Origin of the sequence: Sphingomonas sp. Leaf62, assembly GCF_001421915.1 — a bacterium.
GTDB lineage: Bacteria > Pseudomonadota > Alphaproteobacteria > Sphingomonadales > Sphingomonadaceae > Sphingomonas.
In genome coordinates this window covers 1-57,671 of record NZ_LMLN01000026.1, presented here as the reverse complement: position 1 = coordinate 57,671, position 57,671 = coordinate 1, and the positions used below count along the sequence as shown (strand labels likewise).

Genomic DNA, 57,671 nt, shown 5'->3' with positions numbered 1-57,671 from the left:
AGATCCGTCGTGCCGTCCGGACTCGCGGCCATTTCCCCGGTGACGATGCTGCGATGAAGCTGTTATACCTCGTGCTCAATCACGCGGCGGATGAATGGAAACGCCCACCGCGCGAATGGGGTGAGGCCAAAAGCCAGTTCGCCGTGATCTTTGGCGAGCGCTTCGTCATCTGATGACGGTAACCGGCCTCCCGCACAAAATTCCTGACAGTCCCTTGCGCGCGGCAAAGCCACCTTCGCCACGCTGGCGCACGTCGTGGTGTCCAAGTTCGACCACCATCTGCCGCTGTACCGCCAGGCCGGGATGATGGCCGCGCAAGGGCTCGACATAGACCGCTCGACGCTGGCGAGCTGGACCGGACAGGCTGCAGCACTTCTCGACCCCATCGTCAGCCGCATCCGCGACGAAGTCCTCAAGGCCGACAAGATCCATGCCGACGACACACCGGTGCCGGTGCTCGACCCCGGTCGCGGCAAAACCGCTACCGGGCGGCTGTGGGTTTACGCCGTCGACGACCGGGCATCCGGCGGCACGGCGCCGCGCGCGACCTGGTATCGCTTCACGCCGGATCGCACCGCCGCGCACCCGCTGGCCCATCTCGCCGGCTTTCGCGGTTTCCTTCAGGCCGACGCCTATGCCGGCTATGACGGGCTCTACCGGGGCGGTGTTACTGAGGTCGCATGCTGGGCGCACTTCCGGCGCAAGGTCTTCGACCTGCACGAGCGTGTCCCGACGCCGCTGACCACCGACATACTCGAGCGCATCGGCGCGCTTTATGCGGTCGAGGCCGAGGTGCGGGGTCGGCCACCCGATGAACGCCATCGCGCCCGACAGGAACGAAGCCGGTCAATGGTCGAGGCCTTGCGCGGAGTGCTCGACACTGCGCTGCGCCACCTGTCGCCCAGGTCGGATATGGCCAAAGCCATCGCCTACGGCACGAAGCGCTGGCCCGCGCTGTCGCGCTTCCTGGGTGACGGGCGTCTGGAGATCGACAACAACATCGCAGAGCGCGCACTGCGCGGCATCGTCATCGGGCGCCGCAACTGGCTGTTCGCCGGCTCACGCGCCGGTGGCGAGCGCGCCGCGGCCATCTACACCGTCATCCAGACCTGCAAGGCAAACGGCATCGACCCGCAGGCCTACATCACCGACGTCATCGGCAAGGTCGCCGACGACTGGCCCGCCAGTCGCTGGGGTGAGTTGATGCCGTGGAACTGGATGCCCCCGGCAGATCAGCCGACCGCGCAAGCCGCATAATCTGCGGCCTCCACGCCGCGCTTACAATACCCGCTATTCCAGGTTCCTTGATTTAGCCGGCAGCAATGCGCTCTGATATCGGTCGTTCGGAACGTTGCCGACTTATCTCAAAAGCGGCCTTTAGTTGCTGCTCTCAAGCGAGCGTTGCGTCGCCGTAGGTCGACCGATCCTCGCAGAGGATGACTACGCCAATCGCACGCGTCATTATCATCCGCCGCTGCGCGATCGGGAACCCCGGGACGCACGGCTGATGCGGACGGCAGCGGTCGTAGGCGCTCAGCGCGCGGATACCCTGCAGCCGAACCGTGGAGTTCGACTGGCAATGGATCGGTCTGTCGCTGTCAGATCGTGCAAAAATGTACCATGCCCTCGGGTGCGATGTCGGGCGCTCTCCAAACAACAAAGCCTTCGCCGGCGAAAGCGGCGACCGCGATCAAATCCGCTTGGCGGAACAGCTCCTTCCGATCTCGGAGGCCGGGCGCACTGCGCACCATCAGGAAGCTCCATGTCACGAAATATCGGTGGATGTGGGCTTCGATCGCTTCGGGTGGTTCTGCCCGGCAATCGACCTCGGCGTAGAGATCCGATGATATGGTGACGAGCGCCTTTGCGAGATCCACATCGTCGTTCAATGTCAGATAGGGCTCGTGCAAATACAGCCCGGACCGACCTATGGTTTTTGTCGCCGATAGTTCGGCCAGGCTCTGGAATGGCGTGTGTAGCCTGGTCGCGCTGAGCGCGCCTAGCGATACCCTTGAACCCTCATCGGGGGGCAACGCATCCTCGAAGCCGGGCAGCGTTTCGGTATCCGCAAGATTGGCTAATATGTCGATCGACCCGTCACCCGGCGCCCATGACGGGTCGGGCGCAATTTCCAATTCCCTGACATAGGTGGTCAGGTAGGCTCGCGCACGCTCCTCTTCTTCACTTCGGAGCGGCCTTCCTATTCTCGTCGACACGCCATTTTCCTTCTTTGGAATTTCGGTCGTTGAAGTCCCAGTGCGGACCATGCGGGGGGCCGTGGCCGAGATCAGGGTGAATGCTCTGACCGGGGTTGCTCGGATTCTTATAGCCACCGAATTTGTCACCGGGAACTGAACCTTTCCCGCCCTCCCAAGTCCAGGTCTTGCCGTCGGCGCCAACCGGCGCCTTGCTCGGATCCCAGAAGTCGAAGTCTGGAAGAACGGGCCCCTCGCTGTAGACGATGTCGTAGAGATATCCGGCAGCCGCTGCCCCCGCGGCAGCGCCGAAAGCGATCTCCTGTGGGGTGGCGAGAATGTTGGCACCTCCGGTGGCTGCATCAAGAGGCACCGACGCGGTCGCCATGACGGCGCCGCCCATAGCGGCACCCACCGTCATCCAGCGGACCTTATGGGCGAGGTCGTTGAACGTGTAGGAATAGAGACCGAGAATGGCGCCATTGGAGAATTTCTCGCCATTGATCTCGGCCATCGTACCGCCAACGATCGCCGCTCGCGCCATATTGGCCGAGGCGCTTCGTAGTTCGATCGCGCTGGTGGCCTTCGTCGCCGCGGTGGCGACAAAGCCCTTCCAGAAGTCACCACCCTGCATCGCATTGAGGCCGCCGCCCACGACGCCGTGTGCGGCGATCGCTCCGACCGAATGTTCCGCGCCGACGAAGGCGTTTCCGACCGCGTTGAACGCTCCGGCGGATATCCCTCCGATCACCGCGCCTTTGACGGTGGTAAAAAGCACCTCATCGAAACTGCCGCCATAAAGTATGGCCGATGTGGCGCCCGACACCGCGCCAACAATCATGCCGGCCAGGATCGGGCTTGCCATCCCGCCGGTCGCGACCGTCGCCGCGATCGCGACCGTGGCGATCGCCACTTCCCGCCAATTCTGTTCGATCCAGCGCCTGGTATCGTCGTTGCCGCCGAGGAAGGCGCCGACGATCGCACCGCCCGGCCCCCCGGCGATGAAGCCGCCTATGGCGCCTTTAATGGCGCCGCCGAGGCTCCAATAGCCCGACGGGTCGATGAACCGCAGCGGATTATTATTCGCGTAGAGATATCGGCCGATCGTCTGCGTGCCGCCACCGTCGGCACCCAGCGGGTCCGCCGACAGGAACATGCCGGTAGCGGGATCATAGACCCGCCCGTTCATATGGATCAGGCCGAAGGCAAGGAGATGCTCGTGGCCTCCGAAACCCATCGTCCAAGGCGCGCCGAGCTGGCTGCCGAGCGCGGTCAGGTCGGCCCGCACCCTTTTGCCCCAAGCATCGTACCAAAATCTAGCGGCGACCACGCCCTTGGCGTCGGTGACCGCGATCACGCTGCCAAGCTGGTCCTTCAGCACGAGCCAGAGCCGCGACGGCTCCTTGATCGACACCGAACCGCCGCTCTGCGCGGTGCGCACCTGGAGGACCCCGAACACGCCGTCGGGCCCACCGAGGAAGTAGCGGTAGGTCATTTCGCGCTTGCTGGGATCGGCCGCGGCGTATTGGGTGATCCGCTCGAAGGCGCCGACATAGATCGTCTCAGTGACGCGACCCGCGACCGTCTGGATTTGGCGGTAGCGCGTCCCATCCGGCGCATATTCGAACGCCGTGCTTTCGCCATTGGCGAGCTTGACGAACTTAAGCCGGTTGTCGTCGGTATAGCCATAGGTCGTCCCGGCGGCACCGCTGTCGCGGTTGCCGTTCGTGTCATAATGATAGGTCGTTGTCTTCCCGCCAGTCGCCGTCGCGGTGACGGCATGTTCCGGCTGCCAACCGCCCTGGGCCTTGTCTCGCCAATAGGCAAAGCCCGCGGACGCGCCCAGCTGGCGGAGCCGACCCGCATTATCGTAGCGAAAGGCGAGATTTGAGCCGGCATCCTTGGCGGAGGTCAGCCTGTTCAGCTCGTCATAGCCGAAGATCTCGTCGATCTTCTGCGCGCTGTCCTGCCGCCGCTTTATATTGCCGAACTCGTCATAGGTGAGCGCAAGGTTGCTGATAGCCGCGCCATCCACGCCCATCGCCTTGAGCGTCAGCAACCGGTCGGTCGCATTGTCATAAACCTCCTGCCGCCGCACGCCGTCGCCCAGGCTGGCGTCGAGGATCCGGCTGCTGGCGTCGATCTGGAGAGCCTGCCAATAGGTGGCTGCACCCACATCGTCGCTGATCCGGTGCAGATAGCCTTTGTCGTCATAGCGACTGCGCGCGGCCAGCACCTGCCCGGTCGGATTGACCGGATAGACGGTCCGCGTCACGCGGCGATATTGATCGCGCTCGAATGTGGTGACGAAGGTCTCCGTATCGATCTTGACCGATTCGGTCTGCACGTCGCCATTCGCGTCGTAGGTGTAGCTTTTTTCGAACTTGTTGGTGTCCCACATTCGGTTCAATCGACCGACGCCATATTGGGTCTCGTCAAACTCCCAATTGACCGTGATGCCGCCTCCGACCTTCTTGACGACACGTCCCAATTCGTCCCGGGTCAGCGTGAACTTGGTGTTCTTCGCGTCGGTGAGGCCGACAAGTTCGCCCAGGCCATTATATTCATAGCTGATATGGCCGAGATCGGGGTCGAACAGGTCGGTTCGTTGCCCAAATTGATATCCAAATCGCGTGGTGGCGCCGTTCGGGCCGGTGACGCTCTCGACGCGGTCGGCCGCATCATAGCTGTACACCGTTCCAGCGCCGCGCGCGTCGCTCACGCGGACGGGGAGGTTGCGGGTGTTAACCTCGGTGGTGCTCGTCCGGGGAGTGGGGCCTTGCTCGGTCACTTTGAGGACACGACCGCCTCCAGTGCGTCCGGCATAGCCCATCAGGATGATCTGGCCGTCGCGCCTGGTTTGTTTCGTGACGCGGTTGAGCACATCATATTCGGCGCGATCCCATCGCGGCGCCGCGCCCTTGTCATCGGCGATGGCCGTCGCTTCGATGCGTCCCAAAGGATCGTAGCGGATGTCGGCGAACAGGGGGCGTGCCGTGGCCGTGTTCTGGGTGAAGCCCTCGGTCACGGTCCGCACGACCCTGCCGCGCCCGTCGAGAAGCTTGACGACCTCGGGGAGGGCGCCGACTTTCATCGTGACGGCATTCACCGCCGAAGTGCCGGTGGCAACCGACGGATCGGGCAAGGATGCGACGCGAAGATAGCGCGTCAGGGTCTGCAGACCATTATTGTCGGTGGCGAGGATCGGCCGGCCAAAGCCGTCATATTGAAAGCGGCGGGTGATCTGATTGTCTTCGTCAATGATAGACAGCGGAGCCCCGTCCTGCAGGCGCGGTACCGTCGTGATGCGATAGGGCGGCCGCTTGGTCACCAGGATGCGGGCTTCGGTCACGAACCGGCCTAGGCCGTCAAAGTCATTCTGGTTGCGGCGAACGATACCCGCCGTCGCAATCCGCGTTTCGACGATATTGCCGAAACCATCCCGCAGGAAGGTCTTAGTGACCGCCTTGGGCGCGCCGGCATCAAGCGTCTCGGTCGCGATCAACCCGGTTTGGGGGTCGTAGGTGAACGCCGAAATCCGCGTCTCCGACTTTCGGGCTCCCCCCGACTTGGCGTCCCCGACATGGGTCACGGTCGATTTGGTCAGCCGGGCCAGATACCAGCGGCTCGGATCGTCCTGGGCATATTCATTGACCGTGGTCAGCGAGGTACCGTCACTGCGCGTGGTGACCGTCTTCGTGACCTCGAGCCACCGATCGAAGAGGTTGGCGGGCTCACCGTAGGTGATAGCCGTCGCTTCGCGCGAAACCAGCTTGCCGTCGAGCTCCCACATGCTCTGGACGGTCCCTTGAATCGCGACCTGCCAGACCTTGAACGTCGGGCCGGGCACGGGTGTGACCGAAGCCTCGCTTACCTTATAATCGCTTGTCGTCTCCGACAGGCGCTGGATGCCGGGCGTCGCGGCAGTGGGACACAGATTACTGCCACCCAGAGCGTTTTTCGAGATCTTGTCCAGCGTCAGCGCACAACTCGCCTCGAGCAGCGGACGGCCGGACAACAGGACCGTCCGCCCATATTCGGTGCGGGTGAGAATGCGGGCCGTTTCGTCGTAGGACTCCCGCCAACCGAAGCCCAGCGATCGGGACGACAGGGTATCGAGCGCATAATCACCGTAGCGATAAGAGACCGCGTTCGCCCGTCCGGGCCCTTCGGTCGTGATGACTCGCCGGACGACATAGCTGGTCGGCACCGGACTGATCAGCGGCAAGGCCGGCGCCTGCACAGGGGTCTGGTAGACCTTGCTCCAATATTTGGCGGTTTTCTCGCCGGTCGCGCGCTCGGGCGTGGCCTCGAGCAGCGTCTGATAGAAGACATCGACCGACACGCCATTGCCTTGGTCGATGCGGCGCAGCACATCGGCACGACGTCCAGTGTTGAGCAGCACTATCTGCTGCACGACCGCTCCGCTCTGCGGGGCATAGGCGCGGACCGCATCGAGCAGCCCATCGCCATTGACATCGACAAGGCGGAGCCCCTGATCCGCACCGTCGTTATCGATAAATGCCGGCAAGGCCGCGATCGCTGCGGCCGGGGCTGCGGTCCACCCGGTCCCCGAATTGAACCAGGCACCGCGCTTGACCGAACCATCGCCGAGCTTGCGAGTCGAAAGGATGTCGGGAAGGCCATCACCATTCAGATCGACGAGGCGGAACGACGGATCGCCGGTTTTCTCGGCCTGCGCCTCAAGCGGTGCCTGCCAATTGGTCGCCTGTACGAATCCGCGGCCGGTCGAGAGCCATGACATCGATTTGTTCGTCGACCCGGCGCGTTCGGTGTAGACTAGGTCGGCAAGGCCGTCACCATTCAGGTCGGTCCATTGCGACATCGCGAAGCGATTGCGGGTGGTCTCATCGAGCAACACGGGGACGCCAGCGCTGGCGGGCGCACGCGCCCAGCCCTTGGCGCTGTTGTACCAAACTTCCGACACTTCCTTTTTTGCGTCGAGCGGATGCTTGAAGCGGGCTACGAGGTCCGGCAGGCCGTCGCCATTGACGTCGACCAGTTCGACCCCGAGCGCCTCCGAGCGCTCGCGCGTCGACGCTGGAAGCGCCACCAGCGGCAATGGGGGTGTGTAGGCGGCGGTTTGCTGCCATCCGCCAGCCATGTTGAGATAAGCCGTCCCCGGGAAGAGCGACCGATCAAATTCGCACTGTGTGGCGGGAGGAGGCCCCGCGACCGGCGTGCATGTCTCGACCGCTACGACTTGCCCCGTCGGCAACTTGGTGACCACGCTCTGCAGCATGTCGATGCGACCATCACCATTCAGGTCAATCAGACGCACGCCCAGATCGCCGACCTGCTCGCCGGCGAACGCCATGGGGGGCGCCAGCTTGGACCCAGTCTGCTCGGCCCATTTCCGACCGCCGCTGCCGTCTGCCACATTCCTGTAGTAGAGCATGGTGGTCGAGCCGTTCGCCCGGCGATAGGCGTAGAGAAGGTCGGTGAAGCCGTCATTGTCGACGTCGGCGAATTGGGCCGGATCGCCCGCGATCGTGTCCCCGGCCAAAGGCTGCGGCGGCACGAGCCCAGGAGCTGGCACCCATCCGGCGGCGGTGTTAATAAACGCACCTGACGACGGTGGTCCGCCTGCGATGGCCTCGCCCTCGCGGCTGAACAGGACATCGGTCAGCCCATCGCCGTTCAGGTCGACAAACCGGATGCCGCGGTCTTGTTGATCGCGCCGTGCAAAGGAGATGCGCGGGCTGAGCGCCGGAGCTTCGACGAGCGCGGTGGAGCTACCCCGATAGACCTGCCCGAAACCGCTGCGATTGCCTTCCGGCACCGCGATGTCGGCTATGCCGTCGCCGTCCAGGTCGCCCACATGAGCGCGGTCATTGGAAAGGTCGGCGGGCAGGGTGAAGGCTGCGCCAAGGTCATTCCAACCGGTGGTATCGAACCCATAGGCGAAGCGGAAGGCCGTGCCGCCCTCGACCGGTTTTGACGCGACCAGCTCGGCTTTGCCATCACCGTTGAAATCGGCAACCACCGCGTCGGAGGCCACGCCGTTCGCATCATCCAGGTCGAAAGTGGGCGCGAGACTTGTTTCGGGTATCCATTTGGTCGCGGAGGCGAGATAGGCGGCGCGCAGGTTGAGCTTTTTCGAGGCGACGACCAGGTCGAGACATTTGTCGCCATTGAGGTCCAGGGCCCTGATCGCCGCAGCACCAGCCCTGGCATCGACCGGAATCGCCAGGAGCGGATCGGTGACCAATATCCAAGCCGCCGCCTGATAGCGGTAGATCAACCATTTTGCGGGTGATTGTGGATCCGGCGTGACCAGTTCAGCACGTCCGTCGCAGTCGACGTCGACCAGCATCGAATTGCGGGTTAGGGCGACCGGCGGCGCATGCGATGCATCTGGCACCCAGGCTGCGCCATCGCTCGTGAGGAAGCCGCTGCCGTTCGAAGCGCTGCTGTAGAGGAGGTCTGGTCCCTTCCCGCCCGACCATCGGCCTATGAGCACGAAGGCATTGCGCTCGCCATTTTCGGTGAGGTTGAAGGGCAGCTTGAACGCCGGGCTGTCTTCCCACTTCGTGGTCCCGGCGCGCCAGGCCGATCGTTCGACGGTGCCGTCGCTCTTTTTGTTGGATTGCAGGAGATCGGCCTTCCCATCGCCATCGACGTCGAGAAGGAGTGCGCCGGCATCTTTGCCGTCGCCGGTGATGAACGCGAAGGGGGGACGGAAATCCTCGACCTCCGCCCATCCCGCGACATCATTGCGAAAGGCGAACGCCTCGAGATGTCCATCAATCTGGGCGGAAAAGAGCAGGTCGGGCCGACCAGGCGTGGTGGTGAGGACGCTGCCGAAGCGATAGCCCTTTGATAGGTCTTCCTTCGCCGCCAGCGCCGAAATCGGCAATGTGTGGGTGTCCTGGACCCAATTGGTGGCAAGAGGCGAATATACGAACTTGGTTGGCTGTGTCTGGACAGCGCCGGTTTCGTCGAACTGACGGACCATGGTGAGGACGAAGCCGTTGAGTGAGTCCCGATCTTCATAGTCGAAGATGTAGCGGGCAATCTGGGTGCCGGTGACGGTTGCAATATCGCGGTTCGCCGACACGCGCGACACCACCTGCTTGAGGCGCGATTTGCGGCTCATCAGCTGGCCGGCGATATAGGCGGAGATCGGTCGCGTGATCGCTTCATATTGGAAGTCGATCGCGGCATAGGGGGCTAGGTTTGCGCCGCTACCGCGGTGACCCGCATAGTGCACGCTCTCGATATGATAATCGCCGTTGCCGCCTTGGGCGTAGATGAATTGTATGAAATTGCCGGTGGTGTCCTGCACTTCGCTCGCGGCGAGCAAAAGGGTCTGCCCGCCAGCGAGTTTCACCCGGCTGTTGTTGGCGCCGTCGAAAACGACGCGGACGCCACCCTTGGTCTCGACGAGGAACGTCGCATCGGCGAGACTTTCGCCGGATTGGGTGATCCGGGTGAGGTCGTCGACCTCCTTGCGGTAGATGATCCGGGTAGCCGAGCCCGCGCCGCTCCGCTCGACGGGGATAAGCCGCTGCCCATCGAGGAAGAGCGCGTCGTCGCGGTCAAGATTGACGCCGGCAATCTGACCATCGGTGTATTGGGTGCGCGGGCCACGGCTGATCACCGAGAAGCCGCTGATCGACCAACCCGCGCCAAGTTCGCCCTGCGACCCCTGGCTGTTATAGCTCAAGCTGAATTGCGGTGCGGTCCCCGCCGTTCCGACGGCTGTCTTGAGGTCGATCGAATAGACAGCGCTGCCCGAGGATGTGACCGCGAAGGTTCCCGATATCGCTTGCCCGTCGATGGTCTGGCTGTGCGCTGGCGACAGGGTGGCGCCCAGCCAGGCAAGCGCGAGAAACCTCATCATGCGACGAACCGGCGCCATCTGTTTTCCCCCAAGCGAGATCGGCAGGACTATTCGACGATCGTGATAACAACCCTTCGATTCAGCGCTTCCGGCTGATCTTCGGACGGCATTGCGGGCTGATATTCGCCCTGCCAATCGGCGCTCAGCATCCGCGCCGGTGCGCCGGCAGCGATCAAAGCGGCCACGACCCGCCGTGCCCGACGCTGCGACAGCAGCACATTATACGTAGGATCACCAGCTTGATCGGCATGACCAACCACCTGAACCTTATCGGCTGCCGATGAAATTGCTGCCCTTGCGGCTCGAGCAATCGCTTCTTTGGAGGGATTGCTCAACCGGCTGCTATTATAGGCGAAATATATCGTCGTGCTTTGGCCGGACTCGACAGGTCCAGGCATATGGCTATCGGCCTGCGCATAGGCCTTGATCCCCGTCGCAACAACTATCAAGGCAGCTGTCGAAACTGCAAAATTCAGCCATCTGCGCGCAAATCCGACCATGAGCCCCCGCCCTGCGATTCTTTGCATTAAGTAACATAATATTTTTGCAGCATCCACAGCTGGCGGCCGCTTTTGAGATACGAAAAACCCAAGTCGAGGATGAGGCCGGTCAGGGAAATACCTTAGCTCGGCTGCGATCTCGTCGATGTTTTTGACGATGGTAGATGGATGCCACGTGTATCTATCTGTCAGGCGATGAGGGCGCATGGATAGAGAGGCGCTTGTCCGCTTTCGGGCTGCGAGCTGGAGACCAGCTTCGGCGCGTTTTTGAACGACCGCGCAGCATGCCGCGTAAAGGAGGTGTCGCTCGGCTGGGGCAGCCAGTGACTATCGGCCGGAATTTGGTGAGCAGACGGCGGCTATCACGTCGACATCACCAAACCTGGGCTGATTGCGGCGACAGCTTCAACGTCCCGCTTTGCCATAAGCGGACATCAAATGATCGCGAAGCAATGGCGGGTATGTCCCAATTATTGCCGTTGCGCCGGCGGTCGCCGGGGGTATCGAACGGCGAACATGGTGTCGTCGAAAGCACGAAGCTGGTGACGCGGACCGAGGCAGGCTGTGGCTATCGGATGTGCTCAAGCTTCAAGTTCTTGACCTTCACCTTCTTCCATTCGTGATCGGCGGTGAGGGCAGGGACGCCAAGCTGCACAGCGAGCGCCAGACATGAACGGTCACCTAGCCCGCGGCCATATTGGCGTGTCTGGGCATGCAGCGCAGCGGCGGCATAGGCTGCTTCGGTATCGTGGGCGCGAACGTCGAGACGAAGCTCTTCAAGCAGTTCACGGGTAGTCGCCTCGTCAAGGCCACTGAGTAGCAGTTCCTTGATGACCTCTTGGAGGTTGACTGCTGAAATTGCAGCACGCCCGATGTGGGGAGCGACCTTGTCGGCACCGGATTCATCTCGGACCAGTGCTAGCACTGCGGATGCGTCGAGAACGACGGACGTCACTATGCGTCTCGATCCAATGCGCCTGACCCGACTTCTCCGAGATCGGTGGCAGCTTCCGCTTTCCGATCATCAAGGAAATCGTCAGTAGTGCGCGCGTGTTTGGCATTTGCGCGATAGAGCGCCTGCGCACGCGATACACCATGACCGATTGGGGACAGCCGCACCTGATCGTCCTCAACTGTCAGAATGATCTTGGCATCACCTTGTAGCCCCATCGCTTTACGCACTGACGCTGGCAGCACCATACGTCCATTACTGGCAACATTGATATCTATGGACTGCGAGGCCACTGCCACATCCCTTTATGCGCTAACATCTGTATATTGTGCCACAAGAAATGGTATGACACAACGGGGCTAGGGCTATCGAGCCTGAAATGCCAGTACGCGACCGTCAATGTGGGTATACCCGTATCGGACAACCAGTATGAAACGCCGGTAGCGTCTAATCAGGGTGGGTTGCAGGGATATTGAACAGTTGATCCGTTGGGTTTAGAAGCTGTTCGAACAGAATGAGGGTTCGATGGCGCTTTTTGGATATGCCCGTGTTTCTACGACGGATCAGGATCTCGGCATCCAGGAAGCCGCTTTACGCGCAGCTGGATGTCAGACGATCCGGTCGGAGAAAAAGTCCGGGTCCGGGCGCGAAGCTCGAACCGAATTACAAGTCCTGCTCGATTTTCTGCGCGAGGGCGACACGCTGGTTGTGACGCGGATCGACCGGCTCGCACGGTCGATGAAGGACCTTCAGGACATCGTCCACGAGTTGAAGGGCAGGGGGGTAGCCTTAAAGGCGACAGAGCAGCCGATCGATACCCGCACTGCCGCCGGTAAAGCGTTCCTCGATATGCTCGGCGTCTTTGCCGAGTTCGAGACGAACCTGCGTAAGGAACGACAGGCGGAGGGGATCGCGGCTGCCAAGGCGCGCGGCGTCTATAAGGGCGGCAAACCGCGTATCGATCCGGAGGCGGTGCGCACGCGCGCGGCGCAGGGGATGCGCCCGGCGCACATCGCCCGCGAACTGGGGATCTCGCGAGGGACGGTTTATCGCTTCCTACCTGCAGCGTCTCTCGGGCCAAACGGTGCCTTGCCATCGGAATCCGCTCTACTGCATAGCGCTGCTACCGATGCCGATCCGTCCTGAGCATGTTTTTCTGTACCCGATCGATTGGCGGCATATTTCCGACTTCGTTCGGTTTGTCCGTGCCAAAGGGTGCTGCGAGCATTGTGGTCGGGGACATCTGAAGCGCGTCTTCCACATGGGTGACGGACGGTGGTGGGATGCGGAACGCGGCTATTGGCGGAACGGGCAGGGCAGGCGGGTTCGTCGCCCGACCAACGATATTCTGCACGTTGGTAAGTGGACATCGGTGGTTCTAGCGTGCGCCCATCTCCATCACGATCCAAGCGACAGTCGCTTCGAAAAGCTGGCTGCGCTTTGCCAGCGATGCCACATGATCCACGATGCCCCCGAGCATCGGCGACGTCGGTGGATGAATGCCCATTTCCGTCGGGCGATGGGCGACCTGTTCTACGGCCCCTATCCCGAACATGGTGCCGATTGGATTACTCCGACGCCAGCCAGCATGCTCGATGATCCACGGCTACTTTACTTTCAGGTCTGAGCTAAGCGGCGCGTTGCGTTGGAGTTCAGGTGGTATGCCGGCAGGTTCGTGCTATTGAGTAAGTAAGCGCTGGGGTCCTGATCATGCCGCTGCGGACTGTTGCCCATTAGCTGGCATGGCAGCAATTTGCAGCTGCCTAGTCGCCTGAACCACGAGATCTGCGTTCGGCAGGTCCCGGTGATCGATCCACCACTTCGCATCGCTTATGCGCAGACAAAGGCTGCAGTCGGCATCAGTGGTTTTGTGTGGGGTCGCCATCAGCGCGGCCAAACGATTGATGCGAATAGTTTCGGCCCAACTCACCTGCCGCTCACTCCCGGTCAGTGGCGGCAGGACGAGATGCGCTATCGTCGCACTGTCACGTGCCGCAGCCTCGGTTTGTTCGGTTTTCTTGTCAGCGACGAAACAGGCTCGGCATTTGGTTGTCCGCAGCCAGCGTGCCTTGCGCGCGACCTGAGAGTCGAAGCCGTAAATGACATGAACCTGCTTGTGGCCGCAGGCATGAATAATCTGCTGTTCCATGCTTCCGAGGCTGCCGCATCGCCCACCGACTGCCAAATCCTATGAGTCGATACGAATCGTTCCCGCGACGAACGGTTGCGGCCAAGCAAAGTAGGCTCAGGCGCAGGAAGCAGACGTGCGTTCATGGTGGAAACCGGCCTGTCCGTTTTTGGCCGGCGAGACGGCTAAGCCGACGTTCGTTCAGGCCGAGTTACGTCAGCCTGACCGTCGTTGCTAGAAATGGAGTGGACGCCGTACGACTGCATCGAAGTGCATTATGAGGCGGCAGTATCACCAAGGAAGGCGTCATAGGCAGGCTCGGCCGGCCGGAAGCGAGGGCCGCGCAACTATCGATGCGACAGAGCCGGAATGACTGGGGCGTTTCACCGTACAAGAGCATCCTGCTGATCACCTAATTCGGCCCACCAGCATCCTACGTCAACAGCCTAACTGCCCATGTCGACGTCTTGGCTTGCACCGGCGACGGAAGCTCGTCACCTTGCTTAGCCTATTAGCTATGCTAATCGTGTAGATACAACGAGTTGGTCATCCTTGAACAGGGTTGTAAATCTGGGGGAATCGATCTGTCGACGATCACTGCGACCGATCTCGAAGCCGCGTTGACGGGAGATCCGGAGGCGCTCGACGTCCATCTCACTTTGATCGAGCGGGATGTGATCGTGACCGGACAGTCGGTGAAGGTGCACTGCCATTGTCTGGCGATTGACGGAAACGGACGGGTCCAGCTAAGACGGCTGGCCGAATTTATGCGGAATGCGGCGGCCATCTACGCCCTGCCGCGCTCCAAGATTGCAGAGGCAAAAGCACGCGATGCGCGGTTCAACAGCACCGAGGCGGTCGCCGAGCTGGTGGAGCGGGCGAAGCGGTCGTTCACGGACCTCGCCACGACCGGTGAGGGCGGCGAGATGCTCCTGTATCTCCTCGCAGAGCGCTTCCTCAAGCTCCCGCAAATCCTCTGCAAGATGGACCTCAAGACCGATAGCCGCGTGCACTACCACGGTGCCGACGGCGTGTACGCCGGAATCACGTCGGAAGGCGTGCTCAAGCTCTACTGGGGGGAGTCGAAGGTCTACGCGACCCCGGCCGCGGCGATCTCTTCGTGCCTCGACTCCCTGGCACCGTACCTCATCGAACCCGACCACGAAGGGTCGGAACGCGAACGCGACCTCCTGCTCCTCAGCGACAAGGCCGATCTCACCGACGAGCGCCTGACCAGTGCACTCAGGAAGTACTTCGACCGCTCCTCGCCGATGTCCAACCGAGTGCGGTACTGCGGCGTCGCGCTAGTCGGATTCGGCGTGCCGTTCTATCCGGCGGAGGGGGCGTCCGCGCTTGCCGACGAGATTGCCAAGGCGGCGAAGACGGCGCTCGTCGAATGGGTCGGCAAGGTCGGTGAAGGGGTGGTCAAGAACAAGCTCGAGACCTTGGAGATCGAGTTCTTCTGCGTGCCGCTGCCATCGTCCCAAGGCTTTCGGGACATCTTCCTCGAAGTGATGGGCCTCGCGAAGTGAGCCTGGCCGACCTGCAGGCCTGGCTGCTCAAGGAAGGGGTCGGAGACGAGATCGCGGCACTGACCCGGATGACGGTGCGATCCGAATTCAGCGGCCTCGCCGTAGACGACGGTCCCGGTCCCGAAGACTTCGACTGGCAGAGGTTGATACTCGCCGGCAGCATCCTCGCAAGGTCGGAACGGCGGGGCGATCAGGAAGCTGCCCTCCGGATCGCCGTGTCCGCCGTCTCCATGGTCGAGGACGCGCAGGTCCGGGACGGAGGCGCCGTGCTTCTCGGCAAACTCTCGAACTTCCGATCGGTTGACCTGGCGGTCGATCGCGGGCTCATCGCCGGGAGGTTGGACGAACGTCTCGGCCTGTCGTTGCGCATCGAGGCGCAGCGCCGGGAAATGGACCGGTCGGTGCTGGTAGAGACCACCGGACGATGGATCGAGGTAAACGAGTTCCAGCAGCGTTTCTGGACCGGAGCATCGACTTCGGCATGGCTCTCCGCCTCCGCCCCCACGGCGTCGGGCAAGACCTTCCTCGTCTTGCAGTGGCTCGTCGATCAGATGGGGACAGGCGGTTCAACGATCGCCGTCTACCTCGCGCCGACCCGAGCGCTCGTCTCGGAGATCGAGTCGAACCTCGAAACCATTCTCAAGGGCCGCCCCGGCATCGTGGTGTCGTCACTGCCGCTCAGGACGAAGTTCGACGCCGCCCGCTCTGGAGGCTCGCGCCTCATCCTGGTGCTCACGCAGGAGCGCATGCACCTGCTCGCGAACGTCCTCGGCGGCGACTTCTCGGTCGATCTGATGATTGTCGACGAAGCCCACAAGATCGGCGACGACGGGCGGGGCGTCATCCTCCAGGACGCCGTGGAGCGCGCCACGCGGCTCAATCCGCGCCTGAAGCTGATCTTCATAAGTCCAGCGACGCAGAACCCCGGCGAACTGCTCGCCGACGCGCCGCCCGACGTCCAGACCGTCGCCGTCGACAGCGACGCGCCGACGGTTCTGCAGAACCTGATCCTCGCCAGGCAGGAGAAGGGGAAGCCGCGGCGCTACGCACTCGCCGTCAGGCGTGGCGACGCGGAGGTCGAGGTCGGCGTTCTCCAGCTTCCGAGCACGCCCGCGACCTTCTCGAAACGATTGGCGTTTGTCGCCGCCGCGGCAACGGGTGCGCGGGGCGGAACCCTCGTCTACGCCAACGGCGCCGCCGAGGCCGAGGACATCGCCGACTTCATCAGCCAGCTGCAGCCCGAGGCGGATCTCGGGGACGTCCATCCGGAGCTCGCCGCGCTGGCTGACCTCGCGCGGAAGGGGGTCCACCCGCAGTTCCGTCTGGCTCCGCTGGTCGAGCAGGGCGTGGCCTTCCATTTCGGCAACATGCCCTCGCTGCTGCGGCTTGAGATCGAACGCCTCTTCAGGTCCGGCAGGATCCGCTTCCTAGTGTGCACATCCACACTCGTCGAAGGCGTGAACCTATCGTGCAGGACGATCGTGGTACGCGGACCCCGGAAGGGCAAGGGCAACCCAATGGAGCCCCACGACTTCTGGAACCTGGCCGGTAGGGCTGGGCGGTGGGGCGACGAGTTCCAGGGCAACATCGTCTGTCTCGATCCGGAGAACGTAACGGCATGGCCGAGCGGTGTGCCGCTGCGCGCCCGCTACCCGATCCGCCGCGAGAGCGATGCCGTCCTCGACACAGGACATGGCCTCATCAACTATCTTACCGCGCGCCTGGAAGGCAGTCCCGGCGAGCTCGACGGCGTGGAGGAGTTCGAGCAAGTGGGAGCGTATCTGCTGACGACGTTCATGCGGCTGGGATCGATCGCGAAGGCTGACTTCGCCAAGCGTCACGATCCCGCGTTCATAGCGAAGCTGGACGGGGTGCTCGAGACAATCGCCACCGCCATCGAGATCGAACCAGCGCTCGCGTCGAGGCACTCGGGCGTGAGCCCGATAGGCATGCAGCGCCTGCTGGAGACCTTTAGACGCTATCCGGGCGAACCAGAGAACCTCGCGCCGGTGGACGTTGCCAGCGACGACTGCATGGACCGCTTCATCACGATCATGCGCAGGATCAACGCGAGCCTGTTTCCGGCTTTCACCCCGGACAAGAGGGTCGCGCTCTATGCAATCATCGTGCTGCAATGGCTGGAGGGCAAGTCTCTCGCGAGGATTATCCGCCGCAACATCGCGTGGCATGAGGATGTCGGTAAGGTCTACCAGCTACCGGCCCTAATCCGGGACACGATGGCGCTGGTCGAGCAGATCGCCCGTTTCCGCGCGCCGAAGTACCTGTCGGCATACGTAGACGTGCTCCATCTCCACTACCTCGAGATCGGTCGCGAGGACCTAATCGACCACAACATGGACATTGGCACCCAGCTCGAGTTCGGCGTGTCGTCACGTACGCTGATCTCGCTGATGGAGTTGGGCCTGTCGCGCATGACCGCGGTCGCGCTCTACGAGAAGATCGCCAGAGACGACCTCGACCAGACGCAGGCGCTTAAGTGGATGGCCGATCGCTCGGACCGGCTCGACGGCATGGACCTGCCTGTGGTGATCGTGCGGGAGCTTCGGGAAAGGCTAACCCTCGATGACGGCGTGGAACCCTCCAATCAGACAACAACATGAAAGGTATGACCACATGGGTGTGAAGAAGTCCGTAAGCTACGGCGATCTGCACTTCGAGACGCAGACCGCCGCGCGAGCCCACCTCAAAGCTATGCTCAACCGCTACGACCCGGGCGACCGGGTCAGTGCCGCCGACGGCGTCGTCCTGACCGCCGCGCTCGCGCTGCATCCGGAGGCCGACGATAAGATCGGGGCAGGCATCAAGAATTTCAGCGTGCGTACCGCCGACTTCGCCACCAAATGCTTTTGGGTCAACCGACTGGACGGCTCTACCGTCCGATTCTCGTATACAGCCTGTGTCTGATCATATTCTTAGTAGCGTCGGCTGCTTTGTTAGACATGAGCGAGGCTCGACTCGTCGGTTAGCCGACAGGAACGAATGGCCGGATGGGGCAGCTCGAGAGAAGCCGCGAATGACCACTCCTGGGTCGATCACGATAGGCGAGCGAATGTTTTTCCCTTCAATGGATCGACGCTCGGAGGACCCAGCTTAAACCATCGACATGTCGAGGATGTCCTCGGCTGTAAACCGGGTATGCCGAGTGCACTGGCAAGTCTATTAAGTGTTTCGGCGACGGAATGCCTGGGGGATGAGAATGCGGATAGTGAGGGCCAGGATCGAGAACTTCCGACTTCTCCGTAATGTAGAATTTGGGTTCGAGGCACGCACGACGCTGATCGTCGGGCGGAACAATAGCGGGAAGACGTCAATCGCAGAGCTGTTCCGGCGGATCTTGTCCGGCGGCAGTCTGGCATTACGGCTTGAGGACTTCTCGCTGGGGTGCCACGAGAGCTTTTGGCAGGCGCTGCAGGCCTACCGCGCCGACCCGCAGTCCGCCGACGCTTGGGAGCAGCTGCCTTCGATCCGGCTGGTCCTCGACATCGAGTACGACACGGACGCTCTGGATCTCGGGCCGCTGGGCAACTGCATCATCGACCTCAACGACGACTGCCACGAGGCTCGCCTGGAGTTTCGGTTCGGCCCAAAGGCTACGGCACCCGAGACGTTTTTTGCTGACCATTTGGTCCCGCTGGAGGATGCGGCGAACGACCGCTCCCGTTTCTTCCGGGATCTCGGCCAACGGCTCCCCACCGCCTATGTGGGAACGCTGGAGGCCGTTGATCCGAACGATGCCACCAACCGCAAGTCGCTCGAGACCAAGTTGCTTACTACGCTGGTCGGGGTGGGCTTTATCAACGCCCAACGCGGTCTCGACGACGACACCATTCGTGAGCGTGATGTTTTGGGTAAGGTCGTCGAGGTGCTGTTCCAGTCGGCCCTGACTGATGACATCAATCCCGAAAGACGGACGACCGCAGAGCAGCTCAAGGAAGTGGTGGAGGCGATCCAAGGCGACGTACACAATAGCTTCAACTCGGGTCTGACCTCGCTGCTGCCGACGTTCGACCTGTTCGGATATCCCGGGTTGTCGGATCCCGGACTCGTGACTGAGACGAGCTTCGACGTAAACAAGCTTCTCAAAGACCACACGAAAGTCAGGTATCGGGGCGTCAACGGTATGACGCTCCCTGAGACCTACAGCGGTCTTGGGACCAGGAACCTCGTCTACATGCTCCTGCAGCTGTTGAGCTTCTTTCGAGAATATCAGGCAATGCCGACCTCATCCGGCGTCCACCTCATCTTCATCGAGGAGCCGGAGGCGCACCTCCACCCTCAGATGCAGGAGGTTTTCATCCGTCAGCTTGAGCGGGTCACGGCCGCGTTCGTGGCGCAGCTGAACGCCGACCAACCGTGGCCGGTGCAGTTCGTCGTGACGACGCACTCCCCACACATGGCGAACGAAGCAAGGTTCGAGAGTCTCCGCTACTTTCTCTCCGTCGCCGATGGCGAGGGAGTGCGCCGTTCGCTCGTCAAGGATTTGCGTCAGGGCATGGCGGGTGCCGAGCCGGCGGTGCGCGAATTTCTCCACCAGTATCTTACGCTCTCGCGTTGTGACCTGTTCTTCGCCGATAAGGCGATCCTGATTGAGGGCACGTCGGAGCGGCTCCTGCTTCCGTCCATGATCCGAAAGACTGACGAGACGGCGGCCGGGCAGCCGCAGCTCAGCAGTCAATACCTGACAGTCATGGAGGTCGGCGGCGCGTACGCGCACCGGTTCTACGATCTTCTCAATTTCCTCGAGCTGCGCACGCTCGTCATCACCGACATCGACTCCGTGGCTCCCAATGCCAACAATAAGCGTGTCGCGGTCTTGGTGGCGCAGGGGGCCTTCACTAGTAATGCGTGTATCAAGGACTGGTTCGCGCCCGATGTCTCGCCTGCGCAGCTTCTGGCGAAGACAGCTGACGAGAAGACAAGCGGCGGCAGGCGGCTGGCCTATCAGATCCCGGAACAGGATGGCGGCCCCTCCGCCCGGAGCTTCGAGGACGCGTTCATCCTCGCGAACCCGGATCTGTTCGAACTCGGCGGGGGGGATCGAGCGGCGCTCGCCTACGAGCATGCGGCCGAGCAGAAAAAGTCTAGCTTCGCCCTCGAGCACGCTATCGAAAGCACAGCTTGGAGAACGCCCAGATATATCGCCGAGGGTTTGCGGTGGCTCGCCGCGGGGAATCCCGCTCCGGTTCTTCCGCCCGACGTGGTGGCGGCGGAGCTGGTCGCTGAGGTGATCGGCATAGAAGTTGCCGACTACGGACAGCCGGCCCATGGCTGATGGGGAGAGCCCGGCTGACGCTGCCGGCCGCGCCGCGTTGGAGCAAGTTTTTGCATGCTTTGACGAAGGGCGTAGCTTTCGTCTCGAGGCCGGTGCCGGTGCGGGCAAGACCTACTCGCTGGAGAAGGCCCTCCGCCGGCTGCTGGCACTGCGCGGTTCCGAGCTCATGCGCAACCGGCAGCAGATCGGCTGCATTACCTTCACGAACGTCGCGAAGGACGAGATCGCGTCCCGCGTCCAAGCGCATCCCGCTGTGCGGCCGGAGACGATCCACGGCTTCTGCTGGTCGCTGTTGCAGGACTTTCAGCCAGAGATTCGCGCATTAGTACCGACGCTCGAAGGCTGGGCCGACCGGCTCGCCGAGGCGGATGTCGCCGAAATTGGTGTCCGGACCATCCAATACGAATTCGGCTATCCTAGGGTGACCGAAGCGGAATTGACACTGCGGCACGAGGACGTGCTCACGCTCATGACCGCACTACTCGCCCGGCCCAAGTTCCGGGCCGTGATGACCGCGCGCTTTCCGGTTCTCCTTATAGATGAGTATCAGGATACGGACGCTGGCTTCGTGAACGCTCTGAAGCAGCACTTCCTCGACACCGGAACCGGCCCGGTCGTCGGACTCTTCGGTGACCACTGGCAGAAGATCTATGGCGACGGATGCGGAGCGGTTGAGCACGCCGCGCTCCAAGTCATAGACAAGAACGCGAACTTCCGGTCGGTAGAACCCATCGTTTCGGTGCTAAACCGCATGAGGCCTGCGCTTCCGCAGATCCCGAGCGACGCCGACGCGCCGGGCGAGGCGCGGCTTTTCCATACCAACGCTTGGCCGGGGCAGCGGCGCACGGGTCAGGGGGGCGGGCACTGGACTGGAGATACGAGCGCCGAGGCGGCCCGCGCCTACTTCGACCATCTCAAGGGCAGGCTCATCGGCGAAGGCTGGGATTTTGCGGTCGAGCGGACGAAGATCTTGATGCTCAGCCATAGCGTCCTCGCACGGGAGCAGGGCTATCCGACGATCCAGCAGATCTACGGTCAATTCAACGACCCGTGGCTGAAGAAGGAAGATCCGCACATCAAGTTCCTCGCGGATCAGGTGGAGCCCGCATGCGCCGCCTTCCAAGCGCAGCGCTACGGCGAGATGTTCGGATGCCTCGACGCTGGTCACCCAAGCATCCGCCGTCATAAAGACAAGGCGGCGTGGTCCCAATCTTTCCAAGAACTCATCGAGCTCAGGCATAGCGGGACCATTGGACAGGTGATCGACTTCATGCGGGCGCAGGAGCACATGCGCGTTCCCGAAGCGGTTATCGATCGCGAAAATCGGCTTGCTGCAGTGGGAGATGTTCCTACGGAAAACGAGCCGCGTAGGGTGACCCAGCTACGGAGGCTCCGCGACGTTTCCTATGCGGAGCTGATGGCGGTGGATGCCTTCATTGACGGCCACACGCCGTTCGCGACAAAGCACGGGGTTAAGGGAGCTGAGTTCGAGAACGTCCTCGTTATCGTCGGTCGCGGTTGGAACAAGTATAACTTCGGTCAAATGTTGGAATGGCTAGATCAGGGACCTCCTGGAGACAAGACGGCCTCCTTTGAGAGCAATCGTAACCTTTTCTACGTGGCCTGCTCGCGTCCGAAGCGGAGGCTGGCGCTCCTGTTTACGCAGGTGCTAAGCCAGGCTGCCTTGGCAAAGGTTCTTGACTTGTTCGGTACGGAAAATGTTATCGCTCTGCCCGCTGACCCATCCGTCGCGTGATCGACTGGTTCCCACCCCTTCCGCGCTATTCGCTCTGATAATCTAGGCCGTCGCCCGCTGCAAACTTCGACATGAACGGCTGTCCGAAGTCGGGAAGCGGCCAGGCGCCTTTGAACGTCTGGTTGTGGGTCTCCTCGGCGGAAGGGCAAGGCGTCTGCCCTCGCCCACTTGCAGACATTGGCTAACCGGCTAGCCTAGTCGCATGCCTGCCGCATCGCCGCCAATCCCCGCTAGATTACCCGCTTCGCTTCAAGCCGAAGAAAGGAGCTTCATTAAGCAGGCGGTTGAGCGGTTCTATGGCTCAGATGCTATCGTGCGCAACTATGGGCCTGACCCGGACCGATTAGACCTCCACGTCGAGACCGATGTCGACCCTAGCATGGAAAGATATGACTGCCTTGGGGTGCTGTTAACCCGCATTGATCGCGATCGGGTTAGCCTCGAAGTGACAAAGCGCGGCACCAAGGTGCGGGGAAACGCGAAGCTGGCCTACCGCCAGGGCATCATCATTTGACGAACGCTTTCGCCCGATTGTGTTGAAAAAGGGCGTCTTGCAGTGGTGTCGCTGGTCTGATTCAATTGCCGCGAGGCAAGCGGAGACGGGCCGATGATGGGCGAGCGGACGGTGGCGCAGGAAGCGCTGTTCTACAGCTTCAGCCTGGAGCGGCACGTGCCGGCGGACCATTTGCTGCGCTCGATAGACCGGTTCGTGGATCTGTCGGGCATTCGCGAGGAGCTGAAACCCTTCTACAGTGAAACGGGTCGCCCCTCGATCGATCCGGAACTGATGATCCGGATGCTCATCATCGGCTATTGCATGGGTATCCGGTCCGAGCGGCGGCTGTGCGACGAAGTGCATCTGAACCTGGCCTATCGGTGGTTCTGCCGGTTGGGGCTGGAGGGCGACGTGCCCGATCACTCGACCTTCTCGAAGAACCGGCACGGGCGCTTCCGCGACAGCGACCTGTTGCGCCGGTTGTTCGAGACGACGGTCGCGCGCTGCATGGCGGAGGGGCTCGTCGGCGGCGAAGGGTTCGCGGTCGATGCCAGTCTGATCCGCGCCGATGCCAATCGCCAGACCGGCGGTCCGGGCAGCGACGGCGTGCCGCCGGACGCCGACAGTCGTGCGGTACGCGAGTATCTGGCCGTTCTCGACGATGCTGCGTTCGGCGCAGCGACACCGGTAGTGCCGAAGTATCTGGCACCGGCCGATCCGGCATCGCGCTGGACCAGCGCGCATCGCGGGCCGGCCTTCTACGCCTACTCGACCAACTACCTCATCGACATCGACCACGCCGTCATCATGGACGTGGAAGCGAGCACCGCCGTGCGCCAGGCCGAGGTGACCGCGTGCAAGCGCATGATCGCGCGGGTGCAGGACCGCTTCGGCGTCTGGCCCGAGCGACTGGCGGCGGACACCGCTTACGGCTCGGCGGAGATGCTCGCCTGGCTGGTCCACGAACGTGACATCCAGCCCCACATCCCGGTGTTCGACAAATCGGCCCGCCGCGACGGCACGTTCGAACGCGATGCCTTCACCTACGACCATGATGACGACAGCTACGTCTGCCCTGGCGGCAAGCGCCTGAGGCCCAGGAACCGCAACTTCGCGACCGCGCGGGGCGACGTCGGCCAGGACGGCTTCATCCGCTATCGCGCACGACAGCGGGACTGCGGCGGCTGCGCCCTGCGGGAACGCTGCACGCCCAACATGCCGGCGCGAAAGGTAACCCGCTCGATCCACGAAGGGGCTCGCGATCTGGCCCGCGATATCGCCACCACCGACGCCTACGTCACCTCCCGCCGCCAGCGAAAGAAGGTCGAGATGCTGTTCGCGCACCTCAAACGCATTCTGAAGCTCGACCGATTGCGCCTGCGTGGTCCAAACGGTGCAAGGGACGAGTTCCACATGGCGGCCACCGCCCAGAACCTCCGCAAGATGGCCAAGCTCATCCCGATGCCCGCGCAGCCACTACCCGTCTGAGCCAATCAGCGGCTTCCACCGCAGCTCAGCGGCAACTCGTCGACCGGCGCAACGCCGACTTCTTCAACACAATCGCCCAATACCAGACGTTCGGCACCAACCTAGCGTCGCCATATTGCAGACGCTTATTCAGCCAGTAAGTTGACCTCGGCCCTGACGCTGTCGGAGCGGGCGCACCGGGTAATCGAAGCGTTTGGCGGGTTCGAGTCCCGCTCATGGGTCCCTTTAATAAATCAAGGATGACGAGTGAGGCTGCCGATACGAAACAAGAGCGATCGGCCACTAACGATCTTTATTGAGCCGATTTGCGACCAATTCGAGGTTCCGGTTGGTGGAGAAGCGATCGTGACGCTCGAAGACGGGCATCCTCACTCGTTCGATTGGTTCGACGACGCTTGGTTGTCGATTTGGAACGAAGGGCGTCAACCCGCAGCCGTCGAGATCAGACCGACGCACGCTTCAATCAATGGCGGTTGAGCGGCGGCTTTCGTTGAAACGCATCCAGAAGCTGCCAGTCCGCTTCCCTCCCAATGCCGGACAACCGGTCGGCCAGCTCGGCTGAGTATGCTCCAAATTGCGAAATGAACGAATGGCAGAAGCTGGGGCGCGGGTAGGGCATCCGGAATGACCGGATGTGGGTCTCGTAAGTCGACGGTTCCGGCAATTGCATCGTGAGCCGGACGCTTAGGTTTGGCGATCCGTTCGCTCGAAAGCCGCCATTCGGCAGGCCATCAGCCGGATCAGTGCCCCGGCAGCGGGTGCTCGGCTTGCAGCAGGCGAACCGTGCGGCGTATGCCACCGCTCCTGGTGGGGGTGAATGGATGGCGAACGGCAGAAGAAGCCGCGGAAACTCGGTTGTCGGAGAGCGCTGGCCGCTCTTCTGGACAGGCTGTGCGGCAATCAGCGTTGGGGTTGCCCTTCACTTACCGATGCTCGCGATGGCCCATACGATGGGCAATCACCTGTCGGGTATGCCTATGGACGGATGGATGTACATGGGCATGGCGCTGATCGGCATCGGCGTGCCGGCTGCTATATTTGGCGCTTTACCCAAGAAACGGCCTGATCACAGGCCAGGCGCTGGCGCCGCATTTGAAGCGCCCGATGATACCCCTCTGACGCGCTCGCATGCGGCCGTTCTGCTGGTGCTTACCCTCGGCCTGATTATCGACACGATGAAGCCAGCAACGCTCGGCTTTGTGCTTCCCGGTATGCGTGGGGAGTACGGTCTTGCAAAGTCTACCGTTGCTCTGCTGCCGTTCGTTGCCCTAACCGGAACCACGGTCGGCTCGTTCCTGTGGGGGTGGCTTGCAGACATTTACGGTCGGCGCGTGTCGATCCTGTTGTCCACGATCCTGTTCGTCTCGACCTCCATCTGCGGAGCTATGCCTTCCTACAGCTGGAACCTAGTTATGTGCTTTCTGATGGGGTGCTCGGCTGGCGGCATGCTGCCTGTCGTCTACACGCTGTTGGCTGAGATCATGCCTCCGCGGCACAGAAGTTGGGTCCTTGTGCTGGTTGGCGGTACGGGACTGGTCGGCGGCTACCTGGCAGCTAGCGGTGCCGCGCATCTGTTCGAGCCTCTGTTCGGCTGGCGTAGCTTGTGGCTGCAGGGCTTTCCCACCGGTTTGTTGCTGCTTGCGATGGCAAGGTGGATTCCGGAATCGCCGCGCTTTCTGATGGAACGTGGCATGAACGCGGAGCTGGCTGACATGGCTCTCAAGTTCGGCATCGTCAGGCGTGCTCCACAAGCAGCGCCAGCGGACGCTGGCAGCGCAGCGGCTCACCACCGCGAGTTGACCATCGCCCTGGTGATCACGGCCCTGTCTTGGAGCTTCGTCAACTTCGGCTTGCTGCTATGGCTGCCTTCCGATCTCCAGGATCGAGGCTTTAGTGCTGAGATTGCGAGCGGCATCATCGCCAGCTCAGCACTCGTTGCCCTGCCCACGATCATGATCGCGGCCTTCCTTTACAGCCGGTGGAGCAGCAAGCGCACCCTGATCGGCACTGTGCTTCTCACACTTGCCGGGCTTGCTGGAGCCCTACTGCCGGCGCCTACGCTGGCTTGGCCACCACTGCTGATCGCTGTGATCGCGCTGCTGGTGGTTGGCACAAACGGATTGATCGCCGTGCTACTTCCCTATGCAGCCGAAAACTACGCGTTACGCGTCCGTGGACGTGCCACCGGGCTGATCGCGGGCAGTAGCAAATTTGGTGGCGTTGCTGTCCAGCTAGGAGCCTTCGCTGGGCTGATCCCGACGATGGGGGGCGCGGCAGTTGCGCTGATCATACCAATGACGCTGTCAGCGGTACTGATCGGACGCTCAGGTAGAGAGACGCGCGGCCGCAGCTTACGTGAGCTAGAAGCGGAGGCTTAGCTGCCGGCAGAACATAGGCCGTGCGGAGCGTCGCCTATCGGCGCTTCCCTCTTTGAAAGCGCACTGTCTGCTATCCTGACCCGCTGCGCCGGTGCCTGATTTGGGCCTACTTAGCTGCCGTTCAACCCGATTAACGAATGGCTGCAATTGGGAGGCAGGAAAGGGAGCTCGAACGTCCGTTTGTGGGTCTGCGTCCCAGCATCAGCTGATCACAGCATTTTGAAGCACCGGTCGCGACCCGAGCCATTGTCACAGCGCCATGGCGGCTGCTGGCGCAGCGTGGAGTCGTTCGATGTCGGCACGTGGAGGCGCGCCGAACAGTCGCCTGTATTCGCGGCTGAATTGCGATGGGCTCTCATAGCCGACGGCAAAGCCTGCGGTGCTCGCCGTGGCGCCCTCCGTCAGCATCAGGCGTCTAGCCTCCTGCAACCGCAGCTGTTTTTGATACTCCAGCGGCGTCATGCGGGTAATCGCCTTGAAGTGTACGTGGAGCGAGGAGGAGCTCATGCCGGCCTCGGCTGCGACATCGTCGATGCGGATCGGCGCGTCGAAACGCCGGCGGATGGCGGCGATGGCGCGGCTGACCTGATTGAGATGGCTGCCAGCGGTTGCGACGTGACGAAGCATCGGACCATGCGGTCCGGTGAGCAGACGATAGAGGATCTCGCGCTCGATCAGCGGCGCCAGCGCGCGGATCGTGTCGGGTCGGTCGAGCAGGCCGACCAGCCGGCATGCCGCGTCGATCAGGTCGGGATCGCCGGGGTAGACGCCAAGCACCGGCAAGTCTGTTCGGACCAGCCCGCCGCCTTCGATCGCCATGAGATCGGCCAAGATCGAGGCATCGAGATCGATCTTGCAGCAGAGATAGGGTCGCTCGGGGCTCGCATCGAGCACATGACCGACCAGCGGCAAGTCGACCGAGACCAAGAGGTAATGGGCCGCATCATAGACCACGCTGTGGTCGCCGATCGACACCCGCTTAGACCCCTGGGCTATTATGCAAAGGGAGGCCTCGTAGACGGCAGGCGTGGGGGTGCTCGGTGCGTCGGCCCGGATCAGCGAAACATGCGGCATCGCCGTGCTGCAAATGCCTGTACCCACGACGTGTCGATGGATGAGGGCAGAGAGTTCGGCGATCCGGTCCATGCCGACGATCCTTCTCCAATTGCGAGCTGTGGGCAAACATCTGGCGTTAATTCTAGAGGATCGTGCAAGCCATTAGGGCAATCACTCTACCGTGCGACATGGACGATGGCCCATCTGCGTCCCGTCACCACAACGGAAGGACTGCATCATGGCAGGAAATATTGACAAGGTCGTCCTCATCACAGGCGCGTCGAGTGGGATCGGCGAGGCAACTGCGCGAGAAATGGCTGCGACCGGCACCCGGCTGTTCATCGGCGCGCGTCGCGGAGAGCGCCTGAAGGCACTGACGGAGGAACTGGGCGAGACCGTCGCCTGGCGCGAACTCGACGTCACCTACGGCGCCGATTTCGATGCGTTCGTGGAGGCCGCTGAAGCGCGCTTCGGACGTGTCGACGTGCTGGTCAACAATGCGGGTGTGATGCCCCTCTCACCGCTCGCTGCGCTCAAGCGCGACGAGTGGAAGCGGATGGTCGACGTCAACATCCACGGCGTCCTCAACGGCATCGCCGCGGTCCTGCCGCGGTTCGTGGCTCAGCGACGGGGGCATGTCGTCAATGTCGCCTCGGTCGCCGCACACATGGTGATGCCGACCGCCGCGGTTTATTGCGCCACCAAACATGCCGTACGCGCCATCACTGAAGGGCTGCGGCAGGAGCATGACGAGGTCCGTTCGACGTTGATCTCGCCGGGCGTGGTCGCCACCGAGCTGGGCCATGACATCACCGATCCTGAGGTTGCTGCGGCCCTGACCGGATGGCGAAAGAAGTCGCTGACGCCGGACGCGATCGCGCGAGCCGTTCGCTATGCCATCGAGCAGCCGGAGGGTGTCGACATCAATGAGGTGATCGTTCGCCCGACCGCAGCGGACATGTAAATGCTTGGGCGTGCCGGTGCCGAAGCGGGGACGCCCAAACGACGAGTTCATACACATTGACGAGCGCTGAGATCAGTTAGCCAGGAGGGGATCGAAACGACTGGGGTTCGGTCATGATCGCATAGGAGGCCATTGCGGCCGTCAACGCGCCACCAGCATCTCTTCCAGATCGGTTCAACCGACCATGAATGTGGCCGAACGCCGGACCATAACGGCAGCTTGTCCGTTCAGCGTTCCTGATCTTGCACTGCTTGATGGATATCGCCGACCATGCCCGACCATTCCGCATCGCCCATATTGCAGCCCGTCCAGATCGGCGACCTGTCGCTGCGCAACCGCATCGTCATGGCGCCGTTGACGCGCAGCCGTTCGAACGACGACGGGATCCCGCCCGCTTTCGCCGCAGACTATTACTCACAGCGCGCTGACGCCGGGATCATCATAAGCGAAGCGACCAACGTATCTCCCCAGGCGGTCGGCTATGCGTTAACACCGGGTATCTGGAACGAACAGCAAATCGAGGCGTGGCGCCCGATCGTGCAGGCTGTCCATGATCGTGGCGGCGTCATATTTCTTCAGTTGTGGCATACTGGGCGTATCTCGCATCCGGACCTACAGGGCGGAAAACCGCCGGTTGCGCCGTCGGCCATCAAGCCGGTTGGACAGGCATTCACCAAGGATGGTATGAAGGACCACGTAACGCCGCGAGCCCTGGAAACGGACGAGATCCCTGGCATCGTCGAGGATTATCGTCGCGCCGCCACCAACGCCAAGGCGGCAGGGTTCGATGGGGTCGAAGTCCATTCGGCGAACAACTATCTGCTTGAACAGTTCGTACGCGACAGCACCAACCGGCGAACCGACCCCTATGGCGGGTCAATCGAAAACCGTCTGCGCTTCCCCCTCGAGGTCGTCGACGCGGTCGTCGGCGTTTGGGGCGCAGGGCGTGTCGGCATCCGGTTGTCGCCAGCAACGACAATGCCCGGCGAGACGCCGCTCGACAGCACCGTGATGGAAACCTTCGGCATTTATGTTGATGCGCTGTCTCAGCGCGGCCTGCTCTATGTCCACGACATCGAGGGCGTGACGCAGCAGACACGTGACGCAGATGGCGTCGACTTTGCTGCGCTGCGCAAGCGCTTCAAAGGGGCTTATATCGCGAACAACCAGTACACGCTCAAGCTGGCCGAAGAGGTTCTTGAGCGTGGCGATGCCGACCTGTTCAGCATGGGGCGGCCGTTCATTGCCAACCCCGATCTCGTTGATCGCCTGCGCACAGGTGCGCCGCTTGCAGAGGCGCCAAAAGAGTATTGGTATGGCGGCGGGTCGGTCGGCTATTCCGACTGGCCGACGATGCGCGGGAATCCGGATCGCAGCTGACCCAGCCCCTCACATCAGAGCCAGCCGTAGGATCGAGCTCATACCGCAGATTAATCGCGATGAGGCCTCCGGGTGTCGGTGAGCGAGGTTGGGGTTGTGGCCACCGTCGGCGCAGGGGCGATCGCAAGTCCAGCCGCCGCGCCGACAGTGCTGCCATTGGCGCTGCTTCTCTAAATTTTTCCTCGGGAAGCTGCCGTGCGGTTCGGCGGGGAAAGCGCCTATGACGCAGTCCCCGCTTCCGACATTAATGGGGGTCCGAAGTTGAAGCTTTGGAAGATGACAACTGAATGTCCGGGATTGGGTCGAAGCCGCTCAACACGAGGATGAGAACAATTCTACCCTTCAAGAGGGTCAGAGCCTACGAGCGTAACGATCCGAAGACCAATCCATGAGCGGTCCTAGGCTAGTATGCCGCGATCCGATGGATCGTATTCGAATAGATATAATGACCGAGCTGCGGATATGATGCGGGCCGAAGACGTTCCCGTCTTGATCCCCAGGCGCATCGTGCGCCGGTCATTCTACCTCGGGGCATTATCACATTGTTTTGCGAGGCTGATATGGCGAAGACCATAGTGGTGACGGGCGGCAGTGCAGGCATCGGACTTGCCATTGCCGAGAAGTTTGCGATTGCCGGTTGGCAGCTAGGCATCTTGGGGCGCCACCGGGCTCGGCTCGAGCAAGCGCAGGCGATGCTTTTGTTGGCAGGCGCCTCAAAAGTCCTGGCGATCAGTGTCGACGTCGTGGACGCAGACGCGGTCGACGCCGCCGCAGCGCGAATAGAGGATGAGCTTGGGCCGATCGATGCCTGGGTCAACAACGCTATGTCCACCGTCGTCGCGCGTGCGGATCACATTACCGCCGCCGAATACGCCCGTGTTACGGCCACGACCTATCTGAGCCAGGTGCATGGGACTCTCGCCGCTCTCCGTTATATGAAGACGCGCGACAAGGGCGCCATCATCCAGGTATCCTCAGGCCTCGCGCTTCGACCCGCACCACTCCAGGCGGCGTATTGCGCCGCCAAGGCCGCCGTAACCGGGTTCACGGACTCGCTGCGCGCCGAGCTGATCGCCGATAAAAGTAGGATCACCTTATCCGTCGTCTACCTGCCGGCGGTGAACACACCGCAGCCGACCTGGACCCGCAATCATAGCGGTCGCGAACAAGTGCTGCCTGATCCGCTGTTTGATCCGCGGCTATGCGCCAAGGCGGTGCAAGAGGCGGTGGAGCGGCCACAGCGCGAATTCTGGGTCGGACGCTCGACCGCCATGATGGCGCTTGGGCAGTCACTTGCGCCTGAGTTCGCCGATCAGCAGGCGGCCAAGCAGATCGACGCCATGACCGGTGACCCCGCACCGGACCGCGTCGGCAACCTCGACGAACCGGGCGAAGGGCCAGCTGCCATCGATGGGCCGTCGCCCGACCGTGTAAAATCGAGCCGCCGTGAGATCTTCTCTAGCCGACAACGGGACCTGCTTAAGGTCGCGGCAGCGGGTGCCCTGCTCAGCACAGGTGCAGCAGCAGGCTTTAGCCTAAGCCGGCTCCTGCCGCGACTTCGCCCATGAACGGTCTGCTCGACGTCGTCCGCGGCAAGATCGCCGCGCCTGTGGCAGGCGGCACCAGGGTCGATGGCTATCTTGCACTGGAGGATTACGGCGCGCTGGGTGACGGTCGCTCGGTAGCGCTGTCGGGGGCCGACGGTTCGATCGACTGGTGGTGCGTTCCCAACCTCGACTCTCCGCCACTGTTCGACCGATTACTTGATCCGGAGGAGGGTGGCCGCTTCGTCATCGCGCCGGTCGAGAGCTTCGAGGTGGAGCGGCGCTACCTGCCCGACAGCAACGTGCTTGAGACGATCTTCACGACAGCGTCAGGTCGCGCCAAGCTGACGGAATCGATGAACAGCGGCACGGCAGGGCGACTGCCTTGGGCCGAACTTGGTCGTCGCATCGAAGGGCTCGACGGCTCTGTCAGGTTCCAGCTGAATATGCGTCCGGGGCGTCGCGCAAACGGCGCCAGTCCCTATCAGTCGACGATCGGCAAGCACGCCGTCTTCCATGTCGGCACGGTGCTTGGGCTGCTGCTCCATAGTGAAGGCATCACGGTCGAACGCTCCGACGAGGCAGTGACGGCTGAGTTCACGGTCGTGCAGGGGCAGCGGGAGATCGTAGCGATCGTCGCCGGCGAGGACGAACCGCTGATCGTGCCTAAAATCGATAAGATCGACGAGCGCATCGATACATCCGATGCGGAGTGGCGAGTGTGGTCCGAGCAGATCGAATATGACGGCGACCGGCGACCGGAATTCATCCGCAGCGTGCTCGCACTCAAGCTGCTGCTGTTCTCGCCGTCGGGCGCAATCGCCGCGGCCGCCACGACATCGCTGCCGGAGGGTATCGGCGGCAAAAAGAACTACGACTATCGCTACGCGTGGATCCGCGACGCTGGCTACACCATCAAGGCCTTCCTGGCAGCAGGTGCGCAGGCGGAGGCCAAGGCGGCGTTCAGCTGGCTGCTGAAGCGATTGGAAGAGCATGGCGCGCGGGTCTGCTACTCGCTCGATGGCGCGATCGTACCAAGCTTGAGCGAGATCGAAGTGCCAGGCTATCGGCGGTCCACACCCGTCCAGATCGGCAACGCGGCGACCGACCAGCACCAGCATGGCATCTATGGGGACATCTTCGAGACGGCCTCGCGCTTCGTCGAGTGCGGCAACATACTTGATGCATCCAGCGCCGAACTTCTTTCACACCTTGCCGATGAGTGCGCTGACGTGTGGCGCAAGAAGGATGCCGGCATCTGGGAGCTGGAGGAGTCCCAGCATTATACTATGTCGAAGGTCAGTTGCTGGCAGGCGCTGGCGCGTGCCGTCGAACTCGCCGACGAGGGTCAGCTGCCCACTACGTGTCGCGAACGTTGGTCGCGTGAGCGCGACCGGATTGCCGGATGGATCGAGGAGAACTGCTGGTCAGAAACCAAGCAGGCGTTCGTTTTCTATCCCGGCAGTGAGAAGCTCGACGCCTCCCTTGCGCTGATGGTGCGCTTCGGCTTCGACGGCCGTGAGCGGCTTGTAAAAACCCTCGATGCGATCGACGCCGAGCTCGGCGCTGGGCCCTATCATTATCGCTACACTGACGTCTCCGCCGAGGAAGGCTGCTTCCTCGCATGCACCTTCTGGATGGTGGAGGCACGCGCGCTGCTCGGTCAGCGTGAGCGCGCCGAGCAGGTGTTCGACGCCATCACCACCGCTCTCGACCGCGGGGTCGGCATAATGACCGAGATGGCCGATCCGCGCACCGGCACGTTCCTTGGCAACCTTCCGCAGGGCCTGTCGCATCTAGCGCACGTCATGGCGCTCGATGTGCTCGCGGCCGAGGATGATTGCTGACGGCCTTCGACACTTTCCCACCACGTCACCCCAAGCTGGAGCAATTACATGACCGATCGTCTGACCATCCAGGACCCGCGTACGCAATATCCCCAGCCCCCTTTCCCTCGGCAGCCGCAGCCCGTCCCCGGCCTTGCATCCGACATGGATCCGAAGCCCGATCACGGCGAAACGAGCTATGTCGGTGCCGGCAAACTCAAGGGCCGCAAGGCGCTTATTACGGGCGGTGATAGTGGGGTCGGTCGCGCCGCGGCAATTGCCTATGCGCGCGAAGGAACCGACGTCGCGATCTCCTACCTTGAGACCGAGCAGTCGGATGCCGATGAGGTCATCAAGCTGATCGAGGCGGAGGGTCGCACAGCCGTCGCGCTGCCCGGCGATATCACCGACGAGGCATGGTGCCGCGAGCTCGTCAGCAAGGCCAATGAGGCGCTGGGGGGCATCGACATTCTCGTCATCAATGCGGGGCGCCAGCAGAACCGCGAGGACATCTCTAAGGTTAGCTCGGACGATTTCGACAGGACAATGAAGACCAACCTGTACGCCATGCATTGGATCACTCAGGCTGCGGTGCCGCACCTGCCGACCGGCGCGAGCGTCATCACCACCGCCTCGATCCAAGCTTACGAGCCGTCGGCGATCCTGCTCGACTATGCGACCACCAAGGCGGGGATCGTCGCTTACACAAAGGCGCTGGCCAAACAGCTGCTCGAGAAGGGCATACGCGCCAACGTGGTCGCACCGGGCCCTTTCTGGACCGCGTTGCAGGCGTCGGGCGGCCAGCCCCCGGAGGCGGTCGAGAAGTTCGGTTCGGAGAGCCAGTACGGCCGTCCCGGTCAGCCTGTCGAGTTGTCCGCAGTGTATGTGCTCCTCGCCAGTCAGGAGGCAAGCTTCATCAGCGGTGAGGTTTACGGCGTCACCGGCGGGGCAGGCGTGGCGTAGGATTGGTGCGGCAGCACCGGTGCACTGGTGCTGCCGCTCGTGAAAGCCGGAGGGCGTATGAACCGGGTATATTTCCTTCATGCACTGGGCGCGAGCGCACGCGAGTGGGATCAGGTAATCGCCGACCTCGGCGATGTCGGCGCTTGCGTCCCGCTCTGCCTACCCGGTTTCGGCGGCAGCCCGGATGCCGACCTTGATGTCGCGGGGCTAGTCGACTGGTTCTCCGAACAGGTGGCTGCGCATCAGCCACAGAGCTGGGCAGTGGTCGGGCACAGCATGGGTGGCAAGATTGCCACGTTGGCCGCCGCGCGCGCTCGCGATGGCGACCCTGCCTTCGCAGGCCTTGCCGCAGTAGTGCTGCTGGCCGCGTCTCCTCCCGCCTCCGAGCCGATGGCCGAGGAGCGTCGCGCCGAGATGATCGACTGGTTCGCCAACGGTCGGATTGGTCCGGACGAAGCGGCGACGTTCGTCGATGCCAACACCGCACAGCGCTTACCCGAACCGCTACGCACGCAGGCAATCGCCGACGTGGAGCGTTCCCGACGCCTTGCCTGGACCGGCTGGCTGAAGCGCGACAGCCGCGAGGATTGGAGGGAGGCTGCGGGGACGCTTGCGGTGCCGGCGCTGATCGTCGCCGGTGGTGAGGACGGGGATCTGGGCGAGGACGCGCAGCGGCGGCTTAACCTGCCGCACTATCGCAACGCGCGCGTCGAAGTGGTGGCCGGCGCCGCGCATTTGTTGCCCTATGAACAGCCCGCTGCGGTCGCGACCTTGATCCGGGATCACATCACTCAGGCCTTCGCACGAGCATTGCCCGCGCCGTTCGTTGCGCTCCTTGCCTCCGATCGGGTCAGCCGCAGAACACGCGCGGTAATGACCGAGCGGCACGCCGCACCGCCGCGAGGCAAGGTGCTGTCGCCGCAGCAGCGGGCGGTGCTCGCCGCCTTGATCGAGACGGTGCTGCCAGGTGCCGCCGATCCAGTCGATCTCGCCGCCCGGATCGATGCGATGCTGACAAGCGGGATCGGCGACGGCTGGCGCAGCGCCGAACTGCCCGCCGACGCTGAGGGTTGGACGTCGGGCCTGGACACGCTAGATCACCTCTCCAGCAGCTTTGCCGACGCTTCGCCAGCGGATCGCGAGCAATGCCTGCAGTCGATCGCCGACGAGACCGCTGACACGGAGGGCGGTGCCTTCGATCCGCGCCAGATGCGATTATGGTTCGCCGAGGCGCGCTCCGAGATCGCGCGTCAATGGATGGCGCTGCCGGCGACCATGGCGCGGATCGGCTATGACGGTTTCGCCGTCGGCGGCGACGGACCGCACAAGCAGGGATATCGGCTGACCGCGGCCGACATGATCGAAGACTGGCAGCAGTTGGAGGTGCAGGCATGAGCGCGGCAGCGGACGTGACTGACGTCGTCATCGTCGGCAGCGGCGCGGGCGGCGCGCCGCTCGCCGCGCGGCTCTCACAAGCGGGCGTCTCGGTCATCGTGCTGGAGGCGGGGCGCGCCTTTCGGCCCGACGATCATGTCGCCGACGAACTCGCCGCCGACATCTATTGGATGGAAGAGCGGCTGAGCGGCGGCGCCGACGCCACCGCCTTCGGCGCCAACAATTCAGGCATGGGTGTCGGTGGTTCGACGTTGCACTGGGGTGCCTTCTGCCCGCGGCCCGACGCGCGCGACCTGCGGTTGCGCAGCCAGAGCGGGCGGGGCGAGGACTGGCCGATCGCCCACGATGAATTGATCGGTTATATCGACGCGGTCGAGCGCTTCATCGGCGTGTCCGGCCCCGCGCGCTATCCCTGGGACGTGGGGCGGCGCTACGAATTGCCTCCGGTCGCGCGCAATGCGCCCGCCAATGCGATGGCACGCGGTTGCACCGCACTCAACATCACTGCGACCGACGCTCCCGCTGCTCTGGTCTCGCGCGACCGCGAGCAGCCGCATTGGGGCGAGCGCAAGGCGTGCATCAACTGCGGCACCTGCCACCAGGGCTGTCGCACTGCCGCCAAGGCGACGACCGACACGAGCTGGTTGCCTCTCGCCGTCGCACATGGTGCCGAGGTGCGGGCGGAGTGCCGCGTCGTCGACATCGAACGCGACGGCAACGGCCGGGTGACCGGGGTAGTCTATGTTTGTCGCGGCGAGCGTCGACGCCTATCCTGTCGCGCGCTGTTTCTGTGCGCCGGCGGGGTCGAGACGCCGCGATTACTACTCAACCTCGATCTCGCCAATTCAAGCGGTCAGGTCGGGCGCAACTTCATGGCGCATGTCGCGACGCAGGTGTGGGGTCGGTTCGATGCCGACATGCGGATGAACCGCGGCTACCCCTCGTCGCTGATCACAGAGGACATGATGCGGGCCGGCGACGCCGACCATGCCGGCGGCTATTTGATCCAAAGCCTAGGCGTGATGCCAGTGACGCTCGCCACCAATTTAGCGCGCGGTGCCGGGTTGTGGGGGCGGGCGTTGGTCGACCTTCTCGACGATTACAACCGGTTGGGTGGAATCGGCATCAATGGCGAATGCCTGCCGTCCGACGACAACCGGCTGACGCTGGCGGACGAGACCGACGCCTATGGATTGCGCAAGGCGCGGATCGACTTCAGCTACGGGCCGAACGAACGCGCGATCGACGCTCATGCGCGAAAGACGATGACCGCGATCTGGGAAGCGGCGGGCGCGCGCGACATCTTCGCGGTCGACCGCTCGGCGCACACGATCGGCACGTGCCGGATGGGCCAAGACGGCGACCGTGCCGTGGTCGACGCCGACGGACGCAGCTTCGATATCGACAACCTGTTCATCTGCGACAATTCGGTCTTCCCGAGCGCGCTTGCTGCTAATCCGGCGTTGACGATCATGGCACTGTCGCTGCGCACCGCCGACCGTTTCCTCGCGACGCGAGGTTGAAGGAGAGAGACATGGATCTGGGTATCAAAGGCCGCATCGCGTTGATCAGTGGAGCAGACTCTGGCATGGGAAAGGAAACTGCTCGGCTATTGCTTGAGGCAGGAGTCCGCGTCGCGATCACTGACAAGCCGGACGGCACGCTGGATGAGGCGGTCGACGAACTGTCGCCGCTTGGCGAGATCGTCGCGGTGACCGGGGACGTCACCAAGCTCGACGAGGTCGAAGCGATCTGGCAGCAGGTCCGCGAGAAGCTGGGAGAACCCGATATCTACGTCAACGCTGCCGGCGTCACCGGCGCGACCGGCGACTTCCTCGATGTCAACGATGCCGGTTGGCTCGAGACGCTGAACATCAATCTGATGGGGGCGGTGCGGATGTGCCGCGAGGCGATACCGGCGATGCGGACGAAGGGCTGGGGACGGATCGTGCTGTTCGCGTCCGAGGATGCAGTGCAGCCGTACGTTGACGAACTCGCCTATTGTGCGTCGAAGGCAGGTATCCTCAGCCTCGCAAAGGGACTTTCCAAAGCCTACGGCTGCGATAACGTGCTGGTCAACACCGTGTCGCCGGCGTTCATCGCAACACCGATGACCGATGCGATGATGCGCAAGCGCGCCGAGGAGAAGGGTACCACCTTCGACGAGGCGATCTCCAGCTTCCTCAACGAAGAACGGCCAAGCATGGTGCTGAAGCGGCGGGGCAAGCCGGAAGAGGTGGCAGCGGCGGTCGCGTTCCTCGTCTCCGAACGCGCCAGTTTTATAAATGGCGCTGGTATCCGTGTCGACTCCGGCTCAGTGTTCACCATCGCGGGGTGACCAGTTGGAACACAGGCTGCGGCATGCATAGCTGCCAGACAAGCCAAACCTAGGTGTTTGATCCCACGGTTTGATGGTGCGATCCTTTCGTCGGAATGGAAGGAGGCCGTATGGGACAGGTTCGTCATGGGAGCGCCACGACCACGCACGCCGTCCGAGCAGCAATACAGCGATCGCAAGCTTCGCTCTCGACGCTGAGCCGTGAGTTGGGGATCAACCCCAAGACGGTGGCGAAGTGGCGTAAAAGGGCGACAGTCGAGGATCTGAAGACCGGGCCGAAGGCCCCTCATTCAACGACCCTGACTGAAGCCGAGGAGGCAATGGTTGTGGCGTTCCGGCGGCACACGCTGCTGCCGCTGGATGACTGCCTCTACGCCCTGCAGCCGTCGATCCCGCACCTGACCCGGTCAGCGCTGCACCGCTGCCTCCAGCGACATGGCATATCCCGCCTGCCGGACATCGAAGGTGACAAGCCAAAGCGTCAGCTCTTCAAGCGTTATCCCATCGGCTTCTTTCACATTGATATCGCCGAGGTGCAGACCAACGAAGGCAAACTGTACCTCTTCGTCGGTATCGACCGCACCAGCAAGTTCGCCGTCACCCAGCTGGTCGACAAGGCTGACAGGCGGACAGCCTGGGAGTTCCTCGAACACCTGCTGAAAGCCGTACCCTACCGGATCCACACAATCCTCACCGATAATGGCATCCAGTTCGCCGAGCAGCCGCGCAACCGGAACACCGCTTGGTCGCGCCAGATGCGCTTCGACATGATCTGCGACGCAAACGGCATCGAGCACCGGCTCACCAAACCGAACCACCCATGGACCAACGGACAGGTCGAGCGGATGAACCGGACCATTAAGGAGGCGACCGTCAAACGCTTCCACTACGAGAGCCACGACCAACTGCGAACGCACCTCGCCGACTTCATGGCTGCCTACAATTTCGCCCGCCGGCTCAAGACACTCAGCGGGCTCACACCCTACGAATACATCGCCAAGATATGGACGTCAGAGCCAGATCGGTTCATCGTCGACCCGATCCACCAGATGCCGGGACTAAACACCTAGACTCCCACCACCGTTTAAACAATTAACATCAGTGGAAGAACTGATCGACGACCTATCCCGTCTTTTCGTCAGTCGTTGGCCCAGCGCCTCTCTGACAACGAAGGTTGAGCCGGACCTTGAAGCCCCGCTCGATCGGGATCAGCTTAATCAGGCGCTGTGGGCGTTGCTACAGAACGCTGTCGAAGCCGCTGGGCCGGACACGGCTGCAATCGTTCATGTGGACGCCTTTTGCGCTGAGCAAAATCTGGTAATTGAGATCCGCGATGAAGGGCCGAGCGTCGCTGCAAGTGATGCTAACATCTTCCGCCCGTTTCATTCTACCAAACCCAACGGCACTGGCATCAGTCTAAGTTTGGCTCGTCAGATACTACAGACACATGGCGGAAATATAACATTAACACAAGCATTGCCAACGACATTTCGTTGCCGATTGCCAATATCGCGTGCACATATTATGGGTAAGCATAGTTTTTAATACCGTGATTATTAGTTCCATGGGCACATCAGAATATTGTAGTTTTTATAAAAATTCTTCCAATACAGTGCCATGAAATTGTGGATGCGTTAATTTTGGTCGTGATGAGTTCACTGACAATATGAAAGAATGCCCAAAATTTGGCAGGCCCATGCAAACATGAATGGCCGGTTATAGGTCGAAGCATTTCTATTTATGAAATGGCTGATCCGGAATGATAACGACCGCATCACCAACGTTCGCGCCTTCCAACTCAACCGCACTGAGCAGCTGCGGGCCAATCCAACAATCGAAGCGTAGACAGCGGGTCAGCCTTGAAAATTATTAGAAGCGGCAATGCCTACTTGCTGAAATATCACCGTCGTCCGGCAATCTGCCATACCGCCACCATATCAAAACCCTAGGATATAGCCTGAGCGGGTCGGCGATGCCGGTCTTGTATCACTACCCAAGCAGTGTATCCCTGTTGCGGGGACTCAAGACATTGTGGGGCAGGGGAGCAGGATGCGGCGATCGGTGAACATGGCGTTGGCACCGTGCGTGTTGCTTGGCGCGTGTGGCGGCGGCGGAACCAACAGTGCGGGGTCTGTACCAATCGCGGTAACGCCGACCCCCGCCCCGACCAACACTGTCATTACCGATCTGAAGGCGAGCCAGATATTTTCAGCTAACGGCGCGAGCGTTGATACTAGTATAAATCTGTCGGACCGTTTGGTGGAAAAGGCCGCATCAACGACATCGACCGTCAAGGTCAGCTACGACGCCGTCGCCAAATCCTATACGATCGAGACCGCCGGACGCAGCGCCATCTTTACCGCAGCGCAGGGGCAGAAGACCGAATTTCCCGGCGAAACACGGTATACGAACAGCGATAGCGCGCAACGCGACTATCTCACGATCGCAACGCAGCCTTACAACGGCAGCAAGTCCAACGCATATGTTGCGCTGGGATATTGGCAGCGCAATTCCGTGTCTTCGACGACGCAGAATACCGTTTTCGATGCCTTCGTCTTCGGCTTGGAAACGGCGGCAACCGCTGTGCCGCGTACCGGTTATGCCGGGTATGAAACCGCGGCATTCGGTTTCATCACCACGCCTGGCAAGGAACCGAAGGCATTCACGGGTGCGGGTACGCTGGACGTCGACCTGAGCAGTGGTACGTTCCGGTCGATCAACATGGTCGGCGAATATAGCCTCGCCAGCAACTCCTACGGCAGCGGTGGCGGCATCGAACTGGTTACTACCGGTCAGGTCGGCAGCGGCAACAGTTTGTCGGGCAACGTCTACTATGCCGGCTTCGACGGCGTGGTTTCGGGAACGATGAACGGGCGTTTCTTCGGTCCGTCGGCAGAAGAGGTCGGAGCCGGTTTCTCGGCTACCAATCGTTCGGGAGCGGCGGTTACGGGGACACTGACCGGGCAGCGAGATACCACTAGGGCTCCCGTATCGTTGACCCTGACCAACATCGTGGCCGCGACGTCGCTTCCCGCCCCTACGGCAACGTGGACCACGGCGACGAATACGTCCCTCTCGCCCCAGTTCCGCGGTGCCATTGGCTATAACGGGCTGCCCAACGGATTTTCAGCACCGGGCAACCTCCAGCTGACGCCCGATGGCGGCTTCGCGTACCGGCCGTATGACGGCATGGTGTCGCCGTATCTGTTCGGGCCGGCGAATCGTTCGGCGACGCAGCGACCGAACTTTGCCAGCTACGATTTCACGACCGATGGCAATGCATCGCATGTCGACATCTATCGACCTGCGATGACCAGCAGCGGCGAAATCCAGCTGACCTATGCGGGGTTCGGCATCTGGAGCGTTCCGTTCCGTAACGGCAGCTTTGCGGAGGTCCGCAAGTTTTTTGCCGCCTACGGCTTCGAAACACCGGTCAAACTGCTGGCTGGCCGGACGGGCACCGCCAGTTATGACGGGATCGTCTATGGTTCAACGGCGACGACCTCTGGGGAGACGATAGATGTCGGCGGCACATCGCGGTTCGCGGTGGATTTCAGCAATCAGCGTTACGAAGGGGCGCTGATGCTGACCGGTGTTCCGACCGGCGGTGGTACCACGACGTCACTTGGCACCTGGACGTTTTCGGACGCAATTACCGCCCGTGGGATGAACGCCGCCGCGCTCAATCGTGCGGGCGCGACGACCGCCGTGAACATCGATTTCAGCAATATCGCACCGCGCTTCTACGGTCCCGACGCCCAGGAAATCGCAGCCACCTTTACGATCCTCAACAACGGCAATTTCCCTGCGGATATCGGCAGCACTGCCATCTCCGGCGTTACCGTCGCTAAAAGACGCTGATGCTCCTGCTCTGGCTGGGTTTTGCCGGTGTCGTAACATTGGCGGGACAACCCGATTCCACGGAGCAGGTCCGTGAGGGCCTGTCGGCGGCACAGATATTCGCCGCAGCCGACGCAGCGCAGGCGGCAGACCGGACCGACGATGCCGTCCAGCTCTTTGCCGCGCTGGAACATGATCCCGATCCCGAGGTGCGCGCCGAAGCACGGTTCCGCAAGGGAATGATGCTGTCCGGTAAAAAGCGGTACCGCGAGGCGGCCTTGGCATTCCGCGCTCTGCTTGACGAGAAGCCTGATGCAGCGCGGGTTCGCCTCGAACTGGCGCGTGTGCTGGCGGCACTGGGGGACGATGCCGGAGCCCGACGCGCGGTGCGGCAGGCGCAGTCGATCGGCCTGCCTGACGCGGTCGCGGTAACGGTGGACCAGTTCGCCCTCGCGCTGCGATCGTCACGCGCGCTGGGCGGTGCGGTTCAGATCGCCGTTGCACCCGACAGCAATATCAACCGCGCGACACAGGCGCGGACGCTGGACACCGTCATCGCGCCGCTCACCCTGTCGCGCGACGCCCGCGCCCAGTCCGGCGTCGGATTGCGCCTTGCCGGACAGGGGTATGGACGGATCGCCGTCTCTCCCGGCCTAACGGTGCTGCCGCGCTTTTCGACGCTCGGAAATCTGTATCGCCGGTCGCAGTTCAACGATGTATCCGCTTCAATGCTGCTCGGGCTGGAATGGCAGCGAAAGCAGGATAGACTCAGTCCGTCGATCGGCAAGACCTGGCGTTGGTACGGAGGGCATCCTTACGCCCAGACCGACAGCCTGTCCTTCGACTGGATCCACCCCATCGGGCGGCAGAACCAGATGGTCGCCCATGGCGGTGCCGCACGGGCATCGTATCGGGCCAACGACCTGCAGAATGGCGGTCTCTACGATGCATCGATCGGGTTCGATCGTGCCGTCAGCCCGAGGACGGGATATGGCCTGCGCCTCAGCGGCTATCGGCAGACGGCTGCCGATCCCGGCTATGCTGCGGCTTCCGCCGGGGTCGGGGCGACGTCGTGGTTCCAGATGAAGCGGGTCGACCTGACCGCCGATGTCGGTCTCAACCGACTGGAAGGGGATGCGCGGCTGATCCTGTTTACCGATCGTCGGCGAGAATGGCTGCTTTCGACCTCACTCGGCGTCACGCTGCGGCAACTGACCGTCCGGGGCTTTGCGCCGCTGGTGCAGGTGGGTGCCGAGCGAAACTGGTCGACGGTTGGCCTGTATGACTATCGACGCACGACCGTGAAACTCGGTGTGGTTCGCGCGTTTTGATCCTTTGGTTGCTGGCCTGCAAAGCAAGGCAGTGGGAGATCGCAAACAAGTCGCTACACTGCAAGCAGGGTCCGATTGATGACTGCCGGTCAGGTCAGCGACTACACCGGCGGCAGCAATGCTGGGTGGCCTGCCCAAGGCACAATGGCGACCTAACGACCGCGGCTACGACACCGACTCGTTGAGGAAGGCGCTGCAGGTCAAGAGCATTCAGCCCTGCATCCCGAGCCGCAAATCGCGCAACGAGCCCGTCAGTTACGACAAGCGCCGCTATCGCCGCCGCAGCCGCATCGAAATCTTGATCGGACGTCTCAAGGACTGGCGGAGCGTCGCTACCCGATACGACCGCTGCCCAACCGGCTTCTTCTCTGCCATCACCGTCGCAGCCGCCGTCATCCTCTGGCTGTGATCAACGAGTCCTGACCCTGGGAAAGTTACGGAGAAACGCGATGAAGATCGATCTGTTGTACCGGCCGCGCCTGAACGATCTGCGTCCAGTGGTTCCAGCGAGCGAAACCCTGCTCCCGTTTGACGCAGCAACGGTTCGAACGTCGCCCAACGCATATTTTCAGGGCAGACCGGGGTATCGTGCCGATCATCTGGGCGAATTTGTCGTACCGCTACCCAGCGCTTCCGCAATCGCGGATGATGTCCTGCCCATTGTGAACAACCCCGACGCACGCCTCGACTACGAGCATTTCTCGATCGTCATGTCTCGGAGTCGTCGTTTGGCGCTATTCACTGGCGTCAATATCGATGGAAGCGCAAGCGTATCGGTACCACGCGGCGGTGATCCCTGGGCATTTGACGGCCGCATCCCCGAGGATGCGCAAGTCGGCGAGGCGCTGTACGCCAATAACGATTTCGACCGGGGACATCTGGTTCGCCGGGAAGACCCGAACTGGGGAACGACCGCCGGTATCGCCAACCGGGATACTTTCCACTTCACCAATTGCGCACCGCAACTCTCCGCCTTCAACCAGCGGACCTGGCTCAGCCTTGAGGACTATATCCTCGATAACACCCGCCGCGTCGGCGAGCGGGCGAGCGTGTTCACCGGCCCGGTGTTCCGTGCGACCGACCCCCTCTACCGCGGCGTTGCGATCCCCTTGGCCTATTGGAAAGTCGTCGCCTTCGTCCATGACGATGGGCGCCCATCGTCAACCGCCTACCTGATCGATCATGACGTCGACCTGACCGAGCACACGCTGCTGTTCGGCGCCTTCAAAACATATCAGCGGTCGGTACGCGCGATCGAGGGTTTGACCAATCTCGATTTCGGCATGCTGCACACCTTCGACGGCTTTTCGAACGAAGAAGCGGCGACCGGTGAGAGCGTCCGACGGCTTATCACCGGCCCGGGAGACATTTTGGCCTGATCCGCGAAAAAACATTGTCCTACAAAGAACATAGCTGGAACACTGGCTCGCGGATCAACTATGGAGTCGGAAAAATGCCCGACATGATCGACGGTCCGATGCTGGTCGGCATCGCGGCGCTTATCACCAGTATCGCCAATATCATCGCCGCCCTGCGGCGCCGCGACCCACCGCCGGATCGGCCGCGATCGCGCCGCCTGCCCCGACGAAGAAACGAAAGGCAAAATCGCGGTTTACAGGCATGATGTCCGCTGATCGCAAGGAGATCGCCATGGGCCGCCGCATCAATGCCGTTCTGCCGATACTGACCCTAGCGTCGCTCGTCTGCGGCTGTGCCACCAATGCCATTCGGCTGGACGCAGCAGGAACGGTGCAGGCACAAAGCCGCGAGGCGGTGACGGCAACGGCCAGCTATTTCGATGCCATCGAGCAGCGTCGACGCGAAGCTGCAGCAGCACTCGTCGCGAGCGATTCTAGCTGCCTGCCGGTGACGCCACTGCGTATACAGGTGCCCATCGTGCCCGACGCACCGCCCGCGCCGTTATGCCTGTCGGCCGAGGCTCCGATGCAAGGCTATGCCGCCTTCGACATCGATATCGGCAGCAACCCACGCGCCGTGCTGGAACCGCGCATTGCCCTGATCGCTGCGATCAGCGACTATGCCGACGCCCTTGCCGCCATCGTCGAGGCACCGAAGACCGATGTATCAGCGGAACTCACCGCCTTCGCCGATCAGGCCGACCGACTTGCCCGCTTCACGAACTTCGTCGCCGGCACCGACCTGCCGAACATCAACGCCGCGGTGGCGAGCGAGCAGGGCCAGAGCCTCGTCGCGCTGATCGCCTTCGCCGACGATCTGGCGCGCGAAGCCCGGCAGGTACGCGATGTTCGCGCGCTGGTCCTCGAACGTGGTGCCGTCGTCGATCGGGCACTGGCATCGCTGTCGGTGCAGGTCACCGCATGGGGAAAAGGGGCGGCACGCAATGCCGACGACCTCTACGGCAACGCCCTGTTCCGAACCTATATCCGCAACCGCGCGACCCTGTCAGCCGACCAGCGCGAACAGTTGGCCGCCCGCATCTTCGCAGCGCGCGAGGCAGCGAAGGACGGGCCGGTACGCGCCGCGCGGGTCGCGGACGCGATCGACCTTGCCGCCAAGGCGCAGGCGGGACTGCGCGACGCGCTGGCCGGCCGCCTGACACGGCAACAGCGCCGCGCCGCCGGGGAGCTGAACATCGAGCGTATCACCCGAGCGCTGGGCCTGATCGCATCGCTCGCAACCCCCGCCTGAGGAGGACTCATGACCAACTTTCATCAGGCCCGGGACGCAGCGGACACGCTGATCGACCAATTGCAGGCGTTCACCGCCAATCCACGCTATCTGCCGCGCTTCTTCGACACCTTCTTCGGCCTGCGCACGGCGCTCGGTAGCGCGCACGAGCGGTTCGTCGGATCGCACGGGACGGAAGACGGGGATCGTCCGCTGTTCGCCACGGTTTTCGACCGCTGTGGTCAGGCGACGAAAATGGGCGTGGTCCTCGTCCCCGATGACGCCGCGGTTTCGCGCTATGCCACGACGGTCCAACGGGCGATCGCGGCAATGGACGGACCGGGCGTGACAAGCGCGAGGCCGGCGCTTCGCGGGGCGCTTCGGCTGCGTGCCCCGTCGACGCGGGGGGCATTGGCGGGAACACGGTCCTCTCCCGTCGCCGAACCCTATTATACCAGCCTCGTAAAGCTGTTCCCGGTCGAGGCGGTGACGCTCTACCCGCTCGCGATCGGCATCGCCGCCGGTCACGCGGTTCTCCGCCTGATCCTGATCGCCGTCATCATACTCTTCATCATGGCGCTTCGCTGGTTCGCGACACAGGACGAGGAAGGGGGTGGGGCCGATATCCTAGCCATCGTCGTCTCGGTCGTTTCGTTCGTCCTGTACGCGGCTGCCCTGGGCGGCTTCGGTTATCTGCCGGGCGGCCCCGAACAGACCGGGCAGTTCTTCGCGTTCATCACGATCATGTGGGTCGCGCTGATACCCTTTACGGTGCGCCGCGCCCGCCGCTGACCAAATCCACAGGAGATACGATCATGTGCACCTCCGTTCATCGACACTCGCTGCACTGCATCCTTCCGCCCTACATTCTTTCGCGGATCGCCGAGAACGGCTCGCCGGAAATGCGTGCGTTGGCGATCCGCAGTCTGTTGATCGATCCAACCATCCGCATGGTACGCGCCAGCACTGCTGGCCCGGTCGTCGGCGATATCGCCCGCCGCCGGGCCGCCGCCGGTAATATCCTGACGCCGAGCCCGCTACGGACCATTCGCGACGCGGCCGGCGAACCCGAGGCGCCCGGCGCGACCGTGGTGCGCCGCGAGGGTGACGGACCGACCGGTGATGTGGCGGTCGACGAAGCCTATGACGGCCTCGGCGCCACGTTCGCCCTGTATTGGGGGGCGTATCAGCGCAACTCGATCGACGATGCCGGCATGCCGCTCGACGCGACGGTCCATTACGACCAGGATTATGACAACGCCTTCTGGGACGGAACCCAGATGGTGTTCGGCGATGGTGACGGCGAATTGTTCAATCGCTTTACGATCTCGCTCGACGTCATCGGCCACGAACTGACCCACGGCGTGACCGAGAAGGAGGCGGGCCTCGCATATTTCAACCAGTCGGGGGCGCTGAACGAAAGCATCTCCGACGTGTTCGGCAGCCTCGTGAAACAGCGCCTGCTCGGGCAGGCCGCGGATCAGGCGGACTGGCTGATCGGTGCCGGTCTGTTGACCGCCAGGGTAAACGGCATAGCGCTTCGTTCGATGCAGGCACCGGGCACCGCCTATGACGACCCGGTCCTCGGCAAGGATCCGCAGCCGGCGCATATGGACGATTTCGTCCGCACGAATCAGGATAATGGCGGGGTCCATATCAATTCCGGCATTCCCAACCGCGCCTTCTATCTGGCGGCGACGTCGATCGGCGGAAACGCGTGGGACCATGCCGGGCGGATCTGGTACAATGCGCTGCTTGACCCGAATACCAGAGCCAACACGGACTTTGCCGGCTTCGCCCGCGTTACCATCGACGTTGCAGGTCGTTTATACGGGTTGGGAAGTCCTGAGGTGGCCGCAGTCGCCGGGGCGTGGCAGGCAGTTGGAGTGATTGGATGACGACGGACAAGGCCGATGGCGAACCGGTAACGGGCGAGGCCCGCTTACGGATCGAAGGCGGCCTTGCCCATTTTCCGGGACTTGCGAAGGAGCAGACGGTCTGCTTCGGCGATCTCGCCAGCCCCCAGCGTGCGGAACTTGCCGACCTTGCCGACGAGGCCGGGTTTTTCGACTGCGCACCGGCCGAGACTCGTGCGCGACCCGACGCACGCACCTATACGGTTGGGCTGACGATCGGCGAACGAAGCCGCGAAATCTGTGTTGCGGAACCGATTACCGATCCGGCCATGGCGAAGCTGGTATCGGTCGTGCGCCGGTTGAGCAAACAGGGGGGGGACGATCGCAAGCAGTGAACCTCGGGGTCTTCTCTTCCTAACTGCCGTAAAAATGGGCATTATCCTTCGGTAGCCGCCATTTCGCTGATGGCCGAAGGAACGCCGCGCCACTACCGGTCGCTCGGATCAGTAACATCCGATCCGCCAACGTCCCGCAACGTACGAGCGCTCCTGCGCCCTGCCGATCCTGGTCGATGACTACGCAACTGGAACCGCACCTTCTTCGCGCGGAAATCGAGCGAGACGCGGCGGAAATTTCCCATCAGATCGGTTCCCAGCAGCATTGCCGGCGCTTCACGAAGGCCGAACAGCCGAAATGGAGGCAGGTCGGCGAACCCGATTAGAACGTCGCGCATGATGACCCGGCCGACCCTGATTTCGGGCACGATCATCAACGGCACCAGCAGGGTTTCTCCGGTTACGCTGACCAGCGTAGCCGACGATGGTTCGGGTGGCCGGCGACGGCGACGCACCAATACGTCACGAAGCGCTAGATTACCGATCGTCAGCTGTGATCCAGTGTCGACGACGGCACGTATGTCGACCCCATTCGCGCGGGCCTCCGTCAGGATCAATTGTCCGCCGCGACTGCGGGCGGTGACGACGATCTCGTCGGCCTGCACCTTTGCCGGGCGGCGCGTATCCTCGACCGTGACGGTGTCGGCTTCGAAATCGAGCATCAGCCGCTGTCCGCGCAGGGCATCGATCCCAATAATACCGCGCGCGCCAAGCGACGTTTCGGACAGTATCGGTGCGACGATGTTCTCGACCGTGCCGCTGCCTAGGCCCAACCGGGCGATGCGTACCGTCTCGCGTCTGCTCGCCCCCGCCACGTCATGCAACGTCACGGAACGCCCTGCAGGGAGGCCGAGCGTGCGGGCCAACCTTTCTCCGATGACCGATCGATCGACTCCACTGTCCACGACGAACCGATAGGGACCCGAGCCGTCGACCGTTACACCAACGACCATGCGTGTATCGATCTGTTGACCCTCAATCGCGTCGCCGGAAACTTCCAAACGATCATCGATCTCCGCGTTGCCGAGCGTAAGCGGCGGATATGGCAAGGAGGATTGGCCACGTTCCGGTAAGGCCTGCACACTGATCGCAAGCGCGCTGGCAAGCCCGACAAGGCAGCAAGCAACCATAGCTTATGTTAGCATCACGAAGGATCGGCCACTAGCGGTGTGATGATGGCCAATTTCCAGTCATCTGAAGACGCCTGCCCGCTTTCCGATTTTGACATCCGTTTCTTGAGGTTCAGCCAGCGGCTCCGTACCTACCGGGAAGCGAACTGTGGAAGATGCCTGCCGATGATACCCGATCACGATGGAGAGAATGGGATGATCTTGAGCCGGCGCGCGTTGATGGCCGGCGGCGTGGCGGCGCTCGGGCTTGCCGGACATGCCGGCGCGGCCGTGCCGAAACGCACCTTGAGCAACCCCTCCGCCTCGGCCGAAGCAAAAGCGCTCTACCGGTATTTGTGGTCGATCTACGGCCGCAAGACGCTCACCGGACAGCAGGAGTCTCCCGGAAGCGAGCGTGACGAGTTGCCGTACATCGAGCGGCAGACGGGCAAGCTGCCTGCCGTGCTTGGCCTCGACTATATTCACCCGCAGGACAATGCCGGTGTCAACGCACGCGCAGCCGAGTGGCATCGCTCCGGCGGTATCGCCTCGATCTGTTGGCATTGGGGATCACCGGAGGTCGGCACGGGGTATGAGAACAGCAAGAAGGACTTTGACGTCGCTCGTGCGCTGATCCCGGGCACGCCGCAGAACCGGGCGATGATGGCTCAAATGAAGGAAACCGGGGCGCTGCTGGCCAAGCTGCGGGACCAGCGCATTCCCGTGCTGTGGCGTCCGTTCCACGAATTCAGCGGTGACTGGTTCTGGTGGGGCAAGCACGGCCCGGACGCATTCAAAGCGCTTTGGCGGCTCATGTACGACACGTACACGCGGTCGATGGCGCTCGACAATCTGATCTGGGTGCTGGGTTGGGCAGGGCAGAACGTCGACGCGGCCTATTATCCTGGCCGAGCATATGTCGACATCGCTGGTGCCGACATCTACGCCAACGACCATGGCGCACTTGCTCCAATGTTCGGGCAGGTGAAGCAGATCGTGCGCGACACCGTACCCATCTGCCTTCACGAAAACGGTCCGATACCCGATCCCACCTTGCTGGGGCCTACGGCGGACTGGCTATGGTTCCTGACCTGGCATACTCGCTGGCTGAAGGGCGCCGATCAGAATACCGTCGAACAACTTCGAAGCTACTACGCGTCCGATCGATATCTCACGAAGGACGAATTAAGCCTTTCAAAGCGACGGTAGCCGATGCTTATCGAATTCGCATGCGTAAGAACCGGATAACGGTAAGCGTTTCTCCAACGACGCCAACTCGGCTTCTATGTAAAGCAACCCGGCCTAAATCCAGTCGTTACTCTTCCTCAATAACGGCCACACCCCATGGTGCCAAGTTTAGGCTTGCGCCGCTCACTACCTTTTGTCCGTGCAGCAGTTCAATGCCTGCGCGAGGAGCAGTCATGGTTTGCGGATTGGACGAATAGTTGAGGACATAGCGGACCATATGGCCGTTCGTGAGCCTCCCACCACGAACGATCACTGGAAAGCGTGCCCCCGGAACCGACGGCATGACACCTGCCCGCGCGACCTCGGCTGCCACGATCTTCTCCGCCAGCGCATCGCTCGGCATGAAGCCGACATAGCTGACCTCGCCCTTGCCCCAGTTGTTGCGGGTCATCGCCGCTGCCGCCGGCCATGACGGATGTTTATACCGTGCGACCACCTGTGCGGTCGTGGGTTTCAGCATTTCCATCCACCATCGCGGCGCATTGTCCGCGTCTGCGACCTCGAACGGATTGTCCGCCAGCTTGACACCGACGGGGATGGTGAATTCCTGGTAGGTGACGCCGGCCGCCTCCGCGATCGCGCCTGGCTGCGTGGCATAGCGGACCTTGGTGTTCTCGTCCGAAAAACCGCTCTTGAAGGTGTAGAGCAGATGACCGCCGCGCCGGGCGTAGTCGTTGAGCCGGGCGATCTCGGCATCACTGGCCGCGTAGAGCGCGGGCACGAGGATGAGCTTGTAATCGTCGAGGCTGGCGGTGCTGTCGGGCGACAGGATGTCGGCCTCGACGTTCATCCGGTAGAGCGCGTCGTAGAAGGGGCGAACGACCTGATTATAGTCCGCGCCGTCGGGTTTGAACGCGTCGAAGGCGGTCTGGGCGGCGTTGCTGACATAGACCGCCACCCGGTTGCGCTTGGTCATCCCGGCAAGCTTCGGCCCGAGCCGGGCGAAATCGGCACCGATTCCCTTCGCTTCGGCGTATGCCGCGCTGGGCTTGTAGTCCTGCGACAGCAGCCCACGCCAATAGGTCTCGATCGCGTTCGCAGTAGTCGCCCAATGCCAGTATTCGACCATCTGCGCGCCGGAGGCGAGATGGCTGAACGCCTGCAACCGCAGCTGGCCGGGATACGGTGTCCAGTGCGGAAACCCCTGCGCCTGCGTCTCCAGCACCAGATAATTCTGCCCGTTCCGCATCGAGCGGGTCACGTCGCCGCCGAAGGCGATCTCGACGCCGGTCAGCTTGTCCTGGCTCGGATGATAGATGTCGATGCCTGCAATATCGAGCGGTCGTGCGGCCTTCCAGTGATCGACCTCTGGCTGGATTCCGTAAGAATGACCGCGCCAGCCCAAGTCGAAATTCTGCGTCAGGAACTGCCCGGGGCGGGCATGGGCGCGCACCAATTGGGCCTGCCACGTCAGGAAATCGGTGACGAGGCTGCGCTGATAGGCGGCGAAGGCACCCGACATGCTGGCGTTGATCGACCCGTTGGTCGACGGGAAATCCTCCCACCGGTTGATCCGGTTCGACCAGTAATCAAGGCCCCATGCCTTGTTCAAAGCATTGAGGTCCGGCCACTTCAGCCGGATCGCGCGCGCAAAGGCGGCCTGCACCGCAGGGCCGCTGGTGTTGTAGGCCTTGGTCTCGTTGTCGAGCTGGTAGCCGATTACCGCCGGATGGTCTTTCACGTGATCGACCAGCGCGACGATCACCCGCTCGGCCGCCGCACGATAATCGGGATCGGTGATGTCCATGTTCTGCCGCGGGCCGTACTGCGCACGGATGCCATCGGGGCGAACGACCAGCACGTTCGGGTGCTGGCGCGCGAGCCAGGTCGGCACGGCATAGGTCGGCGTTCCCACGATTACCTTGATGCTCTGCCGGTGCATCGCGGCCAGCATCCGGTCGACATGACGGAAGTCGAACACCCCGGGCTGCGGTTCCAGCGTGCCCCACGTCGATTCCGCAATGCGGACGACGCTGATCCCGGCCGCCTTCATCATCCGCGCATCGTCGTCGACACGGTCGACCGGCGTATATTCATCGTAATAGGCGACGCCGTACAGGATCGTGTCTGGCATCTGCGCCCGCGCCGGGCCGGCGGCCGCCATGGCAACAGCAATCGACAATGATCGTCCGATGGCCTTCATCATGGATATTCCTCTCATCGATTGCGTCGTGCCGATATTTCTTCAGCGTTCGGCCTGACCTCGCCTGACGTGACGTTAGAGCATTTGTCCGGGGCTGCCGAGTTCGGTGGAAAGCCCGGCAACCTTCGCCGCGGACGTACCCACCGCCGCAGCATAAAGGCCAACGGCATCCTCTACGGACGGCTGTTCCTGCTCGACCAGCGCGAGGGATTCCGAGAATGCCGATGCCACCCGACCTGCTATAGCGCGAGAACGGCCTGTAGCATCGAAGATCCGGTCAAACGAGAATAGGGTCGAACATAGGGAGGATAGCGCAATGGCGTCGATGAACCGTCGTAGGATGCTGATGACGACGGGTGCCAGTGCTGGCGCTGCGATGCTGGCGGGTCCGGCAGGCGGCGCGGGCAACGGACGCCTGCGGGCGGTTGGACTGCGGACCGCGAGTCTGCAAGACCCGCTGGCCGTGGGCGACGTGCAGCCCATGCTGTCATGGCGTGTCGAGGGCCCCGCTGGCACACGCCAGACGGCGTTCCACGTCCGGGTGGCCGGCGATCCCGCGATATTGGCCTCGGGCCGGGGCGATCTGTGGGACAGCGGTCGGGTGGCCGATGCGACCTCGACGGGCATCCGCTACGCCGGCGTGCCGCCCGCCGCCCGCAGGCGCTGCTTCTGGCAGGTCCGGATCTGGAACGAGGCCGGCGCCGCCTCTCCCTGGAGCGCGCCGGCCGCCTGGGAGACCGGGCTGCTGACCGAGGCGGACTGGCAGGGACGCTGGCTGGCCGCCGAGGGGGCGGAGGAGCGGGACGACCGCCTCGCGCCGCCGCGCTGGACGAGCGCGCGCCTGCCCGACGAGAAGCGGCCGGCGCGGTTCCGTCTCGGCTTCGCCAGCACGGCGGGCGATGCCGTGCTGGTGGTCGATACGCGCAGCCGGCTGACCGGCCTGCGGCTCGACGGGGTGCCCATCGCCGTTCCCGGCTGGCATCCCGAGGCCTATGGCGGTCCGCCGGCGGCGCGCTTCGTCCTGCCGCTGGCGGCCGGCCGGCATGAACTGATCGCCGAGGTGGCGGCGGGGAAGGGCGATGGCGGAGCGACCGCATCGATCGCGGCGCAGTTGCGGCTGCCCGCGACGGCCGGTGAGGTCCGTCGCATCGTCGATGGCTGGGAAGTGGCGGACGCTGCCGGAGGATGGCAGGCTGCGCCGATCGACCCGCAACAGCCGCATTTCGCTTGGCCGCCCACACCGGCGCGGCTGATGCGCCGGCAGTTCGATCTGGCCACCGTGCCGCGTGCCGTGCGTCTCCACGTCGCGGCGCTGGGCAGCTACCGCATCTGGATCAACGGCATCCGGGTCGGCGACGATGAGCTCCAGTCCGAGCCGGCGGAGTATCGTCGGCACATCCCCTATCGCACCTATGACGTGTCGCGCCTGTTGCGGGCCGGCGAGAATGTGGTCGGCGTGATGGTCGGCGACGGCTTCTATGCCAGCTATCAGGCACCCGATGGCCGCTACGCCTATGGTCCGGCCCCCCGCCGGCTGCGGCTGATGATCGAGACCGCGGGCAGCCGCGAGGGCGCGCATGTCGTCACCGATGGCGAATGGCGGCACCACGAAGCGCCGATCACGATGTCGGAGATCTACGCCGGCGAGGACCACGACCGGCGGCGCTGGCCGGCGGGCTGGGCGTCGCCCGGCTTCGATGACGACGCATGGCTCCCGGTATGGGATGCGCCCACCCCCGATGCCGCACTGGCTGCCCCGCTCGGACCGCCGATCCGCATCACCCGCACCGTTCCGGCTGCGACGATTCGTCGGATCGGTCCGGACTCGCACATCGTCGACTTCGGACAGAATTTCGCTGGCCGCGTGCGCCTGTCCGTGACGGGGCAGGCCGGTCGCGAGGTGGTCGTCACCCATGCCGAAATCCTGACGAAGGAGGGTGCTCTCGACCGCCGCAACCTGCGCGTCGCCCGTGCCCAGGATCGCTACGTCCTTGCGGGCGAAGCGGGGGAGGTGCTGGAGCCCGCTTTCACCTTCCAGGGCTTTCGCTACGCCCGGATTGACGGCCTCGACGACCTGACCGCCGCCATGGTCACCGCGCTGGTCGTTTCCAGCGATCTGCCCGAGATCGGCACCTTCGCCACCGATCAGCCGGTGGTGCAGAAGCTGTGGCTCAATACGCTATGGAGCCAGCGGTCGAACTTCCGCGGCAACCCTACCGACTGCCCGCAGCGCGACGAACGGCTCGGCTGGACGGGGGATGCGCAGGTCTTTTGGGACACGGCGGCATTCAACATGGATGTATCGGGTTTCACGCGGTCGTTCACCCGGATGCTCCGTGACGACCAGGCGGCGAACGGTGCGTTCCCGATGTGGTCGCCGTCTCCCAAGGGGCTGGGCTGGGGAACCGACACGCCGACGCCGGGCTGGGCCGATGCCGGCGTCATGCTGCCCTTTGTCGATTATCTGCACACCGGCGACCGGTCGGTGGTAGACGACAATTGGGCGGCGATGGCCGCCTATTGCGACGGTATCCTCGCGACCAATCCCGACGGCATCTGGAACAAGGGGCGTGGTGCCGATCTGGGGGATTGGCTGGCGCTGGACGCCAAGTGGCCCGGCGACGAGACGACACCCAAGCCGCTGATCTCGACCGCGATGCTGGCCCGGTCGCTCGACCAGATGGCGCAGATGGCAATGTGGACCGGACGCGCCGATGCCCGACAATGGCACCAAAAGGCAGCACGGACGCGCGCGGCATTCATGGCCGCGTTCGTTGGCGCAGATAGCACGGTCGGCAACGGCAGCCACACCGGCTACATCCTCGCGCTGCGGCTTGGACTCGTGCCGGATGCGTTACGCGCTCGCGCGGGGGAACGCCTTGCCGCCGAAGTGATCCGGCGCGGTCGGCTCCTGACGACCGGCTTCCTTGGCACGCCGCTGGCGCTCGATGCGCTGGTCGATGCGGGGCACGCGCCGCTGGCGTTCGATCTGCTGCTGCGCACCGGCTATCCGTCATGGGGCTATATGGTGACGCGCGGCGCGACGACGACATGGGAACGCTGGAACAGCGACGTTGGCGACGTATCAATGAATTCGTTCAATCACTATGCGTTCGGGGCGGTCTGCTCGTTCCTTTACCGCAGGATCGGCGGGATCGAGCCGATCGAGCCCGGTTTCCAGCGGTTCCGCGTCGCCCCCGTCCTCGACCCGCGTTTCAGGTCCGCCACCACCTCGCTCGACAGCGCGTCCGGCAGGATCGTGGTGGCGTGGCGGCACGACGGCCGACAAGCGTTGCTTGACCTCACCGTACCGGCCAACACCGTCGCTCAGGTAGTGCTTCCCGGCATCGATGCGCTGTACGGGTCAGGACGGCATAGGGTTGCATCGGTACCTCTTCGGTGAAGGGTGCATTGCTTAGAACAGCCACTTCCTAGGAGTAGCACGGATGCAAGCGCCGGAATTTTACGCTGGCGTTGGCGACGATGCGATCTTTCAGGTACGGTGGGTTTCCCACGCGAGTTGTGCGTAGGCCGGAGGTAAGTTTTACATAATATCTCTTATCGAACTGGTAAAGTGTAGGCGCCAGATACAAACGACACCACTCCGCTAGATAGACACGGCACTAATGGTGTTGTCCAGCAGGTCGCCCCGAGAACCTCATCAGACATCTGGAGAAGCCGCTAAAGTTCTGCGTACCGCTGCCGCACTTAGAGGCCCGTTCGATCGGCTTCTAGATCGGCCCGCACCTCTACGCGCAAACTTCCGTCGTCCGTCGGAAGTAGACGACCATGCAGTCGATGGCGGGAACTAAAGGGCTCAAGGCCGAGGCGATCGAAGGGGAAATGGCGCGCGTTGCGGAGAGCGCGATCGAGCCGCCTCTCGCCAAGCTGGAGGGAGCTACAGGTGACGGTGTCGACCCTGAGGAGTGACCATTCAATCATGCCGAGCACGGCTTCTCCGCTCACAAGACCGACGGGTCGGTGTCAGAACCAAGTTGTGAAACCTGCAATCTTAATTCGAGACCAATGCGACGCATTGACCGGCGTTCGACGTAGCACAGCCCTAGTTGCAGTTCCTACCGAGTGATATGACACGACCATGCGCATGGTACGCTTTCCCCGTACACCCGCCCAAGTCCGTGAATGCCTTGCGCTTGCAGTTGAAGGCGCGATTGCAATTGAACGCAGGGGATCACCAATGATCGCCATCGTGCCTGTTGAAGAGTATACGCGTCTCGTCGCACTCGACAGGGCGAAAGTTACGGAAGACTGAGCGAAGCCCGGCAAACGCGACACGCCCGAAACACACCTCTTCACCTCGGCTCACATCTCCATACCGTAGTCTCGTTCACGGCCACCCCCGCCCATGCCGGGGCCGTCGATCCGAAGCTGCCGCTCGGGGATGCGGGCGTCGAGCGCCTTCTGCAGCGCGGGCTGCCGCGCCATGCGGTCCTCGAGCCGCTCCAAGCGGCGCTCGGCCCGGTCTTCGATCTGCGGCGTTTCGGCCGCACCCCTAACGCCCGACGCTGAGCGCCAGTCGGCCACGAACCGGTCGGCATAGGCACTAGGATCGCTACGCGCCTGCCCCTCCTCCACCCAGACCTGCCGCAACTCTCCCGGAGCAATCTGCTCCAGACCGCGTATCGGGTCGGCGCTGCGGTCGAGCACGATCCGCAGGTCCTCGGCCGCATAGGGCCGGACCCGGTCAAGCGCCGCTGAGGCCGCGTTCAGTTCGCACACCTGAGACGACACCGGCTCCCGTCCGTCCTCGCGCATCCGCTCGGCCGCCAGAAACAACTCGGCGTAGCGTTCCAGCGCCCGCTCGAGCGGGGAGCCCGCATCCGGCAACCGGATGGCGTCGGTTGCCTTGCCACGCTCGACCACATCGAGCGCTGAGGTCTTGTCGCCGGTGTTGCGGGTGACATGCCGTTCGACCTTCCGCCCGTCGTCGACCACCAGCGCCACCTTGTCCGCCACCCGGGTGAGTGAGCTGCTGCCGGTTCCGTGGACACCGAGATAAGGTGTTTTTGGAACCGGAGGATGGAGATG

43 protein-coding genes and 3 pseudogenes (1 of these 46 running past the window's edge) are annotated in these 57,671 nt (G+C 62.8%); 35 read left to right on the top strand and 11 right to left on the bottom strand.

All coding sequences use genetic code 11. The annotated features are described in order from the left end of the window. Nucleotides 1-173: the end of an IS256 family transposase gene (locus tag ASE91_RS10795; RefSeq protein WP_056626161.1), read on the top strand. Its footprint begins 1,027 nt before the window's first position; only the last 173 of its 1,200 coding nucleotides appear in the window; its start codon lies beyond the left edge, outside the window; the stop codon is at nucleotides 171-173. 34 nt (nucleotides 174-207) lie between these two features. Then, nucleotides 208-1,257, top strand: a pseudogene (tnpC, locus tag ASE91_RS10790) (IS66 family transposase); the annotation flags it as partial. Between the two features lie 341 nt (nucleotides 1,258-1,598). Here tnpC and ASE91_RS10785 read toward each other — a convergent pair. The 5 genes from ASE91_RS10785 to ASE91_RS18820 all read right to left on the bottom strand — a co-directional run bounded on the left by ASE91_RS10785 (nucleotide 1,599) and on the right by ASE91_RS18820 (nucleotide 11,807). After that, nucleotides 1,599-2,216 (bottom strand): hypothetical protein, encoded by a 618-nt coding sequence (locus ASE91_RS10785; protein WP_235530432.1) that lies wholly within the window; start codon nucleotides 2,214-2,216, stop codon nucleotides 1,599-1,601. Next, nucleotides 2,182-10,080 carry an FG-GAP-like repeat-containing protein gene (locus tag ASE91_RS10780; RefSeq protein WP_056626027.1) on the bottom strand — a complete coding sequence of 2,633 codons (7,899 nt, stop codon included), beginning with the start codon at nucleotides 10,078-10,080 and terminating at the stop codon, nucleotides 2,182-2,184. Before ASE91_RS10780 ends, ASE91_RS10785 begins: the two co-directional genes overlap by 35 nt. 29 nt (nucleotides 10,081-10,109) lie before the next feature. Then, nucleotides 10,110-10,562, bottom strand: a complete 453-nt coding sequence (locus ASE91_RS18830; RefSeq protein ID WP_162233654.1) for an OmpA family protein — start codon at nucleotides 10,560-10,562, stop codon at nucleotides 10,110-10,112. A 568-nt stretch (nucleotides 10,563-11,130) separates the two neighbouring features. Next, a complete protein-coding gene (locus tag ASE91_RS18825; RefSeq protein WP_082453972.1) occupies nucleotides 11,131-11,517 on the bottom strand; it encodes a type II toxin-antitoxin system VapC family toxin in 387 nt (128 codons plus the stop codon). Continuing rightward, nucleotides 11,517-11,807, bottom strand: coding sequence for an AbrB/MazE/SpoVT family DNA-binding domain-containing protein (locus ASE91_RS18820; RefSeq protein WP_082453971.1), 291 nt, complete (start codon nucleotides 11,805-11,807; stop codon nucleotides 11,517-11,519). Before ASE91_RS18820 ends, ASE91_RS18825 begins: the two co-directional genes overlap by 1 nt. 232 nt (nucleotides 11,808-12,039) lie before the next feature. Between ASE91_RS18820 and ASE91_RS10775 the strand changes: the two genes are divergently transcribed. Beyond that, nucleotides 12,040-12,660: a recombinase family protein gene (locus ASE91_RS10775; RefSeq protein WP_082450963.1), complete on the top strand. Its 621-nt coding sequence runs from the start codon at nucleotides 12,040-12,042 to the stop codon at nucleotides 12,658-12,660. Then, nucleotides 12,644-13,141 carry a hypothetical protein gene (locus ASE91_RS18815; RefSeq protein WP_235519784.1) on the top strand — a complete coding sequence of 166 codons (498 nt, stop codon included), beginning with the start codon at nucleotides 12,644-12,646 and terminating at the stop codon, nucleotides 13,139-13,141. Before ASE91_RS10775 ends, ASE91_RS18815 begins: the two co-directional genes overlap by 17 nt. Before the next feature lie 81 nt (nucleotides 13,142-13,222). Here ASE91_RS18815 and ASE91_RS10770 read toward each other — a convergent pair whose 3' ends face one another. Beyond that, nucleotides 13,223-13,663, bottom strand: coding sequence for a hypothetical protein (locus tag ASE91_RS10770; RefSeq protein ID WP_056504392.1), 441 nt, complete (start codon nucleotides 13,661-13,663; stop codon nucleotides 13,223-13,225). Between the two features lie 521 nt (nucleotides 13,664-14,184). On the opposite strand from ASE91_RS10770, the gene ASE91_RS10765 reads away from it, so the two are divergent. The 9 genes from ASE91_RS10765 to ASE91_RS10730 all read left to right on the top strand — a co-directional run bounded on the left by ASE91_RS10765 (nucleotide 14,185) and on the right by ASE91_RS10730 (nucleotide 26,585). Beyond that, entirely contained in the window at nucleotides 14,185-15,174 is a 990-nt protein-coding gene (locus ASE91_RS10765) for a HamA C-terminal domain-containing protein (RefSeq protein ID WP_200909301.1), read from the top strand. Beyond that, nucleotides 15,171-17,795 (top strand): DEAD/DEAH box helicase, encoded by a 2,625-nt coding sequence (locus ASE91_RS10760; RefSeq protein WP_056626024.1) that lies wholly within the window; start codon nucleotides 15,171-15,173, stop codon nucleotides 17,793-17,795. Before ASE91_RS10765 ends, ASE91_RS10760 begins: the two co-directional genes overlap by 4 nt. A gap of 13 nt (nucleotides 17,796-17,808) precedes the next feature. Beyond that, nucleotides 17,809-18,099 (top strand): DCL family protein, encoded by a 291-nt coding sequence (locus ASE91_RS10755; protein WP_055818832.1) that lies wholly within the window; start codon nucleotides 17,809-17,811, stop codon nucleotides 18,097-18,099. Nucleotides 18,100-18,391: 292 nt separating this feature from the next. Beyond that, nucleotides 18,392-20,467 (top strand): ATP-dependent nuclease, encoded by a 2,076-nt coding sequence (locus ASE91_RS10750; RefSeq protein WP_056626020.1) that lies wholly within the window; start codon nucleotides 18,392-18,394, stop codon nucleotides 20,465-20,467. Further along, nucleotides 20,460-22,223 (top strand): UvrD-helicase domain-containing protein, encoded by a 1,764-nt coding sequence (locus tag ASE91_RS10745; RefSeq protein WP_055818826.1) that lies wholly within the window; start codon nucleotides 20,460-20,462, stop codon nucleotides 22,221-22,223. The genes ASE91_RS10750 and ASE91_RS10745 overlap by 8 nt, the downstream gene beginning before the upstream one ends. Before the next feature lie 202 nt (nucleotides 22,224-22,425). Next, the gene (locus ASE91_RS19975; protein ID WP_056626015.1) at nucleotides 22,426-22,737 is read left to right on the top strand and encodes a hypothetical protein; all 312 of its coding nucleotides are present in this window, start codon (nucleotides 22,426-22,428) and stop codon (nucleotides 22,735-22,737) included. 93 nt (nucleotides 22,738-22,830) lie between these two features. Beyond that, nucleotides 22,831-24,207, top strand: a complete 1,377-nt coding sequence (locus tag ASE91_RS10735) for an IS1182 family transposase (protein WP_056626012.1) — start codon at nucleotides 22,831-22,833, stop codon at nucleotides 24,205-24,207. Between the two features lie 246 nt (nucleotides 24,208-24,453). Beyond that, complete coding sequence (locus ASE91_RS19425) at nucleotides 24,454-24,684, top strand: hypothetical protein (protein WP_156347635.1); 231 nt, start codon at nucleotides 24,454-24,456, stop codon at nucleotides 24,682-24,684. A 344-nt stretch (nucleotides 24,685-25,028) separates the two neighbouring features. Then, nucleotides 25,029-26,585 carry an MFS transporter gene (locus ASE91_RS10730; RefSeq protein WP_156357792.1) on the top strand — a complete coding sequence of 519 codons (1,557 nt, stop codon included), beginning with the start codon at nucleotides 25,029-25,031 and terminating at the stop codon, nucleotides 26,583-26,585. Nucleotides 26,586-26,834: 249 nt separating this feature from the next. On the opposite strand, the gene ASE91_RS10725 is transcribed toward ASE91_RS10730, so the two are convergent. Further along, nucleotides 26,835-27,731 carry an AraC family transcriptional regulator gene (locus ASE91_RS10725; RefSeq protein ID WP_056626007.1) on the bottom strand — a complete coding sequence of 299 codons (897 nt, stop codon included), beginning with the start codon at nucleotides 27,729-27,731 and terminating at the stop codon, nucleotides 26,835-26,837. A 148-nt stretch (nucleotides 27,732-27,879) separates the two neighbouring features. Here ASE91_RS10725 and ASE91_RS10720 point away from each other — a divergent pair, with 148 nt between their 5' ends. The 19 genes and pseudogenes from ASE91_RS10720 to ASE91_RS10640 all read left to right on the top strand — a co-directional run bounded on the left by ASE91_RS10720 (nucleotide 27,880) and on the right by ASE91_RS10640 (nucleotide 48,122). Continuing rightward, entirely contained in the window at nucleotides 27,880-28,605 is a 726-nt protein-coding gene (locus tag ASE91_RS10720) for an SDR family oxidoreductase (RefSeq protein ID WP_056626004.1), read from the top strand. Between the two features lie 270 nt (nucleotides 28,606-28,875). Continuing rightward, a complete protein-coding gene (locus ASE91_RS10715) occupies nucleotides 28,876-29,985 on the top strand; it encodes an alkene reductase (RefSeq protein WP_056397233.1) in 1,110 nt (369 codons plus the stop codon). A gap of 560 nt (nucleotides 29,986-30,545) precedes the next feature. After that, the gene (locus ASE91_RS10710) at nucleotides 30,546-31,553 is read left to right on the top strand and encodes an SDR family oxidoreductase (RefSeq protein ID WP_056626001.1); all 1,008 of its coding nucleotides are present in this window, start codon (nucleotides 30,546-30,548) and stop codon (nucleotides 31,551-31,553) included. Beyond that, nucleotides 31,550-33,376 carry a glycoside hydrolase family 15 protein gene (locus ASE91_RS10705; protein WP_056625998.1) on the top strand — a complete coding sequence of 609 codons (1,827 nt, stop codon included), beginning with the start codon at nucleotides 31,550-31,552 and terminating at the stop codon, nucleotides 33,374-33,376. Before ASE91_RS10710 ends, ASE91_RS10705 begins: the two co-directional genes overlap by 4 nt. A 48-nt stretch (nucleotides 33,377-33,424) precedes the next feature. Next, nucleotides 33,425-34,318, top strand: a complete 894-nt coding sequence (locus tag ASE91_RS10700) for an SDR family oxidoreductase (RefSeq protein ID WP_056625996.1) — start codon at nucleotides 33,425-33,427, stop codon at nucleotides 34,316-34,318. Nucleotides 34,319-34,345: 27 nt separating this feature from the next. After that, nucleotides 34,346-35,713, top strand: a complete 1,368-nt coding sequence (locus ASE91_RS10695; RefSeq protein WP_235530430.1) for an alpha/beta hydrolase — start codon at nucleotides 34,346-34,348, stop codon at nucleotides 35,711-35,713. Next, nucleotides 35,710-37,236, top strand: coding sequence for a GMC family oxidoreductase (locus ASE91_RS10690; protein ID WP_056625994.1), 1,527 nt, complete (start codon nucleotides 35,710-35,712; stop codon nucleotides 37,234-37,236). Before ASE91_RS10695 ends, ASE91_RS10690 begins: the two co-directional genes overlap by 4 nt. Nucleotides 37,237-37,247: 11 nt before the next feature. Then, the gene (locus tag ASE91_RS10685) at nucleotides 37,248-38,051 is read left to right on the top strand and encodes an SDR family NAD(P)-dependent oxidoreductase (protein WP_056625992.1); all 804 of its coding nucleotides are present in this window, start codon (nucleotides 37,248-37,250) and stop codon (nucleotides 38,049-38,051) included. Nucleotides 38,052-38,161: 110 nt separating this feature from the next. Next, on the top strand, nucleotides 38,162-39,121 hold the full coding sequence (locus tag ASE91_RS10680; RefSeq protein WP_056625989.1) for an IS481 family transposase: 960 nt from the start codon (nucleotides 38,162-38,164) through the stop codon (nucleotides 39,119-39,121). A gap of 31 nt (nucleotides 39,122-39,152) precedes the next feature. Then, on the top strand, nucleotides 39,153-39,596 hold the full coding sequence (locus ASE91_RS18810) for an ATP-binding protein (RefSeq protein ID WP_082453970.1): 444 nt from the start codon (nucleotides 39,153-39,155) through the stop codon (nucleotides 39,594-39,596). A 504-nt stretch (nucleotides 39,597-40,100) separates the two neighbouring features. Beyond that, nucleotides 40,101-41,912, top strand: a complete 1,812-nt coding sequence (locus tag ASE91_RS10675; protein WP_156357789.1) for a transferrin-binding protein-like solute binding protein — start codon at nucleotides 40,101-40,103, stop codon at nucleotides 41,910-41,912. Next, nucleotides 41,912-43,222 carry a porin family protein gene (locus ASE91_RS10670; RefSeq protein ID WP_056625983.1) on the top strand — a complete coding sequence of 437 codons (1,311 nt, stop codon included), beginning with the start codon at nucleotides 41,912-41,914 and terminating at the stop codon, nucleotides 43,220-43,222. The genes ASE91_RS10675 and ASE91_RS10670 overlap by 1 nt, the downstream gene beginning before the upstream one ends. A gap of 78 nt (nucleotides 43,223-43,300) precedes the next feature. Beyond that, nucleotides 43,301-43,631, top strand: a pseudogene (locus tag ASE91_RS10665) (transposase); the annotation flags it as partial. Nucleotides 43,632-43,671: 40 nt separating this feature from the next. Next, nucleotides 43,672-44,601 (top strand): DNA/RNA non-specific endonuclease, encoded by a 930-nt coding sequence (locus ASE91_RS10660; RefSeq protein WP_056625982.1) that lies wholly within the window; start codon nucleotides 43,672-43,674, stop codon nucleotides 44,599-44,601. A gap of 74 nt (nucleotides 44,602-44,675) precedes the next feature. Next, on the top strand, nucleotides 44,676-44,846 hold the full coding sequence (locus ASE91_RS19420; RefSeq protein ID WP_156356118.1) for a hypothetical protein: 171 nt from the start codon (nucleotides 44,676-44,678) through the stop codon (nucleotides 44,844-44,846). 26 nt (nucleotides 44,847-44,872) lie between these two features. Next, nucleotides 44,873-45,892 carry a hypothetical protein gene (locus ASE91_RS10655; RefSeq protein ID WP_156357788.1) on the top strand — a complete coding sequence of 340 codons (1,020 nt, stop codon included), beginning with the start codon at nucleotides 44,873-44,875 and terminating at the stop codon, nucleotides 45,890-45,892. 9 nt (nucleotides 45,893-45,901) lie between these two features. Continuing rightward, nucleotides 45,902-46,663, top strand: coding sequence for a hypothetical protein (locus tag ASE91_RS10650; RefSeq protein ID WP_056625976.1), 762 nt, complete (start codon nucleotides 45,902-45,904; stop codon nucleotides 46,661-46,663). A gap of 137 nt (nucleotides 46,664-46,800) precedes the next feature. Then, the gene (locus tag ASE91_RS10645; protein WP_235530429.1) at nucleotides 46,801-47,769 is read left to right on the top strand and encodes a M4 family metallopeptidase; all 969 of its coding nucleotides are present in this window, start codon (nucleotides 46,801-46,803) and stop codon (nucleotides 47,767-47,769) included. Next, nucleotides 47,766-48,122: a protealysin inhibitor emfourin gene (locus tag ASE91_RS10640; RefSeq protein ID WP_056625971.1), complete on the top strand. Its 357-nt coding sequence runs from the start codon at nucleotides 47,766-47,768 to the stop codon at nucleotides 48,120-48,122. The genes ASE91_RS10645 and ASE91_RS10640 overlap by 4 nt, the downstream gene beginning before the upstream one ends. A gap of 92 nt (nucleotides 48,123-48,214) precedes the next feature. Here ASE91_RS10640 and ASE91_RS10635 read toward each other — a convergent pair whose 3' ends face one another. Continuing rightward, nucleotides 48,215-49,252, bottom strand: coding sequence for a retropepsin-like aspartic protease (locus tag ASE91_RS10635; RefSeq protein WP_082453969.1), 1,038 nt, complete (start codon nucleotides 49,250-49,252; stop codon nucleotides 48,215-48,217). A gap of 45 nt (nucleotides 49,253-49,297) precedes the next feature. Here ASE91_RS10635 and ASE91_RS10630 point away from each other — a divergent pair, with 45 nt between their 5' ends. Further along, a complete protein-coding gene (locus tag ASE91_RS10630; RefSeq protein WP_235530428.1) occupies nucleotides 49,298-50,440 on the top strand; it encodes a glycosyl hydrolase in 1,143 nt (380 codons plus the stop codon). Between the two features lie 106 nt (nucleotides 50,441-50,546). Here the strand turns inward: ASE91_RS10630 and ASE91_RS10625 are convergent, their stop codons facing one another. Together ASE91_RS10625 and ASE91_RS19415 are read right to left on the bottom strand one after the other, a co-directional pair. Continuing rightward, the gene (locus ASE91_RS10625; RefSeq protein ID WP_235530427.1) at nucleotides 50,547-52,583 is read right to left on the bottom strand and encodes a beta-galactosidase; all 2,037 of its coding nucleotides are present in this window, start codon (nucleotides 52,581-52,583) and stop codon (nucleotides 50,547-50,549) included. A gap of 114 nt (nucleotides 52,584-52,697) precedes the next feature. Next, nucleotides 52,698-52,853, bottom strand: a complete 156-nt coding sequence (locus ASE91_RS19415; RefSeq protein WP_156357787.1) for a hypothetical protein — start codon at nucleotides 52,851-52,853, stop codon at nucleotides 52,698-52,700. 115 nt (nucleotides 52,854-52,968) lie between these two features. Here ASE91_RS19415 and ASE91_RS10620 point away from each other — a divergent pair, with 115 nt between their 5' ends. Both ASE91_RS10620 and ASE91_RS19410 read left to right on the top strand, forming a co-directional pair. Beyond that, nucleotides 52,969-56,025: an alpha-L-rhamnosidase gene (locus tag ASE91_RS10620; RefSeq protein ID WP_235530426.1), complete on the top strand. Its 3,057-nt coding sequence runs from the start codon at nucleotides 52,969-52,971 to the stop codon at nucleotides 56,023-56,025. A 386-nt stretch (nucleotides 56,026-56,411) separates the two neighbouring features. Further along, nucleotides 56,412-56,552: a hypothetical protein gene (locus ASE91_RS19410; protein WP_156356113.1), complete on the top strand. Its 141-nt coding sequence runs from the start codon at nucleotides 56,412-56,414 to the stop codon at nucleotides 56,550-56,552. Between the two features lie 393 nt (nucleotides 56,553-56,945). Here the strand turns inward: ASE91_RS19410 and ASE91_RS10615 are convergent. After that, nucleotides 56,946-57,671 (bottom strand): annotated as a pseudogene (locus ASE91_RS10615) (hypothetical protein); the annotation flags it as partial.

Bases quoted from the DNA above. Each gene is read 5' to 3' on its own strand.
- ASE91_RS10780 (WP_056626027.1), bottom strand. From the start codon at position 10,080: ATGGCGCCGGTTCGTCGCATGATGAGGTTTCTCGCGCTTGCCTGGCTG.
- ASE91_RS18830 (WP_162233654.1), bottom strand. From the start codon at position 10,562: ATGGTCGGATTTGCGCGCAGATGGCTGAATTTTGCAGTTTCGACAGCT.
- ASE91_RS10775 (WP_082450963.1), top strand. From the start codon at position 12,040: ATGGCGCTTTTTGGATATGCCCGTGTTTCTACGACGGATCAGGATCTC.
- ASE91_RS18815 (WP_235519784.1), top strand. From the start codon at position 12,644: ATGCCGATCCGTCCTGAGCATGTTTTTCTGTACCCGATCGATTGGCGG.
- ASE91_RS10770 (WP_056504392.1), bottom strand. From the start codon at position 13,663: ATGGAACAGCAGATTATTCATGCCTGCGGCCACAAGCAGGTTCATGTC.
- ASE91_RS10755 (WP_055818832.1), top strand. From the start codon at position 17,809: ATGGGTGTGAAGAAGTCCGTAAGCTACGGCGATCTGCACTTCGAGACG.
- ASE91_RS10750 (WP_056626020.1), top strand. From the start codon at position 18,392: ATGCGGATAGTGAGGGCCAGGATCGAGAACTTCCGACTTCTCCGTAAT.
- ASE91_RS10745 (WP_055818826.1), top strand. From the start codon at position 20,460: ATGGCTGATGGGGAGAGCCCGGCTGACGCTGCCGGCCGCGCCGCGTTG.
- ASE91_RS19975 (WP_056626015.1), top strand. From the start codon at position 22,426: ATGCCTGCCGCATCGCCGCCAATCCCCGCTAGATTACCCGCTTCGCTT.
- ASE91_RS10735 (WP_056626012.1), top strand. From the start codon at position 22,831: ATGATGGGCGAGCGGACGGTGGCGCAGGAAGCGCTGTTCTACAGCTTC.
- ASE91_RS10730 (WP_156357792.1), top strand. From the start codon at position 25,029: ATGGCGAACGGCAGAAGAAGCCGCGGAAACTCGGTTGTCGGAGAGCGC.
- ASE91_RS10725 (WP_056626007.1), bottom strand. From the start codon at position 27,731: ATGGACCGGATCGCCGAACTCTCTGCCCTCATCCATCGACACGTCGTG.
- ASE91_RS10720 (WP_056626004.1), top strand. From the start codon at position 27,880: ATGGCAGGAAATATTGACAAGGTCGTCCTCATCACAGGCGCGTCGAGT.
- ASE91_RS10715 (WP_056397233.1), top strand. From the start codon at position 28,876: ATGCCCGACCATTCCGCATCGCCCATATTGCAGCCCGTCCAGATCGGC.
- ASE91_RS10710 (WP_056626001.1), top strand. From the start codon at position 30,546: ATGGCGAAGACCATAGTGGTGACGGGCGGCAGTGCAGGCATCGGACTT.
- ASE91_RS10705 (WP_056625998.1), top strand. From the start codon at position 31,550: ATGAACGGTCTGCTCGACGTCGTCCGCGGCAAGATCGCCGCGCCTGTG.
- ASE91_RS10700 (WP_056625996.1), top strand. From the start codon at position 33,425: ATGACCGATCGTCTGACCATCCAGGACCCGCGTACGCAATATCCCCAG.
- ASE91_RS10690 (WP_056625994.1), top strand. From the start codon at position 35,710: ATGAGCGCGGCAGCGGACGTGACTGACGTCGTCATCGTCGGCAGCGGC.
- ASE91_RS10685 (WP_056625992.1), top strand. From the start codon at position 37,248: ATGGATCTGGGTATCAAAGGCCGCATCGCGTTGATCAGTGGAGCAGAC.
- ASE91_RS10680 (WP_056625989.1), top strand. From the start codon at position 38,162: ATGGGACAGGTTCGTCATGGGAGCGCCACGACCACGCACGCCGTCCGA.
- ASE91_RS10675 (WP_156357789.1), top strand. From the start codon at position 40,101: ATGCGGCGATCGGTGAACATGGCGTTGGCACCGTGCGTGTTGCTTGGC.
- ASE91_RS10670 (WP_056625983.1), top strand. From the start codon at position 41,912: ATGCTCCTGCTCTGGCTGGGTTTTGCCGGTGTCGTAACATTGGCGGGA.
- ASE91_RS10660 (WP_056625982.1), top strand. From the start codon at position 43,672: ATGAAGATCGATCTGTTGTACCGGCCGCGCCTGAACGATCTGCGTCCA.
- ASE91_RS19420 (WP_156356118.1), top strand. From the start codon at position 44,676: ATGCCCGACATGATCGACGGTCCGATGCTGGTCGGCATCGCGGCGCTT.
- ASE91_RS10655 (WP_156357788.1), top strand. From the start codon at position 44,873: ATGGGCCGCCGCATCAATGCCGTTCTGCCGATACTGACCCTAGCGTCG.
- ASE91_RS10650 (WP_056625976.1), top strand. From the start codon at position 45,902: ATGACCAACTTTCATCAGGCCCGGGACGCAGCGGACACGCTGATCGAC.
- ASE91_RS10640 (WP_056625971.1), top strand. From the start codon at position 47,766: ATGACGACGGACAAGGCCGATGGCGAACCGGTAACGGGCGAGGCCCGC.
- ASE91_RS10635 (WP_082453969.1), bottom strand. From the start codon at position 49,252: ATGGTTGCTTGCTGCCTTGTCGGGCTTGCCAGCGCGCTTGCGATCAGT.
- ASE91_RS10630 (WP_235530428.1), top strand. From the start codon at position 49,298: ATGGCCAATTTCCAGTCATCTGAAGACGCCTGCCCGCTTTCCGATTTT.
- ASE91_RS10625 (WP_235530427.1), bottom strand. From the start codon at position 52,583: ATGGCGGCCGCCGGCCCGGCGCGGGCGCAGATGCCAGACACGATCCTG.
- ASE91_RS10620 (WP_235530426.1), top strand. From the start codon at position 52,969: ATGACGACGGGTGCCAGTGCTGGCGCTGCGATGCTGGCGGGTCCGGCA.
- ASE91_RS19410 (WP_156356113.1), top strand. From the start codon at position 56,412: ATGCAGTCGATGGCGGGAACTAAAGGGCTCAAGGCCGAGGCGATCGAA.